The following is a 55,484-nucleotide window of genomic DNA, read 5'->3' on the forward strand; positions in this document are numbered from 1 at the left end:
CGAACACGGAAGTTAAGCTCTTCAGCGCCGATGGTAGTTGGGGGATCTCCCCCTGCAAGAGTAGGACGTCGCTGGGCAATAATGAGAAGTCAGAGATCATATGGTCTCTGACTTTTTTGTATGGTTTAAAGTTCTTTTACACCATGAATAAACAAGAGAAACATCTTCGAAAGCTACGTAGGGGTGGGAGAAGCAAGAAATTCGAGGAAGCAAGTGATGTCAGACCGGAGTGGATATTCGAGAGATCCATGAGGATCTGGCATCGCGCAGCTGACGAAGAAGTTCGCCGCTTATCGCGCCCCGTGTGAGAACACGGAAGTTAAGCTCGCGCGCCGATGGTAGTTGGGGGATCTCCCCCTGCAAGAGTAGGACGTCGCTGGGCAATGATGAGAAGTCAGAGATCAAATGGTCTCTGGCTTTTTTGTGTTCTTTACTACTAATAGAATAGCTTTAATTTTATTCAAACCCCTTAACAAATTTTGAATGATAGTAATTACATCATGAAATAGAAGTTAATCACATAGAACAAAAGGGTACTATAAAGAGATAGAGTGGTATTAGAAAATCTATATAAAATAATCTTCCTTTAATAAATTGAGTTTTAATGTATGTCATGATAAATCCTGAAATGAGAGTTTTTATTTTATCTAAATTGGTAATGCTTAAATAGGACAGATGCAGAAGCCTTGTCTCTTTGCAATCCTACATAAACGCGTTATAATATACTCAACGTCAAATATAGTCAAAGTCAGTATGGAGACGGAGAGGAGGGAAATAAGTGAGGAATGTTTCCGATATAATTGAAGCTTATTTAAAGAAAATATTAATGGTAGATGGCAGGGATGCTGTTGAGATTAAGCGAAGTGAGATTGCGGATAAATTTCAATGTGTTCCCTCTCAAATTAATTATGTAATCAATACTCGCTTTACGATTGAAAAAGGCTACATTGTGGAAAGTAAGAGAGGTGGAGGGGGATATATAAGGATAGTAAAGGTTAAACCTGAAACCCATGCTGATTTAGTTGATGAGATGTTACACCTCGTTAAAAATCAAGTTCCACAGGTAGTATCAGAAAATATTATTCTTCGTTTACTAGAAGAAGAGGTAATTTCGGAACGAGAAGCGAAGTTAATGTTAAGCGTACTTGATCGTACAGTGATTACAATAGAACTACCTTTACGAGATCATTTGAGAGCTAATATGTTGCGTGCAATGCTTATAGCATTAAAATATAAATAATATCTACCTTTAAGGATAGAAGAGGAGGGTTGCCGGATGACATGCCAGGAATGTGGTGAGCGCCCAGCTACGCTTCATTTCACCAAAATAATAAACGGTGAAAAAACAGAATTTCACATTTGTGAAAAATGCGCTAAAGAAAAAGGTGAGGCTGAGCCAGGCACTAACCATTTTTCTATCCATAACTTATTATCGGGATTACTTAATTTCGAAACACCTATCGGTGATAGTCCCGCACACTCTTTTTACAAACAAGAGCAGGCCAATTGTCCTAAATGTGGTTTAACATACCAACAATTCACTAAAATAGGTCGATTTGGTTGCTCGGTTTGTTATAAGACGTTCGCAGACAAACTAGATCCAATACTTAAAAAAGTACATGGTGGCAATACGGCTCATACTGGAAAGGTACCTGTACGAACTGGAGCGGCAATTCAAATTGAGCGCAAAGTACAGAACCTTCGTAGTAAGATGAAAGAATATATCGAACATGAAGAGTTCGAAAAAGCCGCTGAAACAAGAGATATCATTCGTTCCCTTGAGCAACGAACGTCATGGGAAGGAGGAGAATAATGTCACTTCAGCGATTTATCAGTGAAGCTGTAAGTCCATGGATGAAGGATGAAGGTCCGGATTCAGACATTGTAATGAGTAGTAGGGTTAGATTTGCACGAAACTTAAAAAATTATGTTTTTCCGATCCTTTCTGATCGTGAACAGAATTTAGAGGTTATTAAAGAAGTTCGAAGTGAATTTAATGATGTGCCAGATGAACATATTGGTGAACTTGAACTACTTGAAATGGAAAGTCTAAAACCTATTGAAAAAAGAGTACTTGTGGAGAAGCACCTTATCAGTCGTAATCTGATAGAGCAATCAAAAAATGGCGCTGTTCTCCTAAGTGAAAATGAAACGGTTAGCATTATGGTTAATGAGGAAGATCATTTTCGTATCCAATGTCTAGTAGCCGGATTTGAACTCAAGAAAGCATTTACTTTAGCAAACTCTCTTGACGATTGGATTGAGAGTAAAGTTGATTACGCTTTTGATGAAAGAAGAGGATACTTAACAAGTTGTCCAACTAATGTTGGAACTGGAATGAGAGCTTCTGTTATGTTGCACTTGCCAGCATTGGTTCTAACGCAACAGCTTAATCACATTATCCCTGCTATTAATCAGCTTGGCCTGGTTGTAAGAGGAAGCTATGGAGAAGGAAGTGAGGCGCTCGGTAATATTTTTCAAATATCAAATCAAATTACCCTTGGTAAAACAGAGACTGATATTATCGAAGATCTCCAGGGCGTCGTAATGCAAGTCATCGAGAAGGAACGAGCTGCGAGACGCGCATTACTCGATAACTCTAGAATTGAGCTTGAGGATCGTATTTACCGTTCACTTGGTATCCTTGAGAATAGCAGGATTATACAATCAAAAGAAGCAGCTAAGTGTCTTTCAGACGTTCGATTAGGAATAGATATAGGACTTGTAAATGGGTTATCCAAATCGATTCTGACTGAGTTGCTCATCTTAACTCAGCCAGGCTTTCTACAGCAGTTTGCTGGCGCAAGCTTAACCCCGACAGAACGGGATATCAAACGAGCTACTTTAATAAGAGAACGACTTGAACTAGAAAATCAACTATCGAAGAAATCGGAGGGTGATGAACAATGATGTTTGGACGATTTACAGAACGTGCCCAGAAAGTACTTGCCTTAGCACAAGAAGAAGCGATTCGCCTCGGTCATAACAATGTAGGTACTGAACATATTCTTCTAGGCTTAATTCGCGAGGGTGAGGGAATCGCTGCAAAAGCGTTAACAGCGCTAGGACTTGGTTCAGAAAAGATTCAGAAGGAAGTAGAAAAGTTAATTGGCCGCGGTCAGGATTCCGTTCAATCAATCCATTATACACCAAGGGCTAAGAAAGTAATTGAGTTATCAATGGATGAAGCTCGTAAATTAAGTCATTCGTACGTTGGTACAGAGCACATTCTTCTAGGGCTTATCCGTGAAGGTGAAGGTGTAGCTGCAAGGGTGCTTAATAACCTTGGCGTAAGCTTAAATAAAGCACGTCAACAAGTATTGCAATTGTTAGGAAGCAACGAAAGTTCTTCTTCTAGCCATCAAGCTGGAGGTGCGAGTGCAAATACTCCGACACTAGATAGTCTAGCTAGGGATCTAACGGTTATCGCACGTGACAATGGCCTTGATCCTGTAATTGGTCGAAGCAAAGAGATTGAACGTGTTATTGAGGTGCTTAGTCGCCGTACAAAAAATAACCCGGTTCTTATTGGTGAACCAGGTGTTGGTAAAACAGCCATTGCTGAAGGCCTTGCTCAACAAATTATTAATAACGAAGTACCAGAAACACTTCGTGACAAGCGCGTTATGACCCTGGATATGGGAACGGTTGTTGCGGGTACGAAATACCGTGGTGAATTTGAAGATCGATTGAAGAAAGTGATGGACGAAATTCGTCAAGCAGGTAACATCATTCTATTCATCGATGAACTTCACACACTAATTGGTGCTGGGGGTGCAGAAGGTGCAATTGATGCATCGAATATTCTTAAGCCGGCCCTAGCACGTGGAGAGCTACAATGTATTGGAGCAACTACGCTTGATGAGTATCGTAAGTACATTGAGAAAGATGCTGCTCTCGAGCGTCGCTTCCAGCCGATTCAGGTTAACGAACCGACAAGTGATGAATCAGCTTTAATTTTGAAAGGTCTTCGTGATCGTTATGAAGCTCATCACCGCGTAACGATTACTGATGAGGCAATTGAAGCAGCCGTTAAGCTATCCGATCGATATATTTCGGATCGTTTCCTACCAGATAAAGCGATCGATTTAATTGACGAAGCAGCTTCGAAAGTTCGTCTTCGTTCTTATACAGCACCACCGAACTTGAAAGAGTTGGATAAGAAGTTAGAAGAAGTCCGTAAAGAAAAAGATGCATCTGTTCAGAGTCAGGAATTTGAAAAAGCTGCTTCCCTTCGTGATTCAGAGCAACGCTTACGAGAACAGCTTGAACAAACGAAGAAAGAGTGGAAAGAAAAGCAGGGTAAAGAAAATCAAGAAGTTACTCCTGAAGACATTGCCATTGTTGTTGCTAATTGGACTGGAATTCCAGTTTCTAAGCTAGAAGAACAGGAAACTGAGCGACTTCTAAGAATGGAAGAAATTCTTCATAACCGATTGATTGGTCAGGAAGAAGCTGTTAAATCAATCTCTAAAGCCGTTCGTCGCGCACGTGCTGGGTTAAAAGATCCGAAGCGTCCTATTGGATCGTTTATCTTCCTAGGGCCAACTGGTGTAGGTAAAACTGAACTTGCTCGTGCAGTTGCAGAAACGTTATTTGGAGAAGAAGATTCTGTTATCCGCATTGATATGTCCGAGTATATGGAGAAACACTCCACATCACGTCTAGTGGGGTCACCTCCAGGATATGTTGGATATGAAGAAGGCGGACAATTAACCGAGAAAGTACGCCGCAAACCTTATTCTGTTATTCTTCTAGATGAGATTGAAAAAGCACATCCAGATGTATTTAATATTTTGCTACAAGTTCTTGAAGATGGACGCTTGACAGACTCTAAAGGTCGCGTAGTTGACTTCCGTAATACGGTAGTCATTATGACTTCAAACGTAGGAGCTAGCACACTTAAGCGTAATAAATACGTTGGCTTTACAACTGGTTCTGAAGGTCAAGAATATAGCGATATGAAGGGTAAAGTTATGGATGATCTAAAGAAAACCTTCCGTCCAGAATTCTTGAACCGTATTGACGAAACGATTGTATTCCACTCTCTTGAGAAGAAGCACCTGAAAGAAATTATTGTATTAATGGTCAAGAGTCTTAAAACACGTTTGTCAGATCACGGTATTGACTTCGAACTAACTGATTCTGCTCTTGAGAAAATTTCTGAAGAAGGTTACGATCCAGACTACGGAGCGCGTCCACTTAGAAGATCGCTTCAACGCAATATTGAAGATCGTCTTTCTGAAGAGTTATTAAAGGGTAATATTGAAAAAGGTCAGAGAGTGAAAATTGACTACCGAAATGAAAACTTTGAAGTAGAAACACTTTCTGAAGCAAAATCATCCTAGAAGAAACAAACCGGAAGGCAATTGTCTTCCGGTTTTCTAATTATTAAAGAGTGGTTATCCTTATTTAAGGGAATGGGTATAAAAGTACTACTATTTCCCTTTAGTATTTTAAAGTTTTATTCAGTATAGCCACTTCAATAAGTTCATAGGAACTTATAATTTATGATAAACTTAATTAAAACAACATGTGCGGCAAGACCGAAAGTGAGGAAGATAAATGGCAAAGAAAAAGACGAAATTTATGTGTCAGGATTGTGGCTATGAATCTCCAAAATGGATGGGAAAATGCCCTGGATGCCATCAATGGAATACGATGGTTGAAGAATTTCTACCTTCTGATAATGATCGTAGAAGGTTTGTAACCTCAGATGAAGGAACAATGAGCAAAGCGACGTCAATTCGAAGCATACAAAAAGAAATGGAACCAAGAATTTTTACGCAAATAACGGAGCTAGATCGTGTGCTCGGTGGAGGAGTTGTCCCGGGGTCCCTCGTACTTGTTGGAGGAGACCCGGGTATTGGTAAATCAACGCTTTTGCTTCAAACATCATCAAAGCTTGCTGATCAGGATCATCCTGTTTTATATATATCTGGTGAGGAGTCGGTCAAGCAAACGAAGATACGCGCAGACCGTTTAGGAGTCGATGCAGAAAAATTATTTGTATTAGCGGAGACCGATCTTGAGTATATTAGTAAAGCGATTGAAGAAATAAATCCCCAACTTGTCATTATTGACTCAATCCAGACAATTTTTAGATCTGAAGTCACTTCAGCTCCGGGGAGTGTATCTCAAGTACGAGAATGTACATCACAACTTATGAGAATTGCTAAGACGAAAGGTATTGCTATTTTCATTGTTGGTCACGTTACTAAAGAAGGGTCGATTGCAGGACCGCGACTTCTTGAACATATGGTTGATGCTGTTCTTTATTTTGAAGGAGAACGTCATCACACGTTTCGAATTCTCCGGGGGGTTAAGAATCGTTTCGGTTCAACAAACGAAATTGGCGTTTTTGAAATGAAGGAAGAAGGACTTGAAGAAGTGCTCAATCCTTCAGAAATCTTTCTGGAAGAACGATCTTCCGGTGCAGCTGGCTCAACAGTTGTAGCCTCGATGGAAGGAACTCGAACAGTTCTGGTAGAAATTCAAGCACTTATATCCCCGACTAGTTTTGGGAATCCGCGTAGAACTGCTACAGGAATAGATCATAATCGTGTATCACTACTAATGGCGGTTCTAGAAAAACGGGTTGGTCTTCTTCTTCAGAACCAGGATGCATATCTAAATGTTGCAGGTGGGGTTAGGCTTGATGAACCGGCTATTGATCTTGCTATTGCTGTCTCAATTGCGTCAAGCTTTAGGGATAAGCCAACAAGGCCAACAGATATAGTAGTCGGGGAAATTGGGCTTACTGGGGAGATCAGACGTGTTTCACGTATCGAACAGCGAATAATTGAAGCGGCGAAGCTCGGATTTGAACGTGCAATCATTCCAAAGAAAAATATAGGTGGATGGACTTTCCCAGAAGGGATTCAAGTGATTGGTGTCCAAACTGTAGATGAAGCATTAAACGAGGCGTTAGGAGGGCAGTAAATGGAGATAGATAAGCAGCAAGAAGTTATCAATGAAATCTTAAAAATAGTAGCTCCAGGGACTCAGCTGAGGCACGGCATTGATAATATTCTCCGAGCTAAGACTGGTGGATTGATCGTTGTTGGATATGATGGGAAAGTTCAAGACCTTGTCGATGGTGGGTTTTCAATTGAATGCCGGTTCACACCAGCATACTTATATGAACTTGCTAAAATGGATGGAGCCATTATTCTAAATAAAGAAGCTTCTAGAATTCTATATGCAAATACTCAGCTCATTCCTGAAACCTCAATTTCTTCTACAGAGACTGGGATTCGTCATCGAACAGCAGAACGAGTTGCCAAGCAAACAGGTAATCTAGTGATTTCAATTTCTCAAAGGCGTAACGTTATTACACTCTACCAAGGTAATATTCGATATTCTTTAAAAGAAATTGGTGTTATTCTTACAAAAGCAAATCAAGCAATGCAGACGCTTGAGAAATATAAGTCGGTACTGGATCAGGGAATAACAGACCTAGGAGCCCTAGAATTTGAGGAGCTTGTTACTCTTCAAGAGGTGTCTCAGGTTATCCATCGTATTGAGATGGTTCTTCGAATCAAAAAAGAAATCTTAAATTATATTAACGAATTAGGAACAGAAGGTCGCCTTATCAGCATGCAAATGGAGGAACTTGTCTCCAATCTTGAAGCAGAAGCCAAATGGTTAATAGGGGACTATGTCAAAGAAGTAGATGAGTCACCTGCTGACGTCATGAAGCGACTGAAGAAACTAACGAGCGATGATCTCCTTGAGGAAAATTCAATTATGAGAATACTCGGCTATACTGATCAGAATGTGAATGTAACGCCAAGAGGCTATCGTATTCTACATAAGATTCCTCGTTTGCCTTCAAATATTATTGAGAATCTAGTGGATAGCTTTGAAACCCTGAATGCTATTTCAAAAGCCTCTATAGAGGAACTGGATCAAGTAGATGGAATTGGTGCTATACGAGCGAAAAAAATTAAAGATGGCTTAAAGAGAATTCAAGAACAGTTGTTTGTAGATCGCCATATCTAGTGCGATGAAATAGACATTCGATTGGGGCTGTGCTAATCTATAATTAATTTAGAGTAATGAAAGCTAACATATAATCATACTATAAATTTCGCAAAATTCAAGGATTTACGTTTCAATTTTGATAATTTGTTAATAATGTTAAAAGGAGGTGAAAACGTCAATGATAAAGTGGATTGTGCAGTTGTTTTTTATCATTTTAGGCGGAGCGCTGGGCTTAGTATATTTACCAGATTTAATACAATTACTCAATATAGGGGATCTTCCCTCGGTATTTAGCAACTCTTATGCAGGTGCTGTAATAGGGGCTGTGCTCTTCTTTCTAGCAACTTTTTGGGTGACAGATTATATTGTTGACTTTATTCGACTTATTGAAGAAAAGGTTGTGAAGGCACCGGTTGGAGATGTGCTATTTGGGTCAATTGGACTGATTATTGGACTTATAGTTGCATTTTTAATAAACGTATCTCTGGCTGAAATTAATCTCCCGGTTGTTAGTAATGTTCTGCCAATCTTTATTTCTGTTCTTTGTGGTTACTTTGGTTTCCAGGTAGGTTTCAAAAAACGTGATGAACTGATTAATCTGTTCATTAATAACAAAGGCAAGGATAAGAGAAAAGATTCTGATGAAGACGAGATTGATTCTGGGTCTTCTAAGCTTAAGATTCTTGATACAAGTGTCATAATTGATGGTAGAATCGCAGATATTTGTCAAACCGGTTTTCTAGAAGGAACTCTTGTCATTCCTCAGTTTGTACTTGAAGAATTACAGCATATTGCTGATTCGTCTGACGTTTTAAAGCGAAATCGTGGTAGACGTGGACTCGATATTCTGAACAAGATTCAGAAAGAGCTTGAAGTGAACGTGGAAATATATGAAGGTGACTTCGAAGAAATACAAGAAGTAGACAGCAAGCTTGTTAAACTCGCTAAACTCGTTAATGGTATGGTTGTTACAAATGATTTTAATTTGAACAAAGTCTGTGAACTACAAAAAGTTCAAGTGTTAAACATTAATGATTTAGCAAATGCTGTGAAGCCAGTTGTTCTTCCAGGGGAAGAGCTTAACGTTCAAGTGATTAAAGATGGGAAAGAATATAACCAGGGTGTTGCTTACCTAGATGATGGTACAATGATTGTAGTAGAAGAAGGAAGAAACTATATTGGTAAAACAATTGATGTGCTTGTAACGAGTGTATTGCAAACATCAGCAGGGCGAATGATCTTTGCTAAGCCCAAACTTCTTGAAAAAGCACTTTAAGCGATAGGCGACGGGGGTTCTAGGTTTGAAGTATTCAGTGGTTATTCCTGCGGCTGGTCAGGGAAAACGGATGAACGCAGGGAAAAATAAGCAATTTATTATGCTAGAAGAAAAACCGATTATCGTTCACACGATATCGGTTTTTCAAAGTGATGAGCATTGTGAAGAGATTGTGCTTGCTGTGAATGAGCTGGAACATGAGGAATTTCGTTCGCTTATTCAGGCTCATGGACTAACTAAAGTAACGCAGATTGTAACGGGTGGTAAAGAACGACAGCAAAGTGTTTACGAAGGGCTTAAAGCACTGGATGGAGATAAAATAGTTTTAATTCATGATGGTGCTCGTCCATTTTTCACGCATCGAGTTGCAAGAAAAGCCGCACAAGCAGCAGAATATTATGATGGTGCAATAGTAGCTGTGCCTGTTAAAGATACAATTAAACAGGTAGAAGAATTAGAAGTCCAGCAAACCATTGATCGATCAAGCTTGTGGGCAGTGCAGACTCCGCAGGCTTTTCGTCTGTCTGTCATTAAAGACATTCATCGCTGGGCTGAAGAAAATCAAATTATCGGTACAGATGATGCTAGTCTTGTAGAAATGAACGGTCGTTCTGTGCATGTGATCGTCGGTGATTATAGGAATGTTAAGTTAACGACGCCTGAGGATTTAATTTTTGCGAGAGCGATTTTGCGAGAGAAGAAGGAGAGTGGAGTTTAATGCGAATTGGTCACGGATTTGATGTTCACAAGTTAGTAGAGGGGCGCCCTTGTATAATTGGCGGGGTAACCATTCCATTTGAAAAAGGACTTTTAGGTCATTCGGATGCCGATGTGTTACTTCATTCTGTTGCAGATGCATGTCTAGGTGCTATTGGCGCGGGAGACATCGGCAAACATTTTCCAGACACAGATGAAGCTTTTAAAGATGCTGATTCAAAAGAACTTCTTCGTCAGGTCTTCGAAATTGTGAAGGATAAAGGCTACATTCTTGGGAATGTTGATTGTACAATTATCGCACAGCTTCCAAAGATGGCTCCTCATATAACAGCGATGCGTGAAGTGATTGCAAGTCTTTTAGAAGCTGAGCTCAGTCAAGTGAATGTGAAAGCAACGACATCCGAACAATTAGGGTTTACAGGTAGAGGGGAAGGGATTGCTGCTGAGGTTGTTGTCTTACTGGAAAAGGCTTGACCGATAATTTGACTCTAATGGTAAAATAATAAGACAGATAAAGATAAAAACTTAATGGTGGTGTATAGAATGGGAAACGAAGTAAGGGTACGCTATGCCCCGAGCCCAACAGGATATTTACATATTGGGAATGCTCGAACGGCTTTATTTAACTATCTATTTGCGAGAAGTCAGAATGGTAAATTCATTATTCGTATTGAAGATACAGACCAGTCGCGTAATGTGGAAGGCGGCGTAGAGAATCAGCTTGATTACTTAAAGTGGCTTGGCATGGATTGGGATGAAAGTGTTGATAAAGAGGGAGAGTATGGCCCTTATAGTCAAATGGAGCGTCTTGATATTTATACAGAACATACAAAAGAGCTTCTAGAAAAAGAATTAGCATATAAGTGTTATTGCACTGAGGACGAGCTTGAAGCAGAACGTGAAGCACAGCGCGCGCGAGGTGAGATGCCTCGTTATTCCGGAAAGTGTCGCCACCTTACAGAAGATCAGCGTGAGAAAATGGAAAGTGAAGGTAGAGAGCCTAGCATTCGATTTGCCGTTCCACGTGACAAGGAATATGCTTTTGATGATGTTGTAAAAGACCGTGTTTCTTTTGAGTCAAATGGAATCGGTGATTTTGTTATTGTGAAGAAAAACGGCATCCCGACATACAACTATGCTGTTGCACTTGATGATCACCACATGAAGATTTCTCACGTTCTACGTGGAGACGATCACATTTCAAATACACCAAAGCAGCTTATGATCTATGAAGCATTTGGTTTTGAGCCTCCTAAGTTTGGTCACATGACTTTAATTGTTAATGATCAGAAGAAGAAGCTTAGTAAGCGGGATAAGTCGATCGTTCAATATATTGAGCAATACCATGATTTGGGTTTTCTTCCTGAAGCGTTGTTTAACTTTGTAACGTTACTTGGTTGGTCACCTAAAGGGGAAGAAGAACTATTCACTAAAGATCAACTTATTGAGATCTTTGATCCTGAGCGATTATCCACGTCACCTGCTGTATTTGATTCACAAAAGTTATACTGGATGAATAACCAATATATTAAAGAAGCGAGTATCGAGCGCGTAGTTGAGCTTGCCCTACCGCATTTAATCGAAGTTGGTAGGTTCCCGCTTGAGATGACGCCTGAACAAATGGAATGGGCAAAAGAGCTTATTGCACTTTATCAGGAGCAACTTCACTACGGCCGGGAGATTGTCGAGCTTACTGAGTTGTTCTTTAAGCAGGAAATTCAGTATAATGAAGAGGCAATGACCGTACTAAACGAAGAACAGGTTCCTGAAGTTATGCAAGGGTTTATTGATCAGCTTGAAAATGTAGAGGAGTTTGAGCCAGCTGCAATCAAGTCTGCTATTAAAGCAACACAGAAGGCAACAGGTCACAAGGGTAAGAAGCTATTTATGCCAATTCGTGTTGCAACTACCGGCGAAACACATGGACCAGAGCTTCCACAGGCTATTGCCCTTCTTGGAAGAGAAGCTGTTAATGCTCGCTTGAACCAAGTCATTTCGATGAGTAAAGCATAAGGCTTTGATTAAATACAATCGTTGATGAGGAGAAGTAAATGAGTTGAGTTCTTCTTAGAGAGAGTCGCCTTGGCTGAAAGTGACTTAAGAATTCACCCATTGAAATGCACCTCTGAGTCTCCTGCAGAAAGCCATAATGGTCATTATGTAGGAGCGGCGCCGCCGTTATCGGTGAAAGGGATTTTCTTACTATAAGAGAATTCGAAGCAGAGTGGAACCACGCAAAAAGCGTCTCTGTGTGATGGAACGATCACACAGAGACGCTTTTTTTATTAGGTATTAATTTCAAACGTATCTCGTGGAATCATGAGAAGAGAGGAGTGGAGGATTTGTGGAAGACATTGAAACAAGATATTGATGTTGTCTTTGATCAGGACCCCGCTGCAAGAAGTTACTTTGAAGTAATTTTGACCTATGCAGGGCTTCATGCCATCTGGTCACATCGCATTGCTCATTGGTTCTGGAAGAAAAAATTCTTTTTTCTCGCAAGAGCAGTTTCTCAACTTAGCCGTTTCTTTACAGGTATAGAAATACATCCAGGAGCAACAATTGGGGAGCGGTGCTTCATTGACCACGGGATGGGTGTTGTTATAGGTGAAACTTGTGAAATTGGTAATAATGTTACGCTCTTTCAAGGTGTGACCCTTGGTGGAACAGGAAAAGAAAAAGGAAAGCGACATCCAACACTTGAAGACAATACACTTGTCGCCACAGGGGCTAAAGTGCTCGGCTCTATTACGATAGGACAGAATTCAAAAGTAGGAGCGGGATCAGTTGTTCTGCAAGATGTACCAGAGAATTCGACGGTAGTAGGTATACCAGGACGTGTCGTTATTCAAAATGGTGTTAAAGTCCCTCATAATCTTGATCATCATAAAATGCCGGATCCGGTTGCAGATAAATTTAAATTAATGGAGCAAGAAATGCTCGAATTAAAAGAGGAAGTTCAAAGCCTAAAAAAGAGGAGTGAAAGTTATGGCGATTAAGCTATACAATACATTGACGCAGAAAAAAGAATCTTTTCAACCGATTGAAGAGGGAAAAGTGAAGATGTATGTGTGTGGGCCGACTGTTTACAATTACATTCATATTGGAAATGCTCGTCCTGCTATCGTTTTTGATGTTGTTCGTCGTTATCTTGAGTATCGTGGCTATGACGTGCGATATATATCCAACTTTACCGATGTAGATGATAAATTGATTCGAGCTGCTAAAGAACTTGGTGAAGAGGTTCCTGATGTCGCTGAACGCTTTATTGAAGCTTATCATGAAGATACAGGTGCACTTGGCGTTAAAAGAGCAAATGAGCATCCAAGAGTAACAGAGAATATGGAGGAAATCATTGCATTTATCGAAGCTCTTATAGAGAAAGACTTCGCGTACGAATCTGATGGTGATGTTTATTTCAGAACGAAGAAATTCGAAGGGTATGGTAAACTATCTCATCAATCGATCGATGAACTGAAGCTTGGTTCACGTATTGGCGTAGGTGAAAAGAAGGAAGATCCACTTGATTTCACACTATGGAAGAAAGCTAAAGAGGGTGAAATCTCATGGTCAAGTTCGTGGGGAGAAGGGCGTCCGGGCTGGCATATCGAATGCTCCGCTATGGCGCAGAAGTATCTTGGAGATACAATTGATATTCATGCCGGAGGAAAAGACCTTGCGTTTCCACACCATGAGAATGAGGTGGCTCAAACGGAAGCGTTAACTGGGCACACTTTTGCGAATTACTGGCTTCATAACGGGTATATCAATATTAACAATGAAAAGATGTCAAAATCACTGGGCAACTTCGTTCTAGTGCATGACTTAATTAAACAACATGATCCAGAAGCTATTCGTTTCTTCATGTTATCGGTTCATTATCGTAACCCGATTAACTTTAATCATGAATTACTTGAAAGTGCAAAAACAGCATTGGACAGAATTAAAGATACGGTAGAAAATATTGAACATCGATTAGAAAACAGTGCGGATCTTGCTGAAGACGTGCAAGGTTGGAAAGAAAAGGTTGAAGTGTATCGCGAGCGATTTGTAGCAGAGATGGATGATGATTTTAACACGGCTAATGCCATTTCTATTCTTTTTGAGTTATCCAAAGAAGCGAACCTCTATCTACAAGGATCCAATTCTTCGAAAGAAGTGCTTGAACTGTTTATTGAGCGATTTAATGATTTTGGTTCAGTACTTGGTGTTTCTTTTAGAGAAGAGAAAGTCCTTCTTGATGAAGATATTGACCAACTTATTGAAGAACGGAATGAGGCAAGAAAACAGCGGAACTTCTCTAGAGCAGATGAAATTCGGGATGAGTTAAAAGAACAGGGCATTCTTCTTGAGGATACACCTCAGGGCGTTCGCTGGAAGAGGATGTAACCAATGAAGAAATTAGATGTTAAACAACTAAATTCTTTGGCACTTGCCTATATGGGTGATTCAGTCATTGAGATCAATGTTAGGAAGCGACTTCTTTACCAGGGGCATATTCGACCGAACCAACTACACCGTACAGCAACGAAATATGTCTCAGCAAAAGCACAGGCAGCATTCCTCCATCAGGTGCTTAATCAAGGAGCTCTGACAGAAGAAGAAGCGGGTGTAGTACGCAGAGGACGTAACGCAAAATCAGGTACCGTGCCGAAGAATACGAGCGTTAGCACCTACAAATACTCAACGGCTCTTGAAGCCTTGTTTGGTTATCATTACTTACAGGGAAATGAAGAGAGAGTGGATGAGTTATTGAAAGATCTATACAAATTCGTAGAAGAACCAAAGAAAGAAGTGAAGTCAGATGGATAAAGAATTTATTGTTGGACGTAATGCGGTGCTTGAAGCGTTACGCTCAGGACATGAAATTAATAAGATTTGGATTAATGAAGGTTCACAGAAAGGGCCGCTGCAAAACCTTATTCAAAAAGCTAAAGAACAAAATGTTCTCGTACAGTTCGTGCCAAAACGAAAGCTTGAACAATTGTCAGGTGAAAGTAACCACCAGGGAGTCGTTGCCTCAATTGCTGCTTATGAATATGCTGATTTAGAGGACTTGTTTAAAAAAGCAGAAGAGTCAGGTCAACCTCCTTTATTCCTTATCCTTGATGAAATTGAAGATCCTCATAATTTAGGATCTATTCTAAGAACAGCTGACTCAGCTGGAGCACACGGTGTTATTATTCCAAAGCGTAGAGCAGTAGGGTTAACATCGACTGTTGCTAAATCTTCTACTGGTGCTATTGAGTATATTCCTGTTGCGCGTGTAACGAACCTTGCACGAACAATGGATGAATTGAAAGAGCGTGGAATTTGGTTTGTAGGTACGGATGCAAAAGGCGGTCAAGATTACCGAGAAGCTGATTATGATATGGGAATAGGTCTTGTGATTGGTAGCGAAGGAAAAGGAATGGGTCGACTAATTAAAGATAAATGCGACTTTCTTGTTAGCCTTCCAATGGCAGGAAAGGTTACATCACTTAATGCATCTGTAGCTGCAGGGTTAATGATGTATGAGGTTTATCGCCAACGTCATCCTCTGGGGGAGTAAATCATGGACGTGCTGTTAGTTGACGGCTATAACATCATAGGTGCTTGGACTGAGTTAAGGTCTCTAAAAGAAAAAGACTTCAGTAAAGCCAGAGAGCTCCTTATTGAAAAGATGGCTGAGTACCAGGCATATACAGGCTATCAGGTGATCGTCGTTTTCGACGCTCACCTCTCACATGGTATCGAGAAGCGGCATAGCCAGTATCGGGTAGAAGTCATTTATACAAGAGAAAATGAAACAGCGGATGAACGAATTGAAAAAATGGCTAGAGAACTTAAAGGTATTCGAACTCAAATCCATGTTGCTACTTCTGATTATACAGAGCAATGGGCGATCTTTGGGCAGGGAGCGTTAAGGAAATCTGCACGAGAGTTGTATAACGAAATGCAGCGGATTGAAAAAGGAATCGAAAAAAGAGTAGATACCGAGAATCGGAAGAATCGTTCATCAGGCCTGTATTTATCAGAAGAAGTCAGCGAAATATTCGAAAAATGGCGAAGAGGTGGAAAATAGTAGGTTGACGATTTTTCGACACGTGCTGTATAATATTTCTATATAGCGTACTGGTCGGGGGGAACGCATATTGAGCACAGTAGACCTCAAAGAAACCACGGTAGATCAAGAACAACTGACAGTAGACCAAAGAAACATGGAACACGTAGCATTCGATCAACTTGATGATGAATTGCTCGTCATCATGGTACATGAAGGTCACAGCAGAGCGTTGGAACATTTGATTACGAAGTATAAAAATTTCGTACGCGCTAAAGCGAGGTCGTATTTTCTTATTGGAGCAGACCGAGAAGATATCATTCAAGAAGGGATGATTGGTCTCTACAAAGCTATTCGTGATTTTAGAGGAGACAAGTTCTCATCTTTTAAAGCGTTTGCCGAACTTTGTATCACCCGGCAGATGATTACAGCTATCAAAACCGCAACGAGACAAAAGCATATTCCGCTGAATTCTTACGTATCGCTCGATAAGCCTATTTACGATGAAGAATCAGACCGGACATTACTAGACGTCATTTGTGGCACCAAAGTCACTGATCCTGAAGAATTAATCATTAATCAGGAAGAATTTGATGATATCGAACTTAAAATGTCTGAAATTTTGAGCGATTTAGAGAGAAAAGTGCTTATGCTTTATCTTGATGGCCGTTCTTATCAGGAAATTTCGGTTGATTTAAATCGTCATGTAAAGTCGATTGATAATGCTTTGCAGCGTGTGAAACGAAAGCTTGAGAGGTATCTTGAGCTTCGTGAAGTCAGCCTTTGATAGGGACAGGCTTATAATAGGTTATAAATAAGGCAGGGGATCTCCCCTGTTTTTTTCTTTGTACAGCCTTTTGAGGCTTTATTGACACGCTGAAACGCGCTGTGATAAAGTGATAAAAGTAAGAATGTCAAACTTTTTGTAAGGTTTGTAGAAACGTCACAGTGTCGCTGAACGTTTTTTTATTTTGGTCTTTTTTAGTTTAAGAGAGCTTATTTAAATACAAACTTCACAACTGCGCGGCTTAGGAAGGTGTCATTATGCGTAAAAAAGCAGTGCTAGCATGTGTTCAATGCAACAGCCGAAACTATACAACTATGAAAAACTCACAGACAAGCCCGGCCCGCATCGAAGTTAAAAAGTATTGCAAATACTGCGATGCACATACTGTGCATCGTGAAACGAAGTAATGCCTCAAAGGGGTCGTTTGCCATCTAGAGGCAAACAGCATCAAAATAGATTCTCGGGGGAGTTTTCCGCCAGATTAATTGGGGGTAGCAAGTAATGGCAAGTATTGTTCAACGTTCTGGTAAGTTCTTTCGTAATGTCGCAAGTGAAATGAAGCGGGTGAGCTGGCCAACACGTAAAGAATTAACTCGCTATACCATCGTTACAGTGACGACGGTTATCTTTATAGCAGTGTTCTTTGCGCTAGTTGACCAGGGTATTTCCTCGTTAATCCGCCTCATTTTAGGATAATTCGTTATAAAATTTCATTCTCAAGGTTAGAATGAGAGAGTAAATGAGCTGGGGAGGGAAGGACAGCAGTCCTGCATATATGGAAAAAAGATGGTATGTTGTTCATACGTACTCGGGGTATGAAAACAAAGTAAAAACCAACCTTGAAAAAAGGGTTGAAACAATGGGCATGACAGATAAAATCTTTCGTGTACTCGTCCCGGTAGAAGAAGAAACAGAAATCAAGAATGGTAAGAAGAAGACAGTTATGAAGAAAGTCTTTCCTGGCTATGTTATTACAGAGATGGTCATGACAGACGATTCTTGGTATGTTGTGCGCAACACGCCTGGCGTAACTGGATTCGTAGGATCTAGTGGTGCTGGATCTAAACCTACTGCTTTGCTTCCAGAAGAAGTAGAATCACTTCTTAAGCAAATGGGAATGGAGCAACCAAAAGCTGACGTGGACTTTGAACTGAAAGAGAAAGTTAAGGTTAAAGAAGGACCGTTCGCAGATTTCGTAGGTTCCGTTGAAGGCATTGATACAGACAAAGGTAAAGTGAAAGTGCACGTTAATATGTTCGGCAGAGAAACTCCTGTTGAGCTTAATTTCGGGCAGGTTGAGAAGTTCTAATAGAAAAGTCCTTGCTTAACTTTTCGATTAATGATAGAATTTTAATGTTTCATGAGTCTCATACTAATCGAGACATTCTATTGATATATAAGGTGGGAGGGTGTAAACACCCAAATACCACATCACGGACTTAAGGAGGTGTGTCGCGTGGCTAAAAAGGTAATCAAGGTTGTTAAATTGCAAATCCCAGCTGGGAAGGCAAATCCTGCACCACCAGTAGGACCTGCACTAGGTCAAGCTGGAGTTAACATTATGGGATTCTGTAAAGAGTTTAATGCTCGTACTTCTGACCAGGCTGGTATGATCATCCCAGTAGAAATCACGGTTTTTGAAGACCGTTCATTTACATTTATCACTAAAACTCCACCAGCTGCAGTTCTTCTTAAGAAAGCAGCAGGTATCGAGTCAGGTTCTGGTGAACCAAACCGCAACAAAGTTGCGACTGTGAAGCGTGATAAAGTGCGTGAAATCGCTGAAACAAAAATGCCAGACCTTAACGCAGCGAATGTAGATTCTGCAATGCGTATGGTTGAAGGTACTGCACGTAGCATGGGAATTACGATCGAAGACTAATGTTACACAAGCCGTTGCGATTAAAAGGGATTCCTGCCTGTATTTTACAGGTTCGCAACTTTTATTATGATGTCGACAATTTGGCGTCATAAATAGTGGGAGGTTAATCCGCTAAACCACATTCAAGGAGGAACACAAAATGGCTAAAAGAGGTAAGAAATACCAAGAGGCTGCAAAGCTAGTTGAACGTACAACTTTCTATGAGCCTCAAGAAGCAGTAGATCTTGTTAAAAAGACTTCTGTAGGAAACTTTGATGGAACTGTTGAAGCAGCAATTCGTCTAGGAGTAGACCCTAAGAAAAACGACCAGCAGGTTCGTGGCGCGGTTGTACTTCCAAACGGAACTGGTAAAACTCAACGCGTTCTTGTTTTCGCAAAAGGCGAAAAAGCGAAGGAAGCTGAAGCAGCTGGCGCTGACTATGTTGGAGAAGCTGACTACATCCAGAAAATCAACGGTGGTTGGTTTGACTTTGATGTGATCGTTGCAACTCCAGATATGATGGGCGAAGTTGGTAAGCTTGGTCGTGTACTTGGACCAAAAGGCTTAATGCCAAACCCGAAAACTGGAACAGTTACTTTCGACGTTGAAAAAGCTGTTAATGAAATCAAAGCTGGTAAAGTAGAATACCGTGTTGACCGTGCTGGTAACGTCCATGCACCGATCGGTAAAGTATCTTTCGAAGCTGACAAGCTTGTAGAAAACTTGAACACACTTGTAGAAACACTTGTGAAAGTTAAGCCTGCAGCTGCAAAAGGTACGTACCTTAAAAACATTTCGGTTACATCTACAATGGGACCTGGTGTTAAAGTTAACGCATCAACTTACCGCTAATTAAATTAGCTGTTGACATTTGCGTAGCTATTAAATATACTTGTAAATGTTGTTTGATAAATTAATACTTTCTGTACCGTAGACAGCAGGGGTGCATTTGCACTTAATATCCTGCCGAGGTGTGAAGTGATTCGATACGTATGTAATCGTAAAGCCTTCATGTCTTCGGATGTGAAGGCTTTTTATATGACCTCATATTCCAGGGCGGTATAGATACATTTCTTTAGGAGGTGGAACTATGAGCAGTATAGTTGAACAGAAGAAGCAACTAGTTACGGAAATTGCAGACAAACTACGTGATAGCCAATCAACAATCCTTGTTGATTATCGCGGACTTGATGTTTCTGAAGTAACTGAGCTTCGTAAGCAATTGCGTGATGCAAACGTTGAGTTCCGTGTTTACAAGAACACAATGACTCGTCGCGCAGCAGAAGAGCTTGAACTTACTGATTTGAATGAACACCTTGTCGGCCCTACGGCAATCGCGTTCAGCAATGAAGATGTTGTTGCTCCTGCTAAAATTTTGAACAACTTCGCTAAAAATCACGAAGCTCTTGAAATCAAGACGGGCGTAATCGAAGGCGGCGTTGTTTCAGTAGAAAAGATCAAAGAACTTGCGGACCTACCAAACCGCGAAGGACTACTTTCTATGTTGCTATCTGTGCTACAAGCACCTATGCGCAATATGGCACTTGCTACAAAAGCTGTGGCTGATCAAAAGGAAGAACAAGGCGCGTAAATACACGGCCTATCAATTGGTATAAATAAAACAAAAATTAAGGAGGATTTACTCATGGGTAACGAGCAAATCATTGAAGCAATCAAAGAAATGACAGTTCTTGAGCTTAACGACCTAGTTAAAGCTATCGAAGAAGAATTTGGTGTAACTGCAGCAGCTCCAGTAGCAGCAGCAGGTGGCGCAGCAGAAGGTGCTGCTGAAGAGCAATCTGAATTTGACGTAGTTCTTGAAAGTGCTGGAAGCAGCAAGATCAAGGTTATCAAAGTTGTTCGCGAAATCACTGGTCTTGGCTTGAAAGAAGCTAAAGAACTAGTTGACGGCGCTCCAAGCTCTATCAAAGAAGGCGTTGCTAAAGAAGAAGCTGAAGAGCTTAAAGCTAAGCTTGAAGAAGTTGGCGCAGTAATCGAAGTTAAGTAATTAATTGCCTGAAACAAAAGCTCGCTTTTAAAAGCGAGCTTTTTGTTATTGGGCGCTACTATTTTCGGTTATGATGAAAAGCTAGAATGGGAAGGCTTATAGAAATGGCGATGGAAAGAGGGGAAGCAATGGGAGAACATTATTATACGAAGAATCCAAATGTGAAAAGTGATCGGATGCGTATCGCTGAAGAGCTGCGCGGACGCCGTTTTCAATTCACGACTGATTCTGGTGTTTTTTCAAAGAAAGAAGTCGACTTTGGGAGTAAGCTCCTAATCGATACATTTGAAGAACCTGAGATTGAAGGAGATATTGTAGATGTTGGTTGTGGCTATGGCCCAATCGGCATATCGCTTGCTTCTGAATTTTCAAACCGCCGTTTTTATTTGCTAGATGTTAATGAGCGTGCGACTGAGCTTGCGATGAACAACGCGATTAAGAGTAGCGTAAATAATGTTACTGTTATGGCGAGTGATCAATTGAGTGCGGTGAAAGACAAAACTTTTGCCTCAGTCATTACAAATCCACCTATTCGCGCAGGTAAGCAGGTTGTTCATGGGATTCTAGAAGAAGCACATGAAGTTCTAAAAAAAGATGGAACGCTCTGGGTTGTTATTCAAAAGAAACAAGGGGCACCATCAGCTATTAACAAGCTAGAAGAAATGTTTGAGCATGTTGAAACCGTTGTGAAAAAGAAAGGATACTATATTCTTAAAGCAGTCAAGTAGTTTATTAAATTATCCTTTGACTTCATAGACGGGCTATGCTAATATAATATAATGCCAATGATGGATTTTCCAGGCCTTTTTCCTATTGCTATGGAGAGAGGTATAAAATACCGTCGTCTGGAAAAACTAATATAATCGCTTATAGTTAAGGGGAAATTTATTTATGCCCTTTTTCTTTTTTTGTCCAACGATAGATTCTGTTTACCAGAACTCACTGGATGAAGAAAATAAATACGCTGGATTTGAGGGGTGAATCATTTGACAGGCCAACTAGTTCAGTATGGACGCCACCGCCAAAGAAGAAGCTACGCGCGAATCAAAGAAGTGTTGGATTTGCCAAATCTAATTGAGATTCAAACGGCTTCTTATCAATGGTTTCTTGATGAGGGTTTACGAGAAATGTTCCAGGATATTTCTCCAATCGAAGATTTCACAGGTAATCTTGTGCTGGAATTTATTGATTACAGCCTTGGTGAACCTAAGTATCCCGTGGAAGAGACCAAAGAGCGAGATGTAACATATTCTGCACCTTTACGTGTGAAAGTACGCCTGATCAACAAAGAAACAGGTGAAGTAAAGGAACAAGAAGTGTTCATGGGTGACTTCCCATTAATGACTGAAACAGGTACCTTTATTATTAATGGGGCAGAACGCGTTATCGTATCTCAGCTCGTGCGTTCTCCAAGTGTCTACTATAGTGAAAAGATCGATAAGAACGGCAAAAAAGGATATACAGCTACTGTCATTCCAAACCGAGGAGCATGGCTGGAATTTGAAACTGATGCCAAAGATATTGTCTATGTACGAATTGATCGTACTAGAAAGCTACCGATTACGGTACTGCTCAGAGCGTTAGGGTTTGGGTCTGATCAAGAAATCATAGATCTCCTAGGTGAAGATGAATATCTTCGCAATACCCTGGAAAAAGACAACACGGACGGCACAGAAAAAGCGCTTCTAGAAATCTATGAACGCTTACGTCCTGGTGAGCCTCCGACTGTCGACAACGCTAAAAGCTTACTTGATTCCCGCTTTTTTGATCCGAAGCGCTATGATCTTGCAAACGTAGGCCGTTACAAGATTAACAAGAAGCTTCATATTAAAAACCGTCTATTCAATCAACGCCTTGCTGAAACGCTCGTTGATCCTGAAACAGGCGAAGTGATTGCAGAAGAGGGCGCGATTCTTGACCGCCGTCTACTTGATCGTATTCTTCCCGCTCTTGAGACAAACGTTGGCTTTAAAGACGTAGAACCTCATGGTGGAGTAATTGAAGACGAATCAATAGGCTTGCAATCAATTAAAGTTTACGCACCTGATGATCCAGAAGGAGAGCGTGTAATTAATGTGATTGGAAATGGTGGAGTTGAAACAGGAGTGAAAAACATCACGCCTGGCGACATCATTTCTTCTATTAACTACTTCTTTAACCTACTTCATCAGGTTGGAAACACCGATGATATTGATCACCTTGGTAACCGTCGACTTCGTTCGGTTGGTGAACTACTTCAGAACCAATTCCGTATCGGTCTTTCCCGTATGGAACGTGTGGTTCGTGAACGTATGTCTATCCAGGATACGAACGTCATTACGCCACAGGCGCTAATTAACATTCGTCCTGTTATAGCATCCATCAAAGAGTTCTTCGGAAGCTCTCAGTTGTCTCAGTTTATGGATCAGACGAACCCTCTTGCTGAATTAACACACAAGCGTCGTCTATCTGCACTTGGACCAGGTGGTTTAACACGTGAACGTGCTGGATTTGAAGTTCGTGACGTACATTACTCTCACTATGGAAGAATGTGTCCGATCGAAACACCAGAGGGTCCAAACATCGGACTAATTAACTCGCTTTCTTCTTATGCACGAGTTAATATATTTGGTTTTATTGAAACACCATACCGCAGAGTAGATCCTGAAACAGGTAAAGTAACAGAGTTTATTGACTACCTAACTGCTGATGAACAGGATAACTACGTTGTGGCACAGGCAAACGCGAAGCTAAACGATGATGGTTCATTCCAGGACGAAGATATTGTTGCTCGTTTCCGTGATGAGAACATTATCATTGCTCGCGAAAAGATCGATTACATGGACGTATCCCCGAAACAGGTTGTTTCCGCTGCGACGGCTTGTATCCCGTTCCTTGAGAACGATGACTCCAACCGTGCGCTAATGGGAGCGAACATGCAGCGTCAAGCTGTACCTTTGATGGTTCCTGAAGCACCAATTGTCGGTACAGGTATGGAACACGTTAACGGAAAAGATTCCGGAGCTGCTGTAATTTGTAAACACGAAGGTATTGTTGAGTTTGCATCTGCTGCAGAAATTCGTGTGCGCCGTGTATCTGTCATTGATGGTGAGGAAGTTAAAGGCGACCTTGATCGCTACAAATTGCTTAAATTCATTCGTTCCAACCAAGGAACGTGTTATAACCAAAAGCCGATTGTCGTTGAAGGCGACCGAGTTGTAAAAGGAGAAATCCTTGGAGACGGACCTTCAATGGAAAAAGGTGAAATGGCACTCGGGCGTAACGTTCTTGTCGGATTTATGACATGGGAAGGTTACAACTACGAGGATGCTATTATTATGAGCGAACGTCTCGTAAAAGATGACGTATATACTTCAATTCATATCGAAGAGTATGAATCCGAAGCTCGCGACACTAAGCTTGGACCTGAAGAAATTACTCGTGATATTCCAAACGTTGGGGAAGACGCACTTCGTAACCTCGATGAACGCGGAATTATTCGTATGGGTGCTGAGGTAAAAGATGGAGATATTCTTGTTGGTAAAGTTACTCCTAAGGGTGTAACAGAACTAACAGCTGAAGAACGTCTACTTCATGCAATCTTTGGAGAAAAAGCTCGTGAAGTTCGTGATACATCTCTCCGTGTACCTCACGGTGGCGATGGTATTGTACTTGATGTGAAGATCTTTAACCGTGAAGACGGCGATGAGCTTCCTCCGGGAGTAAATCAACTTGTTCGTGTTTATATCGTACAGAAGCGTAAGATTCATGAAGGAGATAAGATGGCAGGTCGCCATGGTAACAAAGGTGTTATCTCAAGGATTCTTCCTGAAGAAGATATGCCATATTTACCAGATGGTACGCCAATCGATATCATGTTGAACCCACTTGGTGTTCCTTCTCGTATGAACATTGGACAGGTACTAGAGTTGCATATCGGTATGGCTGCACGCGCACTTGGTATTCACGTAGCAACACCAGTATTTGATGGAGCGCGTGAAGAAGATGTGTGGGAAACACTTGAAGAAGCAGGTATGCCACGTGATGGTAAAACTGTTCTTTACGATGGTCGTTCGGGTGAACCATTCGACAACCGTATTTCTGTCGGAGTTATGTATATGATTAAACTTGCTCACATGGTTGATGACAAACTTCACGCACGTTCTACTGGGCCATATTCACTTGTTACTCAGCAACCGCTTGGTGGTAAAGCACAATTCGGTGGACAGCGTTTCGGTGAGATGGAAGTTTGGGCACTTGAAGCATATGGTGCTGCATACACCCTTCAAGAGATTCTGACTGTGAAGTCGGATGATGTTGTTGGACGTGTTAAGACTTACGAGGCAATCGTAAAAGGTGAAAATGTTCCTGAGCCTGGTATTCCAGAGTCGTTTAAAGTTCTAATCAAAGAGTTGCAATCACTTGGTATGGACGTGAAAATGCTAGCTAGTGATGAGCAAGAGATTGAAATGAAAGAGTTAGACGATGAAGAAGACCAATCCAGTGAGAAATTGAACTTGAATGTTGGGTCAAATCAGGCGAGTGAGTAAGGGTTAAAGCTGAATTCTAAAGGGAGGTAGGCCCCTTGATAGATGTCAATAAATTTGAGTATATGAAAATCGGTCTGGCGTCACCGGATAAAATCCGCTCTTGGTCAAGAGGAGAAGTTAAAAAGCCAGAAACCATTAACTACCGTACCTTAAAGCCAGAGAAAGATGGTCTTTTCTGTGAGCGTATCTTCGGACCTACAAAAGACTGGGAATGTCATTGTGGGAAATACAAACGTATCCGTTATAAAGGTGTCGTTTGTGATCGCTGCGGAGTTGAAGTAACACGTGCGAAAGTACGTCGTGAGAGAATGGGGCACATCGAGCTTGCTGCTCCTGTCTCTCACATCTGGTACTTTAAAGGCATTCCAAGCCGTATGGGACTTGTTCTTGACATGTCTCCACGCGCACTTGAAGAAGTAATATATTTTGCTTCTTATGTAGTAACTGAAGCTGGTGACACACCGCTTGAGAAGAAACAACTACTTTCTGAGAAAGAGTACCGTGCATACCGTGAAAAGTATGGCAAAACTTTCTCTGCAGAAATGGGTGCGGAAGCAATCCGCAAACTATTGTTTGATATCGACCTTGATAAAGAAGTTGATATCCTGAAGGAAGAGCTTAAAACAGCACAAGGACAACGTAGAACTCGTGCAATTAAGCGTCTTGAAGTACTAGAGGCATTCCGTGGTTCTGGTAACAACCCGTCATGGATGATTCTTGATGTTCTTCCGGTTATTCCTCCAGAGCTTCGCCCAATGGTGCAGCTTGATGGTGGACGATTTGCGACATCAGATTTAAACGATCTGTATCGTCGTGTAATCAACCGTAATAACCGTCTTAAGCGACTTCTAGATCTTGGTGCACCAAGCATTATCGTACAAAACGAAAAACGCATGCTTCAGGAAGCTGTCGACGCTCTTATTGATAATGGTCGTCGCGGTCGTCCTGTAACAGGTCCGGGTAACCGTCCATTGAAGTCTCTTTCTCACATGTTGAAAGGGAAGCAAGGACGTTTCCGTCAGAACCTACTAGGTAAGCGTGTTGACTATTCAGGTCGTTCAGTTATCGTTGTAGGACCGTCACTTAAGATGTATCAGTGTGGACTTCCAAAAGAAATGGCGCTTGAACTATTCAAACCTTTCGTAATGAAAGAGCTTGTTTCAAAAGGTCTTGCACACAACATTAAGAGTGCGAAACGTAAAGTAGAAAAAGTTCACCCTGAAGTTTGGGACGTATTGGAAAACGTAATTAAAGAACATCCAGTTCTTCTTAACCGTGCACCAACACTTCACAGGCTTGGAATTCAAGCATTCGAACCAATTCTAGTTGAAGGACGCGCAATTCGTCTTCACCCACTCGTTTGTACAGCATATAACGCTGACTTTGATGGTGACCAAATGGCCGTTCACGTACCGCTTTCTGCAGAAGCACAGGCAGAAGCGCGTATCTTAATGCTTGCAGCACAGAATATCCTTAACCCGAAAGATGGTAAGCCAGTTGTAACACCATCACAGGATATGGTTCTAGGTAACTACTACCTGACTATGGAACGTGAAGGAGCAATCGGTGAGGGTTCTGTATTCAAAGATACTAACGAAGCATTAATTGCCTACCAGAATGGTTATGTACACCTTCATTCTCGTGTAGCAATTCCAGCTGCTTCATTAAATAAATCTGCTTTTACTGAAGAGCAGAACAAGCAACTGCTTGTAACAACTGTTGGTAAGTTGATTTTCAACGAAATCCTTCCGGAGTCGTTCCCATATATCAATGAGCCGACAACAACTAACCTTGAAATTGCGACACCAGAGAATTACTTCCTTCCTCACGGCGTGAATGTGAAAGAAGAAATTGCTCAGCGCGAATTAATCTCACCATTTAAGAAGGGTATTCTTGGTAAGATCATCGCAGAGGTGTTCAAGCGTTTCAAAGTTACAGAAACATCTAGAATGCTTGACCGCATGAAGGACCTAGGCTTTAAGTACTCTACTAAAGCTGGTATTACCGTTGGTGTTGCTGACGTTGTGGTACTTGCTGAGAAACAAGAGATTGTACAAGAAGCTGAAGAAAAAGTTGAAAAGGTTCTTAAACAATTCCGTCGTGGTCTCATTACGGATGATGAACGTTACGACCGTGTTATCGCAATTTGGAGTAGTGCAAAAGATCGTATCCAAGAAAAACTAATGACTCGTCTAGAAAAAGATAACCCAATCTTTATGATGAGTGATTCAGGTGCTCGAGGTAACGCATCTAACTTTACTCAACTTGCTGGTATGCGTGGATTGATGGCTAACCCATCTGGACAGATCATCGAACTTCCGATCAAGTCCAGCTTCCGTGAAGGTCTAACGGTTCTTGAGTACTTTATTTCTACTCACGGTGCTCGTAAAGGTCTTGCTGATACGGCACTTAAAACAGCTGACTCAGGTTACCTTACTCGTCGTCTTGTTGACGTGGCACAAGATGTCATCGTTCGTGAAGACGATTGTGGAACAGATAGAGGCCTTGAAGTTAGCGCAATTAAAAACGGTAATGAGTTAATTGAAGGACTGTATGATCGTCTTGTAGGCCGTGTTGCATTCAAGAAGGTTAGACATCCTGAGACGAACGAAGTTCTCGTTGATAAAAACAACCTAATCACTGAAGACATCGCTACTGATATTGTAGAAGCCGGTATTGAGAATGTTTATATCCGTTCTGCATTCACATGTAGTACGAGTCACGGTGTATGTAAGAAGTGTTACGGACGTAACCTTGCTACAGGTACTCGCGTAGAAGTTGGGGAAGCAGTTGGAATTATTGCTGCACAATCAATCGGTGAACCTGGTACTCAGTTAACAATGCGTACGTTCCACACTGGTGGGGTTGCCGGAGATGATATCACTCAAGGTCTTCCTCGTATCCAGGAGCTATTTGAAGCACGTAACCCGAAAGGTCAGGCTGTTATTTCTGAACTTGACGGTAAGGTGATTGATTTAGCTGAAGTTAAAGAAAAGAAAGAGATCGTTGTTCAGGGCGAAACTGAAACAAGAAACTACCCTGTACCTTACGGCGCTCGTCTTAAGATCGTTGTAGGTGATGAAGTTAAGGCTGGTCAAGCTCTTACAGAAGGTTCGATCGATCCTAAACAACTTCTTACAATTAGCGGAATTGACGGCGTACAAGAGTATCTTCTTGCTGAAGTACAGAAGGTATACCGTATGCAGGGTGTTGAAATTGGTGATAAGCACGTTGAAGTAATGGTCCGTCAGATGATGCGTAAAATTCGCGTTATTGATGCGGGTGATACTGAAGTGTTGCCAGGATCTCTTATCGACATTCATCAGTTCAAAGCAGTTAACCGTAAAGTTCTTAGACAGGGTGGTCTTCCTGCTACAGGACGTCCGGTACTTCTTGGTATTACAAAAGCATCTCTTGAAACTGAATCATTCCTATCTGCAGCATCCTTCCAGGAAACGACTCGTGTCCTAACTGATGCAGCAATTAAAGGTAAACGTGATGAACTACTTGGTCTTAAGGAGAACGTAATTATCGGTAAACTTGTTCCGGCAGGTACTGGTATGCAACGTTACCGCAGGATCAATGTAGCAGGTGAAGCACAAGAGGCAGAACAGCTTTTAGAAGAAGAAGAAAGTGCTTTGGTTAGTCAAGAATAAACAGGGAAGTGTTGACATCGGGAGTGCAGGGTGATATTATATCCAAGGTGCTCCCGATAATCCTGTTACTTTGGAGGATATGTTCTTGTCTTATGAAAAAGTATCGCAGGCAGATGAATTAATTATCGGGACGAAACAAACTCTAAAGGCCCTCCAGATTGGGGAAGCGAAGGAAGTTTTCATCGCTGACGACGCTGATCGCAGGGTAACTTCTAAAGTTGTTGCATTCGCCGAAGAAAAAAGCATTCCTGTACACCGAGTTGATTCTATGAAGAAACTAGGTAAGGCTTGCGGCATCGAAGTAGGCGCAGCAACAGTTGCGATAAAAGCATAACCGTTTTTGCCGGGCGAGGCTTGCCCTGCCAGGCAAAAACTTTCCTTTTATCTATACATGAACCACCTGGATGTGTGGGCTTGCTTATTAACGAAAGAAGGGAGGAAAACAAAATGCCAACTATTAACCAACTTGTTCGCAAGGGACGCGTTTCTAAAACAAAGAAATCCGATTCTCCGGCATTGAACAAAGGATATAATAGCTTCAAAAAGTCTCATACAGACCTTTCATCTCCACAAAAACGTGGTGTATGTACTCGTGTTGGTACGATGACTCCTAAGAAGCCGAACTCCGCATTGCGTAAATACGCTCGTGTTCGTCTTACTAACGGAATTGAAGTAACTGCTTATATTCCTGGTATCGGGCACAACCTTCAAGAGCACAGTGTTGTTCTTATCCGTGGAGGACGTGTTAAGGATTTACCGGGTGTACGCTACCACATCGTTCGTGGTGCGCTTGATACTGCAGGTGTTAACGACCGTAGACAAGGTCGTTCTAAATACGGTACTAAGAGACCGAAAGAAGCTAAGAAATAATAGCTTACAATTAACTAAAATATGAAAGGGGGTTAACCCATGCCACGTAAAGGTCCAGTAGAACGTCGTGACGTATTACCAGATCCAATTTACAAATCCAAGCTAGTTACTCGCCTGATCAACCGCCTTATGGTAGATGGTCAGAAGGGTAAAGCTCAGCAAGTGCTATACAAAGCATTTGATCTTGTACAAGAACGCACAAACACAGAGGCTATGGAAGTATTTGACCAAGCGTTGAAAAACGTTATGCCAGTACTTGAAGTACGCGCTCGTCGTGTTGGTGGTGCTAACTACCAGGTGCCGGTTGAAGTTCGTCCAGAACGTCGTACAACTCTAGGTCTTCGCTACCTTGTGAACTATTCCCGTCTTCGCGGTGAAAAGACTATGGTAGAAAGACTTGCTAATGAAATTATGGATGCAGCTAACAACACAGGTGCTTCTGTTAAAAAGCGTGAAGAACAGCACAAAATGGCTGAAGCAAACAAAGCGTTTGCTCACTATCGCTGGTAATCAACAAACAACACAAATCCCTTTATAAAAGGAAGGAGAAATACTAATGGCAAGAGAATTCTCCTTAAGAGATACACGTAATATCGGCATCATGGCTCACATCGATGCTGGTAAAACAACAACTACTGAGCGTATTCTTTTCTACTCAGGGCGTATCCACAAGATCGGTGAAACTCACGAAGGTGGTTCACAGATGGACTGGATGGAGCAGGAGCAGGAGCGTGGAATCACGATTACTTCTGCTGCTACCACTGCCCAGTGGAAAGACCACCGTGTTAACATCATTGACACACCTGGTCACGTAGACTTTACAGTAGAAGTTGAACGTTCATTGCGTGTATTGGATGGAGCAGTTGCGGTACTTGATGCACAATCTGGTGTTGAGCCGCAAACAGAAACTGTTTGGCGTCAAGCTACTAACTACGGAGTGCCTCGTATCGTATTCATTAACAAAATGGATAAGCTCGGAGCAGACTTCATTTACTCCACAGGTACACTAACTGAACGATTGCAAGCTAATGCACACCCTATTCAGCTACCAATCGGTGCTGAAGACGATTTCGAAGGAATCATTGATCTTATCACAATGGAAGCATTCTACTACCTTGATGATCTTGGTTCTCGTACTGAATCACGCGAAATTCCTGCTGAATACAAGGAACAAGCTGAAGAGTACCGTACGAAATTAGTTGAAGCGGTAGCAGAGCTTGAAGAAGATCTAATGATGAAATACCTTGAAGGTGAAGAACTTACAGTAGAAGAAATCAAAGCTGCAATCCGTAAAGGTACTTGTAACGTTGAATTCTACCCTGTACTATGTGGTTCTGCATTTAAGAACAAAGGCGTTCAGCTCGTTCTTGATGCTGTACTAGATTACCTTCCTTCACCACTAGATGTACCTGCAATTAAGGGTCATCTAAAAGATTCTGAAGAAGAAGTAATTCGTACTGCTGACGATAATGGTCCTTTCTCTGCACTTGCATTTAAAGTAATGACTGACCCTTACGTTGGTAAGCTTACATTCTTCCGTGTTTACTCAGGAACGCTTTCAGCTGGTTCTTATGTTAAGAACTCAACTAAAGATAAGCGTGAACGTGTAGGACGTATCCTTCAGATGCACGCTAACTCTCGTGAAGAGATCTCTACTGTATATGCAGGGGATATCGCAGCGGCAGTTGGTTTGAAAGATACATCGACTGGTGACACTCTATGTGATGAAAAGGATACAGTTATCCTTGAATCTATGGACTTCCCAGATCCGGTTATCTCGGTAGCGATTGAGCCTAAAACAAAGAGTGACCAGGACAAAATGTCTGTAGCTCTAGCTAAGCTTGCTGAAGAGGATCCAACATTCAAAACTGAAACAAACGAAGAGACTGGTCAAACGATTATCTCAGGAATGGGTGAACTTCACCTTGATATCATCGTAGACCGCTTGCGTCGTGAGTTTAAAGTAGAAGCTACTGTTGGTGCACCTCAGGTTGCATACCGCGAATCCATCCGTAAAGCTGGTAAGGTTGAAGGTAAATTCGTACGTCAGTCTGGTGGTCGTGGACAATTCGGACACGTATGGGTTGAATTTGAGCCGAACGAAGAAGGCGCTGGATTTGAATTTGAAAACAAGATTGTTGGTGGTGTAGTTCCACGTGAATACATCCCTGCAGTTGAGTCTGGACTACGCGATGCAATGGCAAATGGTTTGCTTGCAGGCTACCCACTAATCGACGTAAAAGCTCGCCTTGTTGATGGATCCTACCATGACGTTGACTCAAACGAAATGGCATTTAAGATCGCTGCATCTATGGCTTTGAAAAAAGCTAAGACAGTATGTGACCCTGCTCTTCTTGAGCCTATGATGAAAGTTGAAGTTGTAGTGCCAGAAGAATACATGGGCGACATCATGGGTGATGTAACAAGTCGTCGTGGACGTGTTGAAGGTATGACTGCTCGCGGTAACGCTCAGGTTGTCAATGCATTCGTTCCACTTTCAGAAATGTTTGGTTATGCGACTACACTTCGCTCACGTACTCAAGGCCGTGGTACTTACACTATGAGCTTTGATCACTATGAGCAAGTTCCTAAATCAATTTCTGAAGAAATCATTAAAAAAGCTACAGGCGAATAATTGTAGCAAAGTAACTTTTGTTGTAATCTAAGATAGGCGAGATTGATTCACTCATACGCCTATCTTGGCATAGATAATTTCAACGTAATTAAAGGAGGAAACACTAATGTCTAAAGAAAAATTCGACCGCTCCAAGCCCCACGTTAACATTGGTACAGTTGGACACGTTGACCATGGTAAAACTACTCTAACAGCTGCGATCACTTCAGTGCTTCACAAGCGTTCAGGTAGCGGTACTGCTATGGCTTACGACCAAATCGATGGTGCTCCTGAAGAGCGCGAACGTGGAATCACAATCTCAACTGCACACGTTGAGTATGAAACTGAAAACCGTCACTATGCACACGTTGACTGCCCAGGTCACGCTGACTATGTTAAAAACATGATCACTGGTGCTGCACAAATGGACGGAGGAATCCTAGTAGTTTCTGCTGCTGATGGTCCAATGCCACAAACTCGTGAGCACATCCTTCTTTCTCGTCAAGTTGGTGTACCTACTCTTGTTGTATTCTTGAACAAGTGTGACATGGTTGACGACGAAGAACTACTTGAACTAGTTGAAATGGAAGTTCGTGATCTTCTTTCTGAATACGACTTCGATGGCGACGATGTACCAGTAATTAAAGGTTCTGCTCTTAAAGCTCTTGAAGGCGACGAAGAGTACGAAGCTAAAATCTTCGAACTTATGGACGCTGTTGATGAGTTCATCCCAACTCCAACACGTGACACTGACAAGCCATTCATGATGCCAGTTGAGGACGTATTCTCAATCACTGGTCGTGGTACAGTAGCAACTGGTCGTGTTGAGCGTGGACAAATCAAAGTTGGTGACGAAGTTGAAATTCTTGGTCTTGCTGAAGAGAACAAGAAAACAACTGTTACTGGTGTTGAAATGTTCCGTAAGCTTCTTGACTATGCTGAAGCTGGCGACAACATTGGCGCACTTCTTCGCGGTGTTTCTCGTGAAGACATTCAGCGTGGACAAGTTCTTGTTAAGCCGGGAACTGTAAAAGCTCACACTAAATTCCAAGCTGAAGTTTACGTTCTTTCTAAAGAAGAGGGTGGACGTCACACTCCATTCTTCGCTAACTACCGTCCTCAGTTCTACTTCCGTACAACTGACGTAACTGGTACAATTGCACTTCCAGAAGGCGTTGAAATGGTTATGCCTGGAGACAACATCGAAATGACAGTTGAACTAATCGCTCCAATCGCAATCGAAGATGGAACGAAGTTCTCTATCCGTGAAGGTGGACGTACTGTAGGCGCAGGCGTTGTAGCAACAATCACTGAGTAATCTATCTCTATGATTTAACAAAACACCCGGATTTTTCCGGGTGTTTTTTATTTTGAATCTATGTTAGATTAGAGAAATGAGTTCGATAGAGATCGATCCAAACCTTAAACGGTTTAATGAATAGTCTGAAATTGCTTTTAGGCCTTGCATTTTTCGGCCCAGGCCGTTATACTATCAAGAGTGTGCGATCGACATACTTTTGAATTAGCAGAAGTCCTTGCATTTAGGCTCTTGCTTTAGTATAATATGAATGTTGGTCATAAACAGCGATGATGTGGAAGGTTGCTGACACACCCGGCCCCTTTGCCATGGCGAGTGTGTTGGGTTTATTTTCACGGAGAACTGTCTATAACAATATGGGCGATAAAGGAGGGGAAATAATGGCAAAGCAAAAGATTCGTATTCGTTTAAAAGCATATGATCACCGTATTCTAGATCAGTCTGCTGAGAAAATTGTAGAAACAGCAAAACGTTCAGGTGCACAAGTATCCGGACCAATCCCGTTGCCGACGGAAAAATCTGTTTACACAATTCTACGTGCGGTACACAAGTACAAAGATGCTCGTGAGCAGTTTGAAATGCGTACGCATAAGCGTCTAATTGACATCATCGAGCCTACACCACAAACGGTTGACTCGTTAATGCGTTTGGACCTACCGTCTGGCGTTGACATTGAAATTAAACTTTAATAGAACGCTAAATAAATTATTTAAAAACAATTAGGAGGTGTGACGAATGACCAAAGGAATCTTAGGAAGAAAAGTAGGCATGACACAAGTCTTTGCTGACAACGGAGATATTATCCCGGTAACTGTTATTGAAGCAGAACCTAACGTTGTCCTTCAAAAGAAAGTTGTTGATACAGATGGATACGAAGCAATTCAAGTTGGTTTTGCTGACAAGAAGAAATCTCGTTTCAACAAGCCTGAAGAAGGCCATGCTACAAAAGCGAGCACAACACCTAAGCGCTTCGTGAAAGAAATTCGTAACGCAGAAGGTAGTTACGAAATTGGTCAGGAAGTCAAGGTTGATATCTTTAACGAAGGTGACGTAGTTGATGTAACTGGTACGTCTAAAGGGAAAGGTTTCCAAGGTGCAATTAAGCGCCATAACCAATCTCGCGGACCAATGACTCACGGTTCTCGTTACCACCGTCGTCCAGGTTCAATGGGACCTATCGATCCAATGCGCGTAATGAAAGGTAAACTTCTACCTGGTCGCATGGGTGGCGAACGTACAACTGTACAAAACCTAGAAATCGTTAAAGTTGATGTAGAACGTAATGTACTTCTAGTAAAAGGTAACGTACCTGGAGCTAAGAAAAGCTACGTAACTATACAAAGCGCGGTTAAAGCAAAAGAAGCTAAGTAAGAAGGGAGGATATCCAAGTGCCTAAAGTAACAATGTTCAACCAAACCGGAGCACAAGTTGGCGACATCGAACTCGCTGAAGCAATCTTCGGGATCGAACCAAACGAAAGTGTTATGTATGATGCGGTTATCATGCAGCAAGCATCTTTGCGTCAAGGTAACCACGACGTGAAAAATCGTTCAGAAGTACGCGGTGGTGGAGCTAAACCATGGCGCCAAAAAGGAACAGGTCGTGCTCGTCAGGGCTCAATCCGTTCACCACAATGGGTTGGCGGTGGAGTAGTATTTGGTCCGACACCAAGAAGCTATTCTTATAAGCTACCTAAAAAAGTTCGCCGTTTGGCTATCAGATCTGCTTTGTCTTCTAAAGTACAAACAGAGGATATGGTCATCGTGGACAGCATTTCTTTTGATGCACCAAAAACAAAGGAAATGAAATCAGTACTATCAAGCCTTTCAGCAGAAAGCAAGGCGCTTATCGTTACAGGCGACTATAACGAAGCTGTCGCATTATCTGCACGCAATATTCCTGGTGTTACTGTTGTAACTTCAGCTGGACTTAATATTCTTGATGTCCTTAAAGCTGATAAACTAGTTATGACAAAAGACGCTGTGGAAAAAGTAGAGGAGGTGCTAGCGTAATGAACGCTCGTGATGTTATCAAGCGCCCCGTTATTACTGAAGCTACTACTGACGTAATGGCAGACAAAAAGTATACGTTCGAAGTTGACACTCGTGCTAACAAAACTCAAATCAAGAGTGCTCTAGAAGAAATCTTCGGAGTTAAAGTTGCAGGAGTAAACACTCAAAACTATATGGGTAAAAAGAAACGTGTTGGCCGCCACAGCGGATTTACACCACGTCGCAAAAAAGCTATCGTGACGCTTACACCAGAGAGCAAAGAATTAGATTTCTTTGAAGGCGTCTAAAAAATAATAGAGAAGGAGGGAAATAAGAATGGCGATTAAAAAGTATAAACCGACCACAAATGGTCGTCGTGGTATGTCAGTATCTGATTTTGCTGAAATCACTACAGACCAGCCTGAAAAGTCGTTGCTTGCACCTATTCATAGAAAAGGTGGACGTAACAACCAAGGTCGCTTAACTGTTCGTCACCAGGGTGGCGGTCATAAGCGTAAATACCGTGTAATTGACTTTAAACGAGACAAAGATGGAATACCAGGACGCGTTGCTACGATCGAATACGATCCAAACCGTTCTGCTAACATCGCTCTTATCAACTATGCTGATGGAGAGAAGCGTTACATTCTTGCTCCAAAAGGACTTAAAGTAGGAACTGAAATTATGTCTGGCGTTGACGCTGACATTAAAGTAGGAAACGCTCTTCCACTAATCAACATTCCAGTTGGTACAACAATTCACAACATCGAACTTAAGCCAGGCCGCGGCGGACAACTTGTTCGTTCTGCTGGTGCAGAAGCTCAGCTTCTAGGTAAAGAAGGTAGATACGTACTAGTACGTCTTCGTTCTGGAGAAACTCGTATGATTCTTTCTACTTGCCGCGCAACAGTTGGTCAGGTTGGTAACCTTGAGCACGAGCTTATCAATATTGGTAAAGCTGGACGTTCTCGTTGGTTGGGTATCCGCCCTACAGTTCGTGGTTCAGTAATGAACCCTGTTGATCACCCACACGGTGGTGGTGAAGGTCGTGCGCCGATCGGACGTAAATCACCAATGTCACCATGGGGCAAACCAACCCTTGGATTTAAGACTCGTAAGAAGAACAAAGACTCCGACAAGTACATCGTACGTCGTCGCAAAAAATAATGGGATTAACCTACGGTTCCAAGGGACCGTAGCTTAATCACAAAAGGGAGGTTCACAAATGGGTCGTAGTTTGAAAAAAGGACCTTTTGTCGACGATCATTTAATGAAAAAGGTCGAAGACTTAAATGAAAAGAGCGACAAAAAAGTTATCAAAACTTGGTCTCGTCGTTCAACAGTATTCCCAGAATTTATTGGACACACTTTTGCAGTATATGATGGACGCAAGCACGTACCGGTTTATGTTACAGAAGACATGGTCGGACACAAGCTTGGCGAATTTGCTCCAACTCGCACATACCGCGGGCATGCTGCAGATGACAAAAAAACTAGACGTTAATTTGAGGGGAGGTACAACGAATGCAAGCTAAAGCTGTTGCAAAACACGTGCGTATTGCTCCTCGTAAAGCACGCTTAGTCGTAGATCTCATTCGAGGAAAGCAAGTCGGTGAAGCTATTGCGATTTTGCGCAACACAAACAAAGCTGCTTCTCCAGTAGTTGAGAAAGTGCTTAACTCTGCGATCGCTAATGCAGAGCACAATCTTGAGTTAGAACCAAACAATCTTACGGTTTCTCAAGTGTTTGTGGACGAAGGAGTAACAATGAAACGTTTCCGCCCACGTGCTATGGGTAGAGCTAGCCGCATCAACAAGCGCACTAGCCACATCACAGTCGTGGTATCAGAAAAGAAGGAGGGATAACGAGTGGGTCAGAAAATTAATCCGGTAGGACTTCGAATTGGTGTCATTCGTGATTGGGAGTCTAAATGGTACGCAGACAAAGATTACGCTAACCTTTTACACGAAGATATTAAAATTCGTGAATATATTGAAAAACGTTTGAAAGATGCATCTGTATCAGCTGTTGAAATCGAGCGTGCAGCAAACCGAGTGAATGTAACAGTGAAAACTGCTAAGCCTGGTATGGTGATCGGTAAGGGTGGTTCTGAAGTTGAGTCTCTTCGTAAGTCTCTCGCGGAACTAACAGGTAAGAAAGTTCACGTTAACATCTTTGAAATTAAGCAAGCTGACATTGACGCAACACTAGTTGCAGATAACATTGCTCGTCAACTTGAAAACCGCGTTTCTTTCCGTCGCGCTATGAAGCAAACTATTCAACGTGCGATGAGATCAGGCGCAAAAGGAATTAAAACGCAAGTATCTGGCCGTCTAAACGGTGCTGATATTGCTCGTTCTGAATCATACAGTGAAGGTACTGTACCTCTTCATACACTTCGTGCTGACATCGATTATGGTACTGCAGAAGCAGATACTACTTACGGTAAGCTTGGTGTGAAGATTTGGATCTATCGTGGTGAAGTCCTTCCAACGAAAGGAACGCAAAAAGAGGAAGGGGGAAAATAAATCATGTTGTTACCTAAACGTGTTAAATACCGTAGAGAACATCGCGGAAAAATGCGCGGACGTGCTAAAGGTGGCACTGAAGTAGCATTCGGTGAATACGGTCTACAAGCTCTTGAAGCTAGTTGGATCACAAACCGTCAAATCGAGGCAGCTCGTATTGCTATGACTCGTTACATGAAACGTGGCGGTAAAGTCTGGATTAAAATTTTCCCATCAAAGCCTTACACTGCTAAACCACTTGAAGTACGAATGGGTTCCGGTAAAGGTGCTCCTGAAGGTTGGGTAGCTGTAGTAAAGCCAGGGAAAATCTGTTTCGAAATTGCAGGTGTTTCTGAGGAAGTTGCGCGCGAAGCTCTTCGCCTTGCTTCTCACAAATTACCTATTAAAACTAAGTTCGTAAAACGCGAAGAAGTGGGTGGTGACACAAATGAAAGCTGAGGAAATTCGTAACTTGACCACTGCCGAAATCGAGCAGAAAGCGAAATCTTTTAAAGAAGAACTTTTCAATCTTCGCTTTCAACTTGCTACAGGTCAACTGGAAAACCCAGCCCGCATTCGTGAAGTCCGTAAATCAATCGCTCGCGCAAACACTGTTTTGCGTGAAAGAGAGTTAGGAATCACAAACGGTTAATATGAGGGGAGGTTTGCGAAAATGAGCGAACGCAATAATCGCAAAGAATACACTGGGCGTGTAGTCTCTGACAAAATGGATAAGACAATTACTGTTATGGTTGAGACTTATAAGATGCACCCGTTATACGGTAAACGCGTTAAGTACTCTAAGAAGTTCAAAGCGCATGATGAAAACAACACTGCAAAAATCAACGACGTTGTAACAATCATGGAAACTCGTCCTGTATCTAAAGACAAACGTTTCCGTCTTGTAGAAGTAGTTGTAGAAGCAGTTATTATCTAAATGAACTCGGATCATTTACTAATGTCCGAAGGGAGGTCTTTCTAGATGATTCAACAGGAATCTCGTTTGAAAACAGCAGACAACTCTGGTGCACGTGAATTGCTTTGTATCAAAGTGCTTGGCGGCTCGGGTCGTAAAACTGCTAATATCGGTGATGTAATTGTTTGTTCTGTGAAACAAGCAACACCTGGCGGCGTTGTTAAGAAAGGTGAAGTCGTTAGAGCTGTTATTGTACGCAGTAAAAGTGGCGTTCGTCGTCAAGATGGTTCATACATCAAATTTGACGAAAACGCAGCGGTTGTTATCCGTGATGACAAAGGACCGCGCGGAACACGTATTTTCGGACCAGTTGCTCGTGAACTACGCGACAGCCAGTTCATGAAAATCGTTTCTCTTGCTCCAGAAGTTCTTTAATCATTTGAAAATAGATGCCTTGTAAGGAGGTGCGCGACCTTATGCACGTAAAAAAGGGAGATAAAGTAAAAGTTATTTCTGGTAAGGACAAAGGTAAACAAGGTGTGATCCTTGAAGCTTACCCGAAAAAAGATAGAGTTATCGTTGAAGGTGTCAACCTTGTTAAGAAACACTCGAAACCATCACAGGCTAATCCTCAAGGTGGAATTATCGAGCAGGAAGCAGCGATCCACGTTTCTAACGTAATGACGCTAGATCCGAAGTCTGGTGAACCTACTCGCGTTGGATACAAAGTAGACAACGGTAAAAAAGTTCGTATCTCAAAAAAATCCGGTGAAGTACTCGATAAGTAGTTCGTAGCGAAAGGAGGTCAATCCGATGAATCGTTTCCAAGAAAAGTATCAAAATGAAACTAAACCTGCACTAATGGAGAAATTTAATTATTCCTCTGTTATGGAAGTTCCAAAGCTTGAAAAGATTGTAATCAACATGGGTGTTGGTGACGCTGTTCAGAATCCTAAAGCTCTAGATACAGCAGTTGAGGAGCTTCAGTTAATCTCAGGTCAAAAACCAATAATCACACGTGCGAAAAAGTCAATCGCTGGCTTTAAGCTTCGTGAAGACATGCCAATCGGTGCAAAAGTTACATTGCGCGGAACTCGCATGTTTGAATTCTTAGACAAACTTATTTCTGTATCACTACCACGTGTACGTGACTTCAGAGGTATTTCTAAGAAATCATTCGATGGCCGTGGTAACTATACACTTGGTGTTAAAGAACAGTTGATTTTCCCTGAAATTGATTACGATAAAGTTAACAAAGTACGCGGAATGGACATCGTTATCGTAACGACAGCTAATACGGACGAAGAGAGCCGTGAAATGTTGACTAACCTAGGTATGCCATTTCAAAAGTAAGTAAGGAGGGAAAATTGTGGCGAAAAAATCTATGATCGCGAAGCAAAAGCGTCAAGCTAAGTTTAAAGTACAAGAGTACACTCGTTGTGAGCGTTGCGGACGTCCACACTCAGTTATTCGCAAATTTAAACTTTGCCGTATTTGTTTCCGGGAACTTGCACACAAAGGTCAAATCCCAGGCGTTAAAAAGGCTAGCTGGTAAACCCGAAATAGGGAAGGAGGTAATTACTAATGGTCATGACTGATCCAATCGCAGATATGCTTACAAGAATTCGTAATGCGAACACTGTTCGTCACGAAAAGCTTGAGTTTCCTGCATCTAATTCGAAAAAAAGCATCGCTGAAATCCTCAAACGTGAAGGTTTTGTACGTGATGTTGAAATGATCGAAGACAGCAAACAAGGAATCATCCGTATCTTCTTAAAGTACGGTTCAAATAACGAGCGCGTTATCACTGGATTAAAGCGAATCAGTAAACCTGGTCTTCGCGTATACGCTAAAGCAGACGAAGTACCACGTGTACTTGGCGGTCTAGGAATCGCTCTTGTTTCTACTTCTAAAGGAATTATGACGGACAAAGAAGCTCGTCAACAGCAAGTAGGCGGAGAAGTTCTAGCGTACGTTTGGTAATTCTTAAAGCAGAATGGAGGTGTAATTATGTCACGTGTCGGACTTAAACCGGTTGAAATCCCAAGTGGTGTAACAATCGATATCAAAGGAGACGTTGTAACGGTTAAAGGACCTAAAGGGGAACTTTCTCGTACATTCAGCTCTGATATCAAAGTAAACATTGAAGAGAACGTGCTAACAGTAGCTCGTCCTTCAGATCACAAAGAGCACCGTGCACTTCACGGAACGACTCGCAGCCTGATCGCTAACATGGTTGAAGGTGTGACTAAAGGCTTTGAAAAAGGTCTTGAAATCATCGGGGTTGGTTATCGTGCAAGCAAATCTGGTGAAAAACTTATCCTTAACGTAGGGTACTCTCACCCAGTTGAGATGGTTCCTGAACAAGGTATTGATATTGAAGTTCCTTCAAACACAAAAGTGGTTGTAAGAGGAATTGACAAAGAACGCGTTGGAGCTGTTGCAGCAAATATCCGCGCTGTCCGTACTCCAGAACCTTACAAAGGTAAAGGAATTCGCTACGAAGGCGAGTATGTACGTCGTAAAGAAGGTAAAACAGGCAAATAGGTAAAAACCTAGCGGAAAGGAGTGACGTTTAATGATCACTAAAGCCGATAAAAACAAAGCGCGTCAAAAAAGACACGCTCGCGTTCGCCGCACAGTTACCGGCACTACTGAACGTCCGCGTCTAAACGTATTCCGTTCTAACAAGAACATCTATGCACAGCTTATCGATGACACTAAAGGTGTTACTATCGTATCAGCTTCTAGCATGGAACAAGGAATTGACGTTGAGCACGGAAGTAACACAGAAGCTGCTGTAAAAGTCGGAGAAACAATCGCAAAGCGTGCAGTTGAAGCTGGATATTCTGTAGTGGTTTTCGACCGCGGAGGATACCTTTATCACGGACGTGTAAAAGCTCTTGCAGACGCAGCGCGTGAAGCAGGACTGAAATTTTAATAAAAAGGAGGTTGACCCATGCGTAGCATTGATGCTAACAAACTAGAACTTGAAGAACGCGTTGTTACCGTTAACCGCGTAGCGAAAGTTGTTAAAGGTGGACGTCGTTTCCGCTTTGCAGCAATCGTAGTTGTCGGAGACAAAAACGGTCACGTTGGATTCGGAACTGGTAAAGCGCAGGAAGTTCCTGAAGCAATTCGTAAAGCTATCGAAGATGCGAAGAAGAACTTAATTACTGTTCCTGTTGTAGGAACTACAATCCCTCACCAAATTACAGGTCATTTCGGAGCTGGTAACGTACTATTGAAACCTGCTTCTGAAGGTACAGGAGTTATTGCTGGTGGACCTGTTCGTGCGGTACTAGAACTTGCTGGTGTAGGTGACATTCTATCTAAGTCTCTTGGATCTAACAATCCGATTAACATGGTGCGTGCAACTCTTAATGGCCTTGAAAACCTTAAGCGTGCGGAAGACGTTGCAAAGCTTCGTGGAAAATCTGTAGAAGAGCTACTAGGTTAAGGGAGGGAAAATAGATGGCTAAGCAATTAGAAATCACCCTCACACGTAGTGTGATTGGTCGCCCTCAAGACCAACGCGTGACGGTAAAAACACTTGGACTAAACAAGATGCATCACACGGTTGTTCATAACGACAATCCTGCGATTCGCGGTATGATCAACAAGGTATCTCACCTTGTAACTGTTAACGAAATTGATGCGTAAAAAATCTATACATTGAGGAGGTGCCCACAATGAAACTACACGAACTAAAACCATCTGAAGGTTCTCGTAAAGAACGCAACAGACTTGGTCGCGGTATTGCTACTGGTAACGGTAAGACATCTGGTCGCGGTCAAAAAGGTCAAAAAGCTCGTTCTGGCGGCGGAGTACGCGTCGGTTTCGAAGGAGGACAACTTCCAATCTTCAAACGTCTACCTAAGCGTGGATTTACAAACATGAACCGTAAAGAGTTCGCGATTGTTAATCTTGATTCGCTTAACCGTTTCGAAGATGGAACTGAAGTTTCTCCAGAGCTTCTTTTGGAAACTGGCGTAGTAAGCAAAGAAAAAGCTGGAATTAAGATTCTAGGTAGTGGTAAGCTTGAGAAAAAGCTTACCGTCAAAGCCCATAAGTTCTCTGCTTCTGCAAAAGAGGCTATTGAAGCGGCAGGCGGAAACACTGAGGTGATCTAATGTTCCAAGCAATCTCCAACATTATGCGCGTAGGTGATATTAGAAATAAAGTAATATTCACCCTACTCATGCTTGTCGTGTTCCGAATCGGAACATTCATACCAGTTCCAGGTGTGAACAGAGACGTACTACAATTTCAAGATCAAATGAGTCTCTTCGGAGTTCTCAACACCTTTGGCGGTGGAGCGTTGCAAAACTTCTCCATCTTTGCCATGGGAATTATGCCTTACATCACTGCTTCTATTATTGTACAGCTATTGCAAATGGACGTTGTTCCTAAGTTTACCGAATGGTCTAAACAAGGGGAAGCCGGACGCAAGAAGCTAACGCAGGTTACTCGTTATGGAACGATCGGACTTGGACTTATCCAAGGTATTGGTCTTTCAATCGGGTTCAACAATATTGTTGGTGGACAGTTGATTAGTAATCCAGGCGTACTAACGTATCTTAATATTTCTCTTGTTTTAACAGCCGGAACGGCTTTTTTGATGTGGTTAGGCGAACAGATCACAGCAAAAGGCGTAGGAAATGGAATTTCAATCATCATTTTTGCTGGTATTGTTGCTGCAATTCCACCAGGGCTTAATCAGCTCTATGCACAGATGTTTGAAGGTTCTCAAGATGAGTTGTTCCTTAACATTGTTACACTTGTGATTCTTGCACTTGCAGCACTCGCAATTGTTGTAGCTGTTATCTTTGTTCAACAAGGTCTTCGAAAAATTCCAATTCAATATGCCAAGCGTACTGTAAACCGCAGACAAGTTGGTGGACAATCCACACACTTACCAATTAAGGTCAATGCAGCAGGTGTTATTCCAGTTATCTTTGCAATATCACTGATTATTACTCCACCAACAATCGCTAGGTTGTTCGGAGATAATACGGTAACGGAGTGGATCGTACGGGTATTTGATTATACGCAACCTATTGGTATGGTCGTGTATGCGTTACTCATCATTGGATTTACGTATTTCTATACGTTTGTCCAGGTTAATCCGGAGAAGATGGCTGAGAATCTTAAAAAGCAGGGTGGATACATTCCTGGTATTCGTCCGGGTAATGCAACGGAAACGTACATTACTCGCATTCTCTACCGCTTAACATTTGTAGGAGCACTTTTCCTTGCTGTTATATCGATTATTCCGGTATTTTTCACAACCGTAGCAGGACTGCCGCAAACGCTGCAAATCGGCGGAACAAGCTTGCTGATCGTTGTTGGGGTAGCGCTTGATACGATGAAGCAAATTGAAAGTCAATTAATTAAACGTCATTATAAAGGCTTTATTAAATCTTGAGGATAAATCGGGAAGAACTTTCTTCCCCTCCTTCATCCTCGATTGGGTGACGTGCGGAGGGATTAGATGAATCTAGTATTAATGGGGCTTCCGGGTGTCGGAAAAGGAACCCAGGCAGAAAAGATTGTCGAAAAGTATGGCATCCCTCATATCTCTACTGGAGATATGTTCCGAGCAGCGATTAAAGAAGGAACGCCTCTTGGTCTTAAAGCAAAAGAGTTCATGGATTCCGGAAACCTCGTACCTGACGAAGTAACAATCGGTATAGTACGAGAGCGTTTAGGAAAAGATGATTGCGAAAAAGGTTTTCTCTTAGATGGTTTTCCAAGAACCGTCGCACAAGCTGACGCGCTAGAAGAGATCTTATCCGACTTGGAGAAAAAACTCGACTATGTAATTAACATTGCAGTTGAGGAAGATCAACTCATGCAGCGTTTAACTGGACGTCGTGTTTGCCGTAACTGCGGAGCAACCTATCACGTAATCTTCAACCCTCCTAAGGAAGAAGGAGTTTGTGATAAGTGCGGTGGAGAACTTTATCAACGAGATGATGATAAAGAAGAAACTGTACGCACTCGCCTCGAAGTCAACAAGCAACAACAGCAACCATTGTTGACCTTTTATGAAGGCAAAGGCTATCTTAAAACAATTGATGGCAATAAAGACATCAATGAGGTGTTTGAAGATGTAGATCAACTCCTCAAAGGGTTGTCGTAATGATTATTTGCAAGACACCTCGCGAACTTGATATCATGCGAGAGGCAGGCAAAATTGTCGCACTAACTCATCAAGAGCTACAGAAGCACATCAAGCCTGGAATTACGACAAAAGAGCTGGATACGATTGCCGATCGGTTTATTCGTCAGCTTGGTGCAATTCCTTCCTTTAAGGGTTACAATGGATTCACTGGAAGTATATGCGCTTCAGTTAATGAAGAGCTTGTACATGGTATTCCAGGAGATCGCGTGTTGGCGGAGGGAGATATAATTAGTATCGATATCGGTGCTAAGTATAAAGGTTATCATGGCGATTCTGCCTGGACCTATCCTGTTGGCACTATCTCAGAAGAAGACGAACGGTTGTTAAAAGTTACCGAGGAATCGTTATATAAAGGATTGGATGAAGCGAAAGCTGGTAAGAGGCTTTCAGATATCTCTCATGCAATTCAAGCATATGCCGAAGCTGAAGGTTTTTCGATTGTACGAGAATATGTTGGTCATGGTGTAGGTCAAGACCTTCATGAAGATCCTCAAATTCCCCATTATGGTCCTCCAGGAAAAGGACCGAGGCTAAAGCAGGGGATGGTCCTTGCAGTAGAGCCGATGGTGAATCTGGGCTCTCGCTATGTTCGAACACTTTCGGATAATTGGACTGTAGTAACAACTGACGGCAAAAACTGCGCTCACTTTGAGCACACATTTGCTGTTACGGAAGAAGGATATGAAATTCTAACAAAGGCCTAAGTGAAGGTGATGGTTCGTGAAAGAGTCGGATACCGTTCCCGAGATCGGTCAGATCGTTCGGAATAGACGGGGAAGAGACGCTGAACAATATAGCGTGATTGTAGGAATCGTTGATAAACGTTATGTTTTCTTAGCAGATGGTGACAAGCGTAAGTTTGATCGACCAAAGCGGAAGAACCTCGCGCACCTTGAGCTGATAGATTATGTATCCCCTGAGGTAAAGCGAAGTCTTGAGGAAACCGGTCGTGTCACAAATGGCAAGCTGCGTTTCGCGATCTCAAAATATATGAATGAACATGTCATTGATTTAAAGGAGGGAGAGCAAGTAGATGGCTAAAGAAGAAGTAATTGAAATGGAAGGCAAGGTTATCGAACCTCTGCCGAATGCAATGTTTCGAGTAGAACTCGAAAACGGTCATAAGATTCTTGCTCACGTATCCGGAAAGATACGTATGCATTACATTCGTATTCTGCCAGGTGACAAAGTAACTGTTGAGCTTTCTCCATATGACTTATCACGTGGTCGAATCACGTATCGATATAAATAAGCAGTTAATCTCCGTATACAAGGAGGGTTAAAACAATGAAAGTAAGACCATCAGTAAAACCAATGTGTGAAAAATGTAAAGTTATCCGCCGTAAAGGTAAAGTCATGGTTATCTGTGAAAATCCAAAGCATAAGCAAAAACAAGGCTAATATATAAGGAGGTGCAACGTAATGGCACGTATTGCTGGTATTGATGTTCCACGCGAAAAGCGCATCGTAATCGCGTTAACTTACGTTTATGGAATCGGTAAAACAACTGCGAAACAAGTTCTAGTTGACGCTGGTGTTTCTGAAGACACTCGCGTGCGCGACTTAACTGAAGAAGAGCTCGGAAAAATCCGTGAAGTAGTAGACAAAATTAAAGTTGAGGGTGATCTTCGTCGTGAAATCTCACTTAACATTAAGCGTCTAATCGAAATCGGTTCTTATCGTGGTATCCGCCACCGTCGTGGTCTTCCTGTCCGAGGTCAACATACGAAGAACAACTCTCGTACTCGTAAAGGCCCTCGCCGTACAGTAGCTAACAAGAAGAAGTAAGGGAGGTAATTAACAAATGGCTAAGCAACGTAAAGCAAATACGCGCAAAAAGCGCGTGAAAAAGAATGTTGAGAGTGGAGTAGCTCATATCCGTTCCACTTTTAACAATACAATCATTACGATTACTGATACTCACGGAAATGCGATTTCTTGGGCAACTTCCGGAAACATGGGCTTTAAAGGTTCTCGTAAGTCAACTCCATTCGCTGCTCAAATGGCTGCCGAAACTGCAGGTAAAACTGCACAGGAGCATGGTATGAAAACTGTAGAAGTTTCTGTTAAAGGCCCTGGAGCTGGTCGTGAAGCTGCTATTCGTGCACTTCAAGCTGTAGGTCTAGAGGTTACTGCGATCCGTGACGTAACTCCAGTACCTCATAACGGCTGCCGTCCGCCAAAACGTCGTAGAGTCTAATTTAGTAGAGAGTTCAAAAACGTAGATGTTCCCTTCGGGTGAATGCCTGGTTTTGAACAATCTCTTATGGAAAGATTCAATCTATCGGTATACAATTGATGAACATGTCAATAATGATAATGTATAAATTGTTGACGGTTGACGAATCATAATTAGGTTGTTGGTATTTGAACCACCTAAAGGGATTATTCGGTTAGACTCCTTGTCTAACCGAAGTTCGACGTTTTGAAGGAGGGTTTGTTGGATGATCGAAATCGAAAAGCCAAAAATTGAAGCGGTAGCTATCAACGAGGATGCTAAATACGGAAAGTTTGTTGTCGAACCACTAGAGCGTGGTTATGGAACTACTTTGGGTAACTCCCTACGTCGTATACTGTTATCTTCACTACCTGGTGCTGCTGTTACATCTGTACAAATTGAAGGAGTTCTCCATGAGTTCTCTACAGTTGAAGGTGTACACGAGGATGTAACGACTATTATTCTCAATCTTAAGAAGTTAGCTATGAAAGTTTACTCTGAGGAAGAGAAGACACTAGTAGTAGATGTTCAGGGACCTGGAACAGTAACAGCTGGTGATATTACTCATGACAGCGACGTGGAGATCTTAAACCCTGACCTTCATATTGCTACCCTATCTGCAAGTGCACGCTTCCAAATGCGAGTTACTGCAATTCGTGGAAGAGGTTATGTACAAGCGGAAGGAAACAAGAATGATGAACAGCCAATCGGTGTTATTCCGGTTGACTCAATCTTTACTCCTGTTTCCCGTGTTAACTACCAAGTTGAAAATACACGCGTTGGCCAGGTAACAAATTATGATAAACTAACCCTTGACGTTTGGACAGATGGCAGCATTCGACCTGAAGAAGCGGTATCGTTAGGCGCAAAGATTTTAAATGAACATTTAAACATTTTTGTTGGTTTAACAGATCAGGCTCAAAATGCTGAAATCATGGTCGAAAAAGAAGAGGACCAAAAAGAGAAAGTGCTTGAGATGACCATCGAAGAGCTCGATCTCTCAGTTCGTTCATATAATTGCCTGAAACGTGCTGGAATTAATACAGTTCAAGAGCTAACTCATAAGTCTGAGGAAGACATGATGAAAGTTCGTAATCTTGGACGTAAGTCACTTGAAGAAGTACAAGAGAAGCTTGAAGAGCTTGGACTTGGGCTTCGTAACGAAGAATAGATATAGTAGTTGTTGATTTTATAAACAACAAAGGAGGGAATACTTCATGGCATACCAAAAGTTAGGTCGTACAAGCGATACGCGTAAAGCGCTATTCCGTGACCTTGTTACAGATTTGATCATCAATGAACGTATTGAAACGACAGAATCAAAGGCGAAAGAGCTTCGTTCTTTCATCGATAAAATGATTACGCTTGGTAAACGCGGAGATCTTCACGCACGTCGTCAAGCAGCTTCTTTCATCCGTAACGAAGTAGCGGATGCAGAAAGCGGTCAAGATGCAGTTCAAAAGCTATTCAGCGATATCGCTCCTCGTTATGCTGAGCGTCAAGGCGGTTACTCACGTATCCGTAAACTTGGACCTCGCCGCGGTGACGGTGCTGAAATGGTTATCATCGAGCTAGTATAAGACGCACTTGATTAAAAGGGCGGGACAGGATCTCGATATTGGATACTGATTCTATGCCCTTTTTTCGTGCGATTTTATGTAAATTAAAGCGCATGTTCCAAGTGATCGCATGCTGCTTGCCATTACTGAAAGCCTGGCAGATGCCAGGCTTTTTTTGCGAAATAAAGCAAGTGACGGCTATACAGCAGCTTTAAGCGTATGCTGATAGGAAAAAGTGGCGGCTTATTCATACTGCCCCGCCATTTTTTCGCACCAGCATACTAGTACTGAAGAGACAGTATGAAACTAGCAGAGGCAGGAGGAAAGAGTATGGAAGAACTGATCTCCGTTCAAAATGTATCATTTCGATATCAGGAAGAGCATCCTTACGTCTTAAAAGATGTTGGCTTATCTGTTCAGAAAGGTGAATGGCTTGCGATTGTAGGGCATAATGGTTCTGGTAAGTCTACGCTTGCGAGACTTCTTAATGGACTGCTTCTACCTGAGAAGGGTGATGTTCTTGTTGAGGGATTTAATAGTAGAGATGAGGAAAGTATCTGGGAAATTAGAAGAAGAGTAGGGATTGTTTTTCAGAATCCGGACAACCAATTTGTTGGCACATCTGTTCAGGATGATGTAGCTTTTGGTCTTGAGAACAGTGGAATGCCACGTCAGAAGATGCTTGAGCGGATATCTGAGAGTGTTAAAAAAGTAAGGATGGAAGATTTCCTTGATCAAGAACCGCATCGCTTATCTGGTGGACAGAAGCAGCGTGTTGCTATAGCAGGTATTATTGCATTAAGACCTTCCATCGTTATTCTAGACGAGGCTACATCTATGCTTGATCCTGCAGGACGCAAAGAAGTTTTACAAACGATGCGTGAGTTAAAAGAAGAAGAAGGTATGACGGTAATATCAATTACTCATGATCTTGAAGAGGCGGCTCGTGCTGATCGAATGATAGTGATGAACGCTGGCGAAGTAATTGATGAGGGTCTACCTGTGGATGTGTTCGAAAAAGGTGACATGCTTGAGAAGATTGGACTTGATCTTCCGTTTCCATTGCAGGTGCAACGAGCTCTTCGTGAAAAAGGGTATGATTTCTCGAAGCTTACTTTATCACAGGAGGAGCTGGTAAACGAGCTATGGACATTACAGTTAAAGGGTTAGAGCATTCCTATAATCGAGGAACACCTTTCGAACGAAATGCACTTATGGACATTAATCTTTCTATACCATCTGGCACGTTTCAAACCATTATAGGACATACAGGCTCAGGTAAGTCTACGTTGATTCAACATCTCAATGGGCTTCTTAAACCAACAGCAGGAAGTATTCAGATTGGTGACTTTCTTATTCGAGCGGGTGAGAAGGATAAGCGGTTAAAGGCTTTAAGAAAGCATGTAGGCATCGTGTTCCAATATCCTGAACATCAATTGTTTGAGGAAACGATTGAGAAGGACATCATTTTTGGCCCACTTAATTTTGGTGTGCCTATTGAAGAAGCAAAAGAGCGTGCTGCAAGACTTATTACTCAGGTGGGGTTAGATGAATCTTATCTTGAAAGATCACCTTTTGATTTAAGTGGTGGTCAGATGAGACGTGTGGCTATTGCAGGTGTACTTGCAATGAAGCCATCCATTCTTATTCTCGATGAACCGACTGCTGGACTTGATCCACGTGGAAGGCGAGAGATTATGGGGCTATTTTATCGTCTGCATCAAGAAGAGGGGCTGACTACAATATTGGTCACTCATAGTATGGAGGATGCAGCGCGTTATTCTGATAATATCGTGATTATGGAAAAGGGCGGAGTTGCTCTACAGGGAAATGCAGAACACATTTTTGCTGATTCAGAGGCCTTGAAGGCTTTAAGTTTGGATGTCCCTGAAACGGTGCAATTTATCCATCGTCTCGAAGAGCGTTTCAATCGAAAGCTACCTCAAAGTGTATTTACGTTGGATGCAGCTGTAGATGCAGCGTTAACTATTTTGCAAAAGGGGGAAACGTCCTGATGCAAAACATAATTATCGGGCAGTACGTTCCTGGGGAGTCTTATATTCATAAACTAGACCCCAGGGCTAAGCTTTTAACTGCTTTTCTATTCGTCATTATTGTATTCCTAGCTAACAATTGGTTAACGTATGCGTTACTCGGAGCGTTTACATTGATTGCTGTTTTGGTATCAAGACTACCATTACGATATATTTACAACGGATTAAAGCCTATTCTTCTTGTTATCATACTCACCTTCCTGCTGCATGTGTTCTTAACAAAAGAAGGTCCGTTACTGTTCGATTTGGGATTTCTTAAAGTGTATGAAGGCGGTGTGCAGCAAGGGATATTTATTTCATTACGTCTTCTTTTCTTAATTATGATTACATCACTCTTAACTCTAACAACAACACCGATTGATATTACGGTTGGTATTGAAACCTTACTTGGCCCGATGAAGAAAATCGGCCTTCCCGTTCATGAATTTGCATTGATGATGTCAATTGCACTTAGGTTCATTCCGACACTTCTTGAGGAAACCGAGAAAATCATGAAAGCACAATCTGCACGGGGGGCGCAGTTCTCCACAGGACCAATTAAAGACCGCTTGAAAAGCATTGTTCCTCTTCTCGTTCCACTCTTTGTCAGTGCGTTTAAACGTGCAGAAGATTTGGCGATGGCGATGGAAGCTAGAGGGTACCGTGGTGGTGAAGGCAGAACGAGCATTCGGTTACTGAAATGGTCTGGAAAGGATACAACTCTATTTATTATATTACTGATCCTAAGTATTGGTTTACTTCTGTTGAGAAGTTAAGGGGGATGTCATGCAAAGGATTAAAATGACGATATCGTATGATGGTACTGCATTTAATGGTTATCAAATACAGCCCAATGGCCGTACAGTCCAAGAAGAGGTGCAGAGAGCTTTAAAACAGATGCACAAAGGGCAATTGATTCACGTGACTGGATCAGGCAGAACGGATGCCCGTGTGCACGCTGCAGGGCAGGTCATTCATTTTGACACACCGCTTTCTATCCCGTTGGATAATTGGACGAGAGCGTTAAATACGCAGCTGCCAGCGGATGTGCGTGTGTTACGAACCGAGACAGTACCTGAAGATTTTCATGCTAGGTATCACGTTGTGCGAAAGACGTATCACTACCGTGTGAATAACCGTGCCGCCTTTGATGTTTTTCGTAGAAACTATGCAGTGCACGAGGCTCGTGAATTGGATATAGGCGACATGAGAATGGCTGCTGCACATCTTATTGGAGAGCATGATTTCACATCATTTTGTTCTGCCAAAACAGATGTGAAAGATAAAGTCCGCACAATCTACCGGATTGATATTGAAGAAGAAAATGATGAACTCATTTTTACATTTGAAGGTAGTGGATTTCTATATAATATGGTTCGCATTTTGATGGGGACGTTCCTAGAGGTTGGTAGAGGAGATCGTCAAGCTGATGAATTGCCTTCTATCCTTGAAGCTCAAGATCGTAGTAGGGCTGGTAAGACTGCGCCTCCCCACGGACTCTATTTATGGGAAGTCTCTTATTCTTAGGCTATGTTAGCTCATATTGTTGATTTCTCGATTTTTGGCTCATTCGAGTGAGACCTTAGTTTCACTTGCCTTTCAGCTCTGCTCACTAACATAGTCTATTCTTAAAAAGGAATAGAAAGTTATCAAACACTTGACATTTCCGCCCACGTATTATAAGATATTCTTTGGTATTTCTACATCCACTTGCCCCGGATTTAGAAATCTGACTGACAACTGACAATGAATATTCTGTGCTAGTTTTAAAATAAATTGGATTGATTTTAGGAGGGAAACTCATGCGTACAACATTTATGGCTAAAGGCCACGAAGTAGAACGTAAATGGTATATCGTTGACGCTGAAGGTCAAACACTTGGCCGTCTTGCAAGTGAAGTAGCAGCGATCCTACGCGGTAAAAATAAAGTAACTTTCACACCTCACGTGGACACTGGTGATCATGTGATCATCCTTAACGCTGAGAAAATTGAACTAACTGGTAACAAACTTAATGACAAGATGTACTACCGTCATAGTGGACACCCAGGTGGTTTGAAATCAAGAAATGCTCTAGAAATGCGTACTAACCGTTCTGAGCAAATGCTTGAACTTGCAATCAAAGGCATGCTTCCAAAGAACAGCCTTGGTCGCCAAATGATTAAGAAGCTTCATGTATTCGCTGGTAGCGAGCACAATCACCAGGCTCAACAGCCTGAAAAATACGAACTAAGAGGTTAATTAAAAGGAGGGAATCAACTTGGCACAAGTACAATACAACGGCACTGGCCGACGTAAAAACTCTGTAGCACGCGTACGTTTACTTCCTGGTAACGGACGTATGGTTATTAACAACCGTGAAATCGATGACTATTTCGATCTTGAAACACTAAAGCTTATCTCTAAGCAACCACTAGTTGAAACTGGTACTGAAGGCACTTACGATATCTTTGTAAATGTTAACGGTGGTGGATTCACTGGACAAGCGGGCGCAATCCGTCACGGTATCGCTCGTGCACTACTTCAAGCTGATCCGGAATCACGCGCTACACTTAAGAGCGCTGGCTTCCTAACTCGTGATGCTCGTATGAAAGAACGTAAGAAATACGGTCTTAAAGCAGCACGTCGTGCACCTCAGTTCTCGAAGCGTTAATTCTATTATTTCAAAACCTCTGGCTTTCAAAAGCCGGGGGTTTTTTGTTGTTTATTAATGGTGTGAACTGAATGAATTACCAGTTCATTTACCGCATACTCTATGACGCTCGAAAGAGACTAAAGCATAATAAGTCGAGAGGATGGGTGACATGGACAACGTTATTACCGTCTTTAAAGAACGCCAGCGTCATAAGCGCCTTGAATTCGAGCGGAGAATACTAATTGAAATATCACTAAAAGAGTTATCAGATAATATTACAGAAATGTTTTCTCCTTTCTTCTCTGAAGCGATTCTTTATAAAGGCGATGTTGAGAATGTTTGTATGGACATTGCAATCGAAGCCTATTTATTAGGAGCGGAGTATAGTAAATTCTCATGCAATGGTGAATCAATGGAAGCGGTACACCGGCGTTGTTTTAAACTTGAAAAAGCCCTTATTGATGCCTTGTTCGATTATTGGCTCTTTTGGAAGACTTCTGCTGGATATGAAGAATCACTTCACTTAACCTGTGATGTGTTTGTTTCGAACTGGTGGAAGGCAGGGTGTGAAAAAGGGGTCATGAGACGTCGTCTTCGTCTTCAATAAACGCTCAGGTTCCAAGACTATTTCCCTCACTTGTCCCATATAGATACTATAGGACAGAATAGAGGGTGGTGTTGGTATGAAAAAGTGGTCGAAGCGGTTGGGGGTTGCGGCTGGTGTATTTGTATTGTTATTTATTATTAATTACAAATTTGCGATTGATTCATCCTGGGATGCCTGGCATCTTCCCTTATCCGGGCAAATCATTGTAATTGATCCGGGTCATGGTGGCCCGGATGGAGGTGCAGTAGGTAACAATGTGGTAGAGAAAGATATTGCGCTAAAGGTATCTCTCAAATTGCGTGATTACCTTCAGGAAGCTGGAGCACTTGTTATCATGACTCGTGAGACTGATACTGACTTAGCATCAGAGAATACGAAGGGTCTTAGCAATCGTAAATCAGAAGATCTAAGAGAACGTGTTAGACTTGTGAATGATTCAAGTAACGATTTGTTTATTAGCATTCATTTAAATGCCATTCCTTCTTCGAAGTGGAGCGGTGCACAAACGTTTTATAATCCAACCAATGAACAGAGTCAAGCGCTATCGCGGTTCATACAATCTGAGATTAAACGAAACCTTGAGAATACTAATCGTCTTGCTAAGAATTTGGATAGTGTCTATTTATTGAAGCAAGCTGAGATTCCTGGAGCACTTGTAGAGGTAGGGTTTCTATCAAATCCTACGGAGCGGGAGTTATTAAATACAGAAGCATATCAAAATAAAGTTGCGGCTTCCATATATCAAGGGATCATTCGCTATTCCACAAACGAACCAGTGCCTGAAGAATAGGTGCTGGTTTTGCTTACTATTCAATAAAACATCCAATAAACAGGAGGGTCAAAGTTCTCTGAATGATGTGTTATACTAACAATGTAATCGAATTCAGAGAAGGTGGTGCCTCCATGTTAACGAAAGATCAGGTCGTTGAATTATTACAAAAGGTGCAAGATCCTATTATACATAAAAGTATCACCATCCGTGATGTGAAGACTAAGGAAGGCTATGTTAGTGTAAAAGCTGCCCTAGCGCAAACGGAATCTGCTGAGCAGATGAAAGTACAGCAGGAGATCGTGAACATCTTGAAAGGTGCTGGAGCAGAATCAGTAGGACTACGTTTTGAGCAACTTGCTGATGAGGAGCTTCCTCAAGGGACTTCAGCAAATC

At 42.0% G+C, this 55,484-nt stretch carries 71 protein-coding genes, 1 rRNA gene and 2 other annotated features (1 of these 74 running past the window's edge); all 72 genes read left to right on the forward strand.

Annotation, left to right across the window (positions count from 1 at the left end; genetic code table 11):
- A 5S ribosomal RNA gene (rrf, locus tag JI666_RS22040) occupies positions 1-77 on the forward strand; the annotation flags it as partial.
- A 749-nt stretch (positions 78-826) separates the two neighbouring features.
- Complete coding sequence (locus tag JI666_RS18495; protein WP_211201558.1) at positions 827-1,240, forward strand: CtsR family transcriptional regulator; 414 nt, start codon at positions 827-829, stop codon at positions 1,238-1,240.
- A 36-nt stretch (positions 1,241-1,276) separates the two neighbouring features.
- The gene (gene mcsA, locus JI666_RS18500) at positions 1,277-1,813 is read left to right on the forward strand and encodes a protein-arginine kinase activator protein McsA (RefSeq protein WP_206894535.1); all 537 of its coding nucleotides are present in this window, start codon (positions 1,277-1,279) and stop codon (positions 1,811-1,813) included.
- Positions 1,813-2,910, forward strand: coding sequence for a protein-arginine kinase McsB (mcsB, locus tag JI666_RS18505; RefSeq protein WP_206894536.1), 1,098 nt, complete (start codon positions 1,813-1,815; stop codon positions 2,908-2,910). Before mcsA ends, mcsB begins: the two co-directional genes overlap by 1 nt.
- Positions 2,907-5,348, forward strand: coding sequence for an ATP-dependent Clp protease ATP-binding subunit (gene clpC, locus JI666_RS18510; protein WP_206894537.1), 2,442 nt, complete (start codon positions 2,907-2,909; stop codon positions 5,346-5,348). The genes mcsB and clpC overlap by 4 nt, the downstream gene beginning before the upstream one ends.
- A gap of 217 nt (positions 5,349-5,565) precedes the next feature.
- Positions 5,566-6,942, forward strand: a complete 1,377-nt coding sequence (gene radA / locus JI666_RS18515; RefSeq protein WP_206894538.1) for a DNA repair protein RadA — start codon at positions 5,566-5,568, stop codon at positions 6,940-6,942.
- Positions 6,943-8,004: a DNA integrity scanning diadenylate cyclase DisA gene (gene disA / locus JI666_RS18520; protein WP_206894539.1), complete on the forward strand. Its 1,062-nt coding sequence runs from the start codon at positions 6,943-6,945 to the stop codon at positions 8,002-8,004. It abuts the gene before it with no gap.
- A 160-nt stretch (positions 8,005-8,164) separates the two neighbouring features.
- Complete coding sequence (locus tag JI666_RS18525) at positions 8,165-9,262, forward strand: PIN/TRAM domain-containing protein (protein ID WP_206894540.1); 1,098 nt, start codon at positions 8,165-8,167, stop codon at positions 9,260-9,262.
- Positions 9,263-9,287: 25 nt separating this feature from the next.
- Positions 9,288-9,980 (forward strand): 2-C-methyl-D-erythritol 4-phosphate cytidylyltransferase, encoded by a 693-nt coding sequence (gene ispD / locus JI666_RS18530; protein WP_206894541.1) that lies wholly within the window; start codon positions 9,288-9,290, stop codon positions 9,978-9,980.
- Positions 9,980-10,453: a 2-C-methyl-D-erythritol 2,4-cyclodiphosphate synthase gene (gene ispF / locus JI666_RS18535; protein ID WP_206894543.1), complete on the forward strand. Its 474-nt coding sequence runs from the start codon at positions 9,980-9,982 to the stop codon at positions 10,451-10,453. The genes ispD and ispF overlap by 1 nt, the downstream gene beginning before the upstream one ends.
- Before the next feature lie 69 nt (positions 10,454-10,522).
- Positions 10,523-11,992: a glutamate--tRNA ligase gene (gene gltX / locus JI666_RS18540; RefSeq protein ID WP_206894545.1), complete on the forward strand. Its 1,470-nt coding sequence runs from the start codon at positions 10,523-10,525 to the stop codon at positions 11,990-11,992.
- A gap of 12 nt (positions 11,993-12,004) precedes the next feature.
- Positions 12,005-12,231, forward strand: a binding site (T-box leader).
- A 90-nt stretch (positions 12,232-12,321) separates the two neighbouring features.
- Positions 12,322-12,978, forward strand: coding sequence for a serine O-acetyltransferase (gene cysE, locus JI666_RS18545; protein WP_206894547.1), 657 nt, complete (start codon positions 12,322-12,324; stop codon positions 12,976-12,978).
- Positions 12,968-14,368 carry a cysteine--tRNA ligase gene (gene cysS / locus JI666_RS18550; RefSeq protein ID WP_206894549.1) on the forward strand — a complete coding sequence of 467 codons (1,401 nt, stop codon included), beginning with the start codon at positions 12,968-12,970 and terminating at the stop codon, positions 14,366-14,368. The genes cysE and cysS overlap by 11 nt, the downstream gene beginning before the upstream one ends.
- A gap of 3 nt (positions 14,369-14,371) precedes the next feature.
- On the forward strand, positions 14,372-14,791 hold the full coding sequence (locus JI666_RS18555) for a Mini-ribonuclease 3 (protein WP_206894551.1): 420 nt from the start codon (positions 14,372-14,374) through the stop codon (positions 14,789-14,791).
- Entirely contained in the window at positions 14,784-15,530 is a 747-nt protein-coding gene (rlmB, locus tag JI666_RS18560; RefSeq protein WP_136948769.1) for a 23S rRNA (guanosine(2251)-2'-O)-methyltransferase RlmB, read from the forward strand. The genes JI666_RS18555 and rlmB overlap by 8 nt, the downstream gene beginning before the upstream one ends.
- Before the next feature lie 3 nt (positions 15,531-15,533).
- Complete coding sequence (locus tag JI666_RS18565) at positions 15,534-16,043, forward strand: NYN domain-containing protein (RefSeq protein ID WP_048313304.1); 510 nt, start codon at positions 15,534-15,536, stop codon at positions 16,041-16,043.
- A 136-nt stretch (positions 16,044-16,179) separates the two neighbouring features.
- Complete coding sequence (gene sigH / locus JI666_RS18570; RefSeq protein ID WP_098446597.1) at positions 16,180-16,809, forward strand: RNA polymerase sporulation sigma factor SigH; 630 nt, start codon at positions 16,180-16,182, stop codon at positions 16,807-16,809.
- 257 nt (positions 16,810-17,066) lie between these two features.
- Positions 17,067-17,216 (forward strand): 50S ribosomal protein L33, encoded by a 150-nt coding sequence (rpmG, locus tag JI666_RS18575; RefSeq protein WP_098445960.1) that lies wholly within the window; start codon positions 17,067-17,069, stop codon positions 17,214-17,216.
- Positions 17,217-17,310: 94 nt separating this feature from the next.
- Positions 17,311-17,505, forward strand: coding sequence for a preprotein translocase subunit SecE (gene secE, locus JI666_RS18580; RefSeq protein WP_206894553.1), 195 nt, complete (start codon positions 17,311-17,313; stop codon positions 17,503-17,505).
- A 79-nt stretch (positions 17,506-17,584) separates the two neighbouring features.
- Positions 17,585-18,118, forward strand: coding sequence for a transcription termination/antitermination protein NusG (gene nusG, locus JI666_RS18585; protein ID WP_048313308.1), 534 nt, complete (start codon positions 17,585-17,587; stop codon positions 18,116-18,118).
- A 147-nt stretch (positions 18,119-18,265) separates the two neighbouring features.
- Positions 18,266-18,691: a 50S ribosomal protein L11 gene (rplK, locus tag JI666_RS18590; protein WP_048313309.1), complete on the forward strand. Its 426-nt coding sequence runs from the start codon at positions 18,266-18,268 to the stop codon at positions 18,689-18,691.
- A 139-nt stretch (positions 18,692-18,830) separates the two neighbouring features.
- Entirely contained in the window at positions 18,831-19,523 is a 693-nt protein-coding gene (gene rplA / locus JI666_RS18595; protein WP_206894555.1) for a 50S ribosomal protein L1, read from the forward strand.
- Between the two features lie 58 nt (positions 19,524-19,581).
- Positions 19,582-19,717, forward strand: a sequence feature (ribosomal protein L10 leader region).
- A gap of 44 nt (positions 19,718-19,761) precedes the next feature.
- Positions 19,762-20,262 (forward strand): 50S ribosomal protein L10, encoded by a 501-nt coding sequence (gene rplJ, locus JI666_RS18600; RefSeq protein WP_206894557.1) that lies wholly within the window; start codon positions 19,762-19,764, stop codon positions 20,260-20,262.
- A gap of 54 nt (positions 20,263-20,316) precedes the next feature.
- Complete coding sequence (rplL, locus tag JI666_RS18605) at positions 20,317-20,679, forward strand: 50S ribosomal protein L7/L12 (protein ID WP_206894559.1); 363 nt, start codon at positions 20,317-20,319, stop codon at positions 20,677-20,679.
- 128 nt (positions 20,680-20,807) lie between these two features.
- Complete coding sequence (locus JI666_RS18610; RefSeq protein WP_206894584.1) at positions 20,808-21,407, forward strand: class I SAM-dependent methyltransferase; 600 nt, start codon at positions 20,808-20,810, stop codon at positions 21,405-21,407.
- 258 nt (positions 21,408-21,665) lie between these two features.
- Positions 21,666-25,208, forward strand: coding sequence for a DNA-directed RNA polymerase subunit beta (gene rpoB, locus JI666_RS18615; RefSeq protein ID WP_136948775.1), 3,543 nt, complete (start codon positions 21,666-21,668; stop codon positions 25,206-25,208).
- A gap of 35 nt (positions 25,209-25,243) precedes the next feature.
- Positions 25,244-28,864 carry a DNA-directed RNA polymerase subunit beta' gene (rpoC, locus tag JI666_RS18620; RefSeq protein ID WP_206894561.1) on the forward strand — a complete coding sequence of 1,207 codons (3,621 nt, stop codon included), beginning with the start codon at positions 25,244-25,246 and terminating at the stop codon, positions 28,862-28,864.
- A gap of 85 nt (positions 28,865-28,949) precedes the next feature.
- Entirely contained in the window at positions 28,950-29,198 is a 249-nt protein-coding gene (locus tag JI666_RS18625; protein WP_206894562.1) for a 50S ribosomal protein L7ae-like protein, read from the forward strand.
- Positions 29,199-29,311: 113 nt separating this feature from the next.
- Positions 29,312-29,734: a 30S ribosomal protein S12 gene (gene rpsL / locus JI666_RS18630; RefSeq protein WP_048313317.1), complete on the forward strand. Its 423-nt coding sequence runs from the start codon at positions 29,312-29,314 to the stop codon at positions 29,732-29,734.
- A 39-nt stretch (positions 29,735-29,773) separates the two neighbouring features.
- On the forward strand, positions 29,774-30,244 hold the full coding sequence (rpsG, locus tag JI666_RS18635; RefSeq protein WP_048313318.1) for a 30S ribosomal protein S7: 471 nt from the start codon (positions 29,774-29,776) through the stop codon (positions 30,242-30,244).
- Positions 30,245-30,290: 46 nt separating this feature from the next.
- Entirely contained in the window at positions 30,291-32,369 is a 2,079-nt protein-coding gene (gene fusA, locus JI666_RS18640; protein WP_206894563.1) for an elongation factor G, read from the forward strand.
- Between the two features lie 106 nt (positions 32,370-32,475).
- Complete coding sequence (tuf, locus tag JI666_RS18645) at positions 32,476-33,666, forward strand: elongation factor Tu (protein WP_206894564.1); 1,191 nt, start codon at positions 32,476-32,478, stop codon at positions 33,664-33,666.
- Between the two features lie 380 nt (positions 33,667-34,046).
- Complete coding sequence (gene rpsJ, locus JI666_RS18650) at positions 34,047-34,355, forward strand: 30S ribosomal protein S10 (protein WP_048313321.1); 309 nt, start codon at positions 34,047-34,049, stop codon at positions 34,353-34,355.
- A gap of 46 nt (positions 34,356-34,401) precedes the next feature.
- Positions 34,402-35,037, forward strand: coding sequence for a 50S ribosomal protein L3 (gene rplC / locus JI666_RS18655; RefSeq protein ID WP_048313322.1), 636 nt, complete (start codon positions 34,402-34,404; stop codon positions 35,035-35,037).
- Between the two features lie 17 nt (positions 35,038-35,054).
- The gene (rplD, locus tag JI666_RS18660; protein ID WP_048313323.1) at positions 35,055-35,678 is read left to right on the forward strand and encodes a 50S ribosomal protein L4; all 624 of its coding nucleotides are present in this window, start codon (positions 35,055-35,057) and stop codon (positions 35,676-35,678) included.
- On the forward strand, positions 35,678-35,965 hold the full coding sequence (rplW, locus tag JI666_RS18665; RefSeq protein ID WP_206894565.1) for a 50S ribosomal protein L23: 288 nt from the start codon (positions 35,678-35,680) through the stop codon (positions 35,963-35,965). Before rplD ends, rplW begins: the two co-directional genes overlap by 1 nt.
- A 28-nt stretch (positions 35,966-35,993) precedes the next feature.
- Complete coding sequence (gene rplB, locus JI666_RS18670; protein WP_206894566.1) at positions 35,994-36,824, forward strand: 50S ribosomal protein L2; 831 nt, start codon at positions 35,994-35,996, stop codon at positions 36,822-36,824.
- A 58-nt stretch (positions 36,825-36,882) separates the two neighbouring features.
- Positions 36,883-37,161 carry a 30S ribosomal protein S19 gene (rpsS, locus tag JI666_RS18675; RefSeq protein ID WP_048313326.1) on the forward strand — a complete coding sequence of 93 codons (279 nt, stop codon included), beginning with the start codon at positions 36,883-36,885 and terminating at the stop codon, positions 37,159-37,161.
- A gap of 20 nt (positions 37,162-37,181) precedes the next feature.
- On the forward strand, positions 37,182-37,523 hold the full coding sequence (rplV, locus tag JI666_RS18680; RefSeq protein ID WP_048313327.1) for a 50S ribosomal protein L22: 342 nt from the start codon (positions 37,182-37,184) through the stop codon (positions 37,521-37,523).
- Between the two features lie 3 nt (positions 37,524-37,526).
- Positions 37,527-38,186, forward strand: coding sequence for a 30S ribosomal protein S3 (gene rpsC, locus JI666_RS18685; RefSeq protein WP_098445978.1), 660 nt, complete (start codon positions 37,527-37,529; stop codon positions 38,184-38,186).
- A 3-nt stretch (positions 38,187-38,189) separates the two neighbouring features.
- Positions 38,190-38,624 (forward strand): 50S ribosomal protein L16, encoded by a 435-nt coding sequence (gene rplP / locus JI666_RS18690; RefSeq protein WP_048313329.1) that lies wholly within the window; start codon positions 38,190-38,192, stop codon positions 38,622-38,624.
- The gene (gene rpmC / locus JI666_RS18695) at positions 38,614-38,817 is read left to right on the forward strand and encodes a 50S ribosomal protein L29 (RefSeq protein WP_048313330.1); all 204 of its coding nucleotides are present in this window, start codon (positions 38,614-38,616) and stop codon (positions 38,815-38,817) included. Before rplP ends, rpmC begins: the two co-directional genes overlap by 11 nt.
- A 21-nt stretch (positions 38,818-38,838) precedes the next feature.
- Positions 38,839-39,102, forward strand: a complete 264-nt coding sequence (gene rpsQ, locus JI666_RS18700; protein WP_048313331.1) for a 30S ribosomal protein S17 — start codon at positions 38,839-38,841, stop codon at positions 39,100-39,102.
- Positions 39,103-39,147: 45 nt separating this feature from the next.
- A complete protein-coding gene (gene rplN, locus JI666_RS18705; RefSeq protein WP_048313332.1) occupies positions 39,148-39,516 on the forward strand; it encodes a 50S ribosomal protein L14 in 369 nt (122 codons plus the stop codon).
- Positions 39,517-39,557: 41 nt separating this feature from the next.
- Positions 39,558-39,869: a 50S ribosomal protein L24 gene (gene rplX / locus JI666_RS18710; protein WP_206894568.1), complete on the forward strand. Its 312-nt coding sequence runs from the start codon at positions 39,558-39,560 to the stop codon at positions 39,867-39,869.
- Between the two features lie 25 nt (positions 39,870-39,894).
- Entirely contained in the window at positions 39,895-40,434 is a 540-nt protein-coding gene (gene rplE / locus JI666_RS18715) for a 50S ribosomal protein L5 (RefSeq protein ID WP_048313334.1), read from the forward strand.
- 16 nt (positions 40,435-40,450) lie between these two features.
- Entirely contained in the window at positions 40,451-40,636 is a 186-nt protein-coding gene (locus JI666_RS18720; RefSeq protein ID WP_048313335.1) for a type Z 30S ribosomal protein S14, read from the forward strand.
- A gap of 29 nt (positions 40,637-40,665) precedes the next feature.
- Complete coding sequence (rpsH, locus tag JI666_RS18725) at positions 40,666-41,064, forward strand: 30S ribosomal protein S8 (RefSeq protein ID WP_136948782.1); 399 nt, start codon at positions 40,666-40,668, stop codon at positions 41,062-41,064.
- Between the two features lie 27 nt (positions 41,065-41,091).
- On the forward strand, positions 41,092-41,628 hold the full coding sequence (gene rplF, locus JI666_RS18730; RefSeq protein ID WP_206894569.1) for a 50S ribosomal protein L6: 537 nt from the start codon (positions 41,092-41,094) through the stop codon (positions 41,626-41,628).
- A gap of 31 nt (positions 41,629-41,659) precedes the next feature.
- On the forward strand, positions 41,660-42,022 hold the full coding sequence (gene rplR / locus JI666_RS18735) for a 50S ribosomal protein L18 (RefSeq protein ID WP_206894570.1): 363 nt from the start codon (positions 41,660-41,662) through the stop codon (positions 42,020-42,022).
- Positions 42,023-42,040: 18 nt separating this feature from the next.
- Positions 42,041-42,541, forward strand: a complete 501-nt coding sequence (gene rpsE / locus JI666_RS18740) for a 30S ribosomal protein S5 (protein WP_048313339.1) — start codon at positions 42,041-42,043, stop codon at positions 42,539-42,541.
- A gap of 14 nt (positions 42,542-42,555) precedes the next feature.
- Entirely contained in the window at positions 42,556-42,744 is a 189-nt protein-coding gene (gene rpmD / locus JI666_RS18745; protein ID WP_048313340.1) for a 50S ribosomal protein L30, read from the forward strand.
- 29 nt (positions 42,745-42,773) lie between these two features.
- Positions 42,774-43,214 (forward strand): 50S ribosomal protein L15, encoded by a 441-nt coding sequence (gene rplO, locus JI666_RS18750; protein WP_048313341.1) that lies wholly within the window; start codon positions 42,774-42,776, stop codon positions 43,212-43,214.
- A complete protein-coding gene (secY, locus tag JI666_RS18755) occupies positions 43,214-44,509 on the forward strand; it encodes a preprotein translocase subunit SecY (protein ID WP_048313342.1) in 1,296 nt (431 codons plus the stop codon). Before rplO ends, secY begins: the two co-directional genes overlap by 1 nt.
- Before the next feature lie 66 nt (positions 44,510-44,575).
- On the forward strand, positions 44,576-45,226 hold the full coding sequence (locus JI666_RS18760) for an adenylate kinase (protein ID WP_136948786.1): 651 nt from the start codon (positions 44,576-44,578) through the stop codon (positions 45,224-45,226).
- Positions 45,226-45,972 carry a type I methionyl aminopeptidase gene (gene map / locus JI666_RS18765; RefSeq protein ID WP_136948787.1) on the forward strand — a complete coding sequence of 249 codons (747 nt, stop codon included), beginning with the start codon at positions 45,226-45,228 and terminating at the stop codon, positions 45,970-45,972. The genes JI666_RS18760 and map overlap by 1 nt, the downstream gene beginning before the upstream one ends.
- Positions 45,973-45,988: 16 nt before the next feature.
- On the forward strand, positions 45,989-46,309 hold the full coding sequence (locus JI666_RS18770) for a KOW domain-containing RNA-binding protein (protein WP_206894571.1): 321 nt from the start codon (positions 45,989-45,991) through the stop codon (positions 46,307-46,309).
- Positions 46,302-46,520 carry a translation initiation factor IF-1 gene (gene infA / locus JI666_RS18775; RefSeq protein ID WP_048313346.1) on the forward strand — a complete coding sequence of 73 codons (219 nt, stop codon included), beginning with the start codon at positions 46,302-46,304 and terminating at the stop codon, positions 46,518-46,520. Before JI666_RS18770 ends, infA begins: the two co-directional genes overlap by 8 nt.
- A 35-nt stretch (positions 46,521-46,555) precedes the next feature.
- Positions 46,556-46,669: a 50S ribosomal protein L36 gene (rpmJ, locus tag JI666_RS18780; protein ID WP_003720928.1), complete on the forward strand. Its 114-nt coding sequence runs from the start codon at positions 46,556-46,558 to the stop codon at positions 46,667-46,669.
- A gap of 21 nt (positions 46,670-46,690) precedes the next feature.
- Positions 46,691-47,056: a 30S ribosomal protein S13 gene (gene rpsM, locus JI666_RS18785; RefSeq protein ID WP_048313347.1), complete on the forward strand. Its 366-nt coding sequence runs from the start codon at positions 46,691-46,693 to the stop codon at positions 47,054-47,056.
- A 16-nt stretch (positions 47,057-47,072) separates the two neighbouring features.
- Positions 47,073-47,468 carry a 30S ribosomal protein S11 gene (rpsK, locus tag JI666_RS18790; protein ID WP_048313348.1) on the forward strand — a complete coding sequence of 132 codons (396 nt, stop codon included), beginning with the start codon at positions 47,073-47,075 and terminating at the stop codon, positions 47,466-47,468.
- Positions 47,469-47,712: 244 nt separating this feature from the next.
- Complete coding sequence (locus tag JI666_RS18795; RefSeq protein WP_048313349.1) at positions 47,713-48,657, forward strand: DNA-directed RNA polymerase subunit alpha; 945 nt, start codon at positions 47,713-47,715, stop codon at positions 48,655-48,657.
- A 46-nt stretch (positions 48,658-48,703) separates the two neighbouring features.
- Complete coding sequence (gene rplQ / locus JI666_RS18800; RefSeq protein WP_048313350.1) at positions 48,704-49,066, forward strand: 50S ribosomal protein L17; 363 nt, start codon at positions 48,704-48,706, stop codon at positions 49,064-49,066.
- A gap of 309 nt (positions 49,067-49,375) precedes the next feature.
- Positions 49,376-50,215, forward strand: coding sequence for an energy-coupling factor ABC transporter ATP-binding protein (locus JI666_RS18805; RefSeq protein WP_206894572.1), 840 nt, complete (start codon positions 49,376-49,378; stop codon positions 50,213-50,215).
- On the forward strand, positions 50,191-51,060 hold the full coding sequence (locus JI666_RS18810) for an energy-coupling factor ABC transporter ATP-binding protein (protein ID WP_206894573.1): 870 nt from the start codon (positions 50,191-50,193) through the stop codon (positions 51,058-51,060). Before JI666_RS18805 ends, JI666_RS18810 begins: the two co-directional genes overlap by 25 nt.
- Positions 51,057-51,854, forward strand: a complete 798-nt coding sequence (locus tag JI666_RS18815; protein ID WP_206894585.1) for an energy-coupling factor transporter transmembrane component T family protein — start codon at positions 51,057-51,059, stop codon at positions 51,852-51,854. Before JI666_RS18810 ends, JI666_RS18815 begins: the two co-directional genes overlap by 4 nt.
- Before the next feature lie 10 nt (positions 51,855-51,864).
- Entirely contained in the window at positions 51,865-52,605 is a 741-nt protein-coding gene (gene truA, locus JI666_RS18820) for a tRNA pseudouridine(38-40) synthase TruA (RefSeq protein WP_206894574.1), read from the forward strand.
- Between the two features lie 275 nt (positions 52,606-52,880).
- Complete coding sequence (rplM, locus tag JI666_RS18825) at positions 52,881-53,318, forward strand: 50S ribosomal protein L13 (RefSeq protein ID WP_048313355.1); 438 nt, start codon at positions 52,881-52,883, stop codon at positions 53,316-53,318.
- Positions 53,319-53,337: 19 nt separating this feature from the next.
- Positions 53,338-53,730 (forward strand): 30S ribosomal protein S9, encoded by a 393-nt coding sequence (rpsI, locus tag JI666_RS18830; RefSeq protein WP_048313356.1) that lies wholly within the window; start codon positions 53,338-53,340, stop codon positions 53,728-53,730.
- A gap of 151 nt (positions 53,731-53,881) precedes the next feature.
- A complete protein-coding gene (locus tag JI666_RS18835; protein ID WP_206894575.1) occupies positions 53,882-54,319 on the forward strand; it encodes a DUF2521 family protein in 438 nt (145 codons plus the stop codon).
- Positions 54,320-54,395: 76 nt separating this feature from the next.
- Positions 54,396-55,109 carry an N-acetylmuramoyl-L-alanine amidase CwlD gene (gene cwlD / locus JI666_RS18840; protein WP_206894576.1) on the forward strand — a complete coding sequence of 238 codons (714 nt, stop codon included), beginning with the start codon at positions 54,396-54,398 and terminating at the stop codon, positions 55,107-55,109.
- A gap of 113 nt (positions 55,110-55,222) precedes the next feature.
- On the forward strand, positions 55,223-55,484 hold the 5' portion of the coding sequence (gene salA / locus JI666_RS18845) for an iron-sulfur carrier protein/transcriptional regulator SalA (RefSeq protein WP_206894578.1). 770 nt of this gene lie beyond the right edge of the window; the window shows 262 of its 1,032 coding nt (coding positions 1-262); the start codon lies at positions 55,223-55,225; its stop codon lies off the right edge, out of view.

Origin of the sequence: Bacillus sp. NTK071, from assembly GCF_017303315.1 — a bacterium.
Lineage (GTDB): Bacteria > Bacillota > Bacilli > Bacillales > Guptibacillaceae > Guptibacillus.

What these genes read in the sequence shown, in the direction of transcription:
- JI666_RS18495 (WP_211201558.1), top strand. Translation starts at nt 827, where the DNA reads ATGGTAGATGGCAGGGATGCTGTTGAGATTAAGCGAAGTGAGATTGCG.
- mcsA (WP_206894535.1), top strand. Translation starts at nt 1,277, where the DNA reads ATGACATGCCAGGAATGTGGTGAGCGCCCAGCTACGCTTCATTTCACC.
- mcsB (WP_206894536.1), top strand. Translation starts at nt 1,813, where the DNA reads ATGTCACTTCAGCGATTTATCAGTGAAGCTGTAAGTCCATGGATGAAG.
- clpC (WP_206894537.1), top strand. Translation starts at nt 2,907, where the DNA reads ATGATGTTTGGACGATTTACAGAACGTGCCCAGAAAGTACTTGCCTTA.
- radA (WP_206894538.1), top strand. Translation starts at nt 5,566, where the DNA reads ATGGCAAAGAAAAAGACGAAATTTATGTGTCAGGATTGTGGCTATGAA.
- disA (WP_206894539.1), top strand. Translation starts at nt 6,943, where the DNA reads ATGGAGATAGATAAGCAGCAAGAAGTTATCAATGAAATCTTAAAAATA.
- JI666_RS18525 (WP_206894540.1), top strand. Translation starts at nt 8,165, where the DNA reads ATGATAAAGTGGATTGTGCAGTTGTTTTTTATCATTTTAGGCGGAGCG.
- ispF (WP_206894543.1), top strand. Translation starts at nt 9,980, where the DNA reads ATGCGAATTGGTCACGGATTTGATGTTCACAAGTTAGTAGAGGGGCGC.
- gltX (WP_206894545.1), top strand. Translation starts at nt 10,523, where the DNA reads ATGGGAAACGAAGTAAGGGTACGCTATGCCCCGAGCCCAACAGGATAT.
- cysS (WP_206894549.1), top strand. Translation starts at nt 12,968, where the DNA reads ATGGCGATTAAGCTATACAATACATTGACGCAGAAAAAAGAATCTTTT.
- JI666_RS18555 (WP_206894551.1), top strand. Translation starts at nt 14,372, where the DNA reads ATGAAGAAATTAGATGTTAAACAACTAAATTCTTTGGCACTTGCCTAT.
- rlmB (WP_136948769.1), top strand. Translation starts at nt 14,784, where the DNA reads ATGGATAAAGAATTTATTGTTGGACGTAATGCGGTGCTTGAAGCGTTA.
- JI666_RS18565 (WP_048313304.1), top strand. Translation starts at nt 15,534, where the DNA reads ATGGACGTGCTGTTAGTTGACGGCTATAACATCATAGGTGCTTGGACT.
- sigH (WP_098446597.1), top strand. Translation starts at nt 16,180, where the DNA reads ATGGAACACGTAGCATTCGATCAACTTGATGATGAATTGCTCGTCATC.
- rpmG (WP_098445960.1), top strand. Translation starts at nt 17,067, where the DNA reads ATGCGTAAAAAAGCAGTGCTAGCATGTGTTCAATGCAACAGCCGAAAC.
- secE (WP_206894553.1), top strand. Translation starts at nt 17,311, where the DNA reads ATGGCAAGTATTGTTCAACGTTCTGGTAAGTTCTTTCGTAATGTCGCA.
- nusG (WP_048313308.1), top strand. Translation starts at nt 17,585, where the DNA reads ATGGAAAAAAGATGGTATGTTGTTCATACGTACTCGGGGTATGAAAAC.
- rplA (WP_206894555.1), top strand. Translation starts at nt 18,831, where the DNA reads ATGGCTAAAAGAGGTAAGAAATACCAAGAGGCTGCAAAGCTAGTTGAA.
- rplJ (WP_206894557.1), top strand. Translation starts at nt 19,762, where the DNA reads ATGAGCAGTATAGTTGAACAGAAGAAGCAACTAGTTACGGAAATTGCA.
- rplL (WP_206894559.1), top strand. Translation starts at nt 20,317, where the DNA reads ATGGGTAACGAGCAAATCATTGAAGCAATCAAAGAAATGACAGTTCTT.
- JI666_RS18610 (WP_206894584.1), top strand. Translation starts at nt 20,808, where the DNA reads ATGGGAGAACATTATTATACGAAGAATCCAAATGTGAAAAGTGATCGG.
- rpsL (WP_048313317.1), top strand. Translation starts at nt 29,312, where the DNA reads ATGCCAACTATTAACCAACTTGTTCGCAAGGGACGCGTTTCTAAAACA.
- rpsG (WP_048313318.1), top strand. Translation starts at nt 29,774, where the DNA reads ATGCCACGTAAAGGTCCAGTAGAACGTCGTGACGTATTACCAGATCCA.
- fusA (WP_206894563.1), top strand. Translation starts at nt 30,291, where the DNA reads ATGGCAAGAGAATTCTCCTTAAGAGATACACGTAATATCGGCATCATG.
- tuf (WP_206894564.1), top strand. Translation starts at nt 32,476, where the DNA reads ATGTCTAAAGAAAAATTCGACCGCTCCAAGCCCCACGTTAACATTGGT.
- rpsJ (WP_048313321.1), top strand. Translation starts at nt 34,047, where the DNA reads ATGGCAAAGCAAAAGATTCGTATTCGTTTAAAAGCATATGATCACCGT.
- rplC (WP_048313322.1), top strand. Translation starts at nt 34,402, where the DNA reads ATGACCAAAGGAATCTTAGGAAGAAAAGTAGGCATGACACAAGTCTTT.
- rplW (WP_206894565.1), top strand. Translation starts at nt 35,678, where the DNA reads ATGAACGCTCGTGATGTTATCAAGCGCCCCGTTATTACTGAAGCTACT.
- rplB (WP_206894566.1), top strand. Translation starts at nt 35,994, where the DNA reads ATGGCGATTAAAAAGTATAAACCGACCACAAATGGTCGTCGTGGTATG.
- rpsS (WP_048313326.1), top strand. Translation starts at nt 36,883, where the DNA reads ATGGGTCGTAGTTTGAAAAAAGGACCTTTTGTCGACGATCATTTAATG.
- rplV (WP_048313327.1), top strand. Translation starts at nt 37,182, where the DNA reads ATGCAAGCTAAAGCTGTTGCAAAACACGTGCGTATTGCTCCTCGTAAA.
- rplP (WP_048313329.1), top strand. Translation starts at nt 38,190, where the DNA reads ATGTTGTTACCTAAACGTGTTAAATACCGTAGAGAACATCGCGGAAAA.
- rpmC (WP_048313330.1), top strand. Translation starts at nt 38,614, where the DNA reads ATGAAAGCTGAGGAAATTCGTAACTTGACCACTGCCGAAATCGAGCAG.
- rpsQ (WP_048313331.1), top strand. Translation starts at nt 38,839, where the DNA reads ATGAGCGAACGCAATAATCGCAAAGAATACACTGGGCGTGTAGTCTCT.
- rplN (WP_048313332.1), top strand. Translation starts at nt 39,148, where the DNA reads ATGATTCAACAGGAATCTCGTTTGAAAACAGCAGACAACTCTGGTGCA.
- rplX (WP_206894568.1), top strand. Translation starts at nt 39,558, where the DNA reads ATGCACGTAAAAAAGGGAGATAAAGTAAAAGTTATTTCTGGTAAGGAC.
- rplE (WP_048313334.1), top strand. Translation starts at nt 39,895, where the DNA reads ATGAATCGTTTCCAAGAAAAGTATCAAAATGAAACTAAACCTGCACTA.
- rpsH (WP_136948782.1), top strand. Translation starts at nt 40,666, where the DNA reads ATGGTCATGACTGATCCAATCGCAGATATGCTTACAAGAATTCGTAAT.
- rplF (WP_206894569.1), top strand. Translation starts at nt 41,092, where the DNA reads ATGTCACGTGTCGGACTTAAACCGGTTGAAATCCCAAGTGGTGTAACA.
- rplR (WP_206894570.1), top strand. Translation starts at nt 41,660, where the DNA reads ATGATCACTAAAGCCGATAAAAACAAAGCGCGTCAAAAAAGACACGCT.
- rpsE (WP_048313339.1), top strand. Translation starts at nt 42,041, where the DNA reads ATGCGTAGCATTGATGCTAACAAACTAGAACTTGAAGAACGCGTTGTT.
- rpmD (WP_048313340.1), top strand. Translation starts at nt 42,556, where the DNA reads ATGGCTAAGCAATTAGAAATCACCCTCACACGTAGTGTGATTGGTCGC.
- rplO (WP_048313341.1), top strand. Translation starts at nt 42,774, where the DNA reads ATGAAACTACACGAACTAAAACCATCTGAAGGTTCTCGTAAAGAACGC.
- secY (WP_048313342.1), top strand. Translation starts at nt 43,214, where the DNA reads ATGTTCCAAGCAATCTCCAACATTATGCGCGTAGGTGATATTAGAAAT.
- JI666_RS18760 (WP_136948786.1), top strand. Translation starts at nt 44,576, where the DNA reads ATGAATCTAGTATTAATGGGGCTTCCGGGTGTCGGAAAAGGAACCCAG.
- map (WP_136948787.1), top strand. Translation starts at nt 45,226, where the DNA reads ATGATTATTTGCAAGACACCTCGCGAACTTGATATCATGCGAGAGGCA.
- infA (WP_048313346.1), top strand. Translation starts at nt 46,302, where the DNA reads ATGGCTAAAGAAGAAGTAATTGAAATGGAAGGCAAGGTTATCGAACCT.
- rpmJ (WP_003720928.1), top strand. Translation starts at nt 46,556, where the DNA reads ATGAAAGTAAGACCATCAGTAAAACCAATGTGTGAAAAATGTAAAGTT.
- rpsM (WP_048313347.1), top strand. Translation starts at nt 46,691, where the DNA reads ATGGCACGTATTGCTGGTATTGATGTTCCACGCGAAAAGCGCATCGTA.
- rpsK (WP_048313348.1), top strand. Translation starts at nt 47,073, where the DNA reads ATGGCTAAGCAACGTAAAGCAAATACGCGCAAAAAGCGCGTGAAAAAG.
- JI666_RS18795 (WP_048313349.1), top strand. Translation starts at nt 47,713, where the DNA reads ATGATCGAAATCGAAAAGCCAAAAATTGAAGCGGTAGCTATCAACGAG.
- rplQ (WP_048313350.1), top strand. Translation starts at nt 48,704, where the DNA reads ATGGCATACCAAAAGTTAGGTCGTACAAGCGATACGCGTAAAGCGCTA.
- JI666_RS18805 (WP_206894572.1), top strand. Translation starts at nt 49,376, where the DNA reads ATGGAAGAACTGATCTCCGTTCAAAATGTATCATTTCGATATCAGGAA.
- JI666_RS18810 (WP_206894573.1), top strand. Translation starts at nt 50,191, where the DNA reads ATGGACATTACAGTTAAAGGGTTAGAGCATTCCTATAATCGAGGAACA.
- truA (WP_206894574.1), top strand. Translation starts at nt 51,865, where the DNA reads ATGCAAAGGATTAAAATGACGATATCGTATGATGGTACTGCATTTAAT.
- rplM (WP_048313355.1), top strand. Translation starts at nt 52,881, where the DNA reads ATGCGTACAACATTTATGGCTAAAGGCCACGAAGTAGAACGTAAATGG.
- JI666_RS18835 (WP_206894575.1), top strand. Translation starts at nt 53,882, where the DNA reads ATGGACAACGTTATTACCGTCTTTAAAGAACGCCAGCGTCATAAGCGC.
- cwlD (WP_206894576.1), top strand. Translation starts at nt 54,396, where the DNA reads ATGAAAAAGTGGTCGAAGCGGTTGGGGGTTGCGGCTGGTGTATTTGTA.